Source organism: Ensifer sp. EB106-03-01-XG145 (assembly GCF_058792075.1).
The window spans coordinates 1-53,263 of record NZ_JBYTEC010000009.1 but is presented as its reverse complement, the minus strand read 5'-3'; the positions used below and the strand labels follow the sequence as shown (position 1 = coordinate 53,263).

46 protein-coding genes and 1 pseudogene are annotated in these 53,263 nt (G+C 60.9%); 30 read left to right on the top strand and 17 right to left on the bottom strand.

Going from position 1 to position 53,263, the window contains the following annotated elements:
* From AC3WWH_RS20900 to AC3WWH_RS20890, 3 genes are all read left to right on the top strand, one after another.
* Positions 1-1,488, top strand: a 1,488-nt coding sequence (locus AC3WWH_RS20900) for a cadherin-like domain-containing protein (RefSeq protein WP_492377229.1), incomplete at its 5' end; no start/stop codon positions are given.
* An 8-nt stretch (positions 1,489-1,496) separates the two neighbouring features.
* A complete protein-coding gene (locus AC3WWH_RS20895; RefSeq protein ID WP_058324360.1) occupies positions 1,497-3,230 on the top strand; it encodes a type I secretion system permease/ATPase in 1,734 nt (577 codons plus the stop codon).
* Complete coding sequence (locus tag AC3WWH_RS20890; RefSeq protein WP_082641168.1) at positions 3,227-4,582, top strand: HlyD family type I secretion periplasmic adaptor subunit; 1,356 nt, start codon at positions 3,227-3,229, stop codon at positions 4,580-4,582. The genes AC3WWH_RS20895 and AC3WWH_RS20890 overlap by 4 nt, the downstream gene beginning before the upstream one ends.
* A 400-nt stretch (positions 4,583-4,982) precedes the next feature.
* Here the strand turns inward: AC3WWH_RS20890 and AC3WWH_RS20885 are convergent, their stop codons facing one another.
* The 3 genes from AC3WWH_RS20885 to AC3WWH_RS20875 form a co-directional block, all read right to left on the bottom strand.
* Positions 4,983-5,468, bottom strand: a complete 486-nt coding sequence (locus AC3WWH_RS20885) for an adenosine-specific kinase (protein WP_058324361.1) — start codon at positions 5,466-5,468, stop codon at positions 4,983-4,985.
* Positions 5,469-5,999: 531 nt separating this feature from the next.
* Positions 6,000-6,476, bottom strand: a complete 477-nt coding sequence (locus tag AC3WWH_RS20880; RefSeq protein WP_058324362.1) for a hypothetical protein — start codon at positions 6,474-6,476, stop codon at positions 6,000-6,002.
* Between the two features lie 606 nt (positions 6,477-7,082).
* Positions 7,083-7,703: a hypothetical protein gene (locus AC3WWH_RS20875; RefSeq protein ID WP_492377228.1), complete on the bottom strand. Its 621-nt coding sequence runs from the start codon at positions 7,701-7,703 to the stop codon at positions 7,083-7,085.
* Positions 7,704-8,094: 391 nt separating this feature from the next.
* Here AC3WWH_RS20875 and AC3WWH_RS20870 point away from each other — a divergent pair, with 391 nt between their 5' ends.
* From AC3WWH_RS20870 to AC3WWH_RS20860, 3 genes are all read left to right on the top strand, one after another.
* Positions 8,095-8,385 carry a type II toxin-antitoxin system Phd/YefM family antitoxin gene (locus AC3WWH_RS20870; protein ID WP_058324365.1) on the top strand — a complete coding sequence of 97 codons (291 nt, stop codon included), beginning with the start codon at positions 8,095-8,097 and terminating at the stop codon, positions 8,383-8,385.
* A 222-nt stretch (positions 8,386-8,607) separates the two neighbouring features.
* A complete protein-coding gene (locus AC3WWH_RS20865) occupies positions 8,608-9,252 on the top strand; it encodes a hypothetical protein (RefSeq protein ID WP_058324366.1) in 645 nt (214 codons plus the stop codon).
* Between the two features lie 358 nt (positions 9,253-9,610).
* The gene (locus tag AC3WWH_RS20860) at positions 9,611-10,705 is read left to right on the top strand and encodes a septal ring lytic transglycosylase RlpA family protein (protein ID WP_058324367.1); all 1,095 of its coding nucleotides are present in this window, start codon (positions 9,611-9,613) and stop codon (positions 10,703-10,705) included.
* Positions 10,706-10,788: 83 nt separating this feature from the next.
* Here AC3WWH_RS20860 and AC3WWH_RS20855 read toward each other — a convergent pair whose 3' ends face one another.
* The gene (locus AC3WWH_RS20855) at positions 10,789-11,544 is read right to left on the bottom strand and encodes an SHOCT domain-containing protein (protein WP_245299262.1); all 756 of its coding nucleotides are present in this window, start codon (positions 11,542-11,544) and stop codon (positions 10,789-10,791) included.
* A 315-nt stretch (positions 11,545-11,859) separates the two neighbouring features.
* Positions 11,860-13,392, bottom strand: coding sequence for an FAD-dependent oxidoreductase (locus AC3WWH_RS20850; RefSeq protein WP_058324369.1), 1,533 nt, complete (start codon positions 13,390-13,392; stop codon positions 11,860-11,862).
* Between the two features lie 1,058 nt (positions 13,393-14,450).
* Here AC3WWH_RS20850 and aspA point away from each other — a divergent pair.
* From aspA to AC3WWH_RS20830, 4 genes are all read left to right on the top strand, one after another.
* Entirely contained in the window at positions 14,451-15,869 is a 1,419-nt protein-coding gene (gene aspA, locus AC3WWH_RS20845) for an aspartate ammonia-lyase (RefSeq protein ID WP_058324370.1), read from the top strand.
* A 63-nt stretch (positions 15,870-15,932) separates the two neighbouring features.
* Positions 15,933-17,213, top strand: a complete 1,281-nt coding sequence (locus AC3WWH_RS20840) for a dicarboxylate/amino acid:cation symporter (RefSeq protein ID WP_058324371.1) — start codon at positions 15,933-15,935, stop codon at positions 17,211-17,213.
* A gap of 144 nt (positions 17,214-17,357) precedes the next feature.
* Positions 17,358-19,178, top strand: coding sequence for a sensor histidine kinase (locus tag AC3WWH_RS20835; protein ID WP_058324372.1), 1,821 nt, complete (start codon positions 17,358-17,360; stop codon positions 19,176-19,178).
* Entirely contained in the window at positions 19,154-20,482 is a 1,329-nt protein-coding gene (locus AC3WWH_RS20830) for a sigma-54-dependent transcriptional regulator (RefSeq protein ID WP_058324373.1), read from the top strand. Before AC3WWH_RS20835 ends, AC3WWH_RS20830 begins: the two co-directional genes overlap by 25 nt.
* A gap of 57 nt (positions 20,483-20,539) precedes the next feature.
* On the opposite strand, the gene AC3WWH_RS20825 is transcribed toward AC3WWH_RS20830, so the two are convergent.
* Entirely contained in the window at positions 20,540-21,556 is a 1,017-nt protein-coding gene (locus tag AC3WWH_RS20825; RefSeq protein WP_058324374.1) for a LacI family DNA-binding transcriptional regulator, read from the bottom strand.
* Positions 21,557-21,693: 137 nt separating this feature from the next.
* Between AC3WWH_RS20825 and AC3WWH_RS20820 the strand changes: the two genes are divergently transcribed.
* The 6 genes from AC3WWH_RS20820 to AC3WWH_RS20795 all read left to right on the top strand — a co-directional run bounded on the left by AC3WWH_RS20820 (position 21,694) and on the right by AC3WWH_RS20795 (position 27,931).
* Entirely contained in the window at positions 21,694-22,728 is a 1,035-nt protein-coding gene (locus AC3WWH_RS20820; RefSeq protein ID WP_082641170.1) for a Gfo/Idh/MocA family protein, read from the top strand.
* Positions 22,729-22,738: 10 nt separating this feature from the next.
* Complete coding sequence (locus AC3WWH_RS20815) at positions 22,739-23,641, top strand: sugar phosphate isomerase/epimerase family protein (protein WP_058324376.1); 903 nt, start codon at positions 22,739-22,741, stop codon at positions 23,639-23,641.
* 59 nt (positions 23,642-23,700) lie between these two features.
* Positions 23,701-24,933, top strand: coding sequence for an ABC transporter substrate-binding protein (locus AC3WWH_RS20810; RefSeq protein ID WP_058324377.1), 1,233 nt, complete (start codon positions 23,701-23,703; stop codon positions 24,931-24,933).
* Between the two features lie 201 nt (positions 24,934-25,134).
* Entirely contained in the window at positions 25,135-26,037 is a 903-nt protein-coding gene (locus AC3WWH_RS20805) for a carbohydrate ABC transporter permease (protein ID WP_058324378.1), read from the top strand.
* Positions 26,034-26,861: a carbohydrate ABC transporter permease gene (locus AC3WWH_RS20800; RefSeq protein WP_058324379.1), complete on the top strand. Its 828-nt coding sequence runs from the start codon at positions 26,034-26,036 to the stop codon at positions 26,859-26,861. The genes AC3WWH_RS20805 and AC3WWH_RS20800 overlap by 4 nt, the downstream gene beginning before the upstream one ends.
* The gene (locus tag AC3WWH_RS20795; RefSeq protein ID WP_058324380.1) at positions 26,858-27,931 is read left to right on the top strand and encodes an ABC transporter ATP-binding protein; all 1,074 of its coding nucleotides are present in this window, start codon (positions 26,858-26,860) and stop codon (positions 27,929-27,931) included. Before AC3WWH_RS20800 ends, AC3WWH_RS20795 begins: the two co-directional genes overlap by 4 nt.
* A 74-nt stretch (positions 27,932-28,005) precedes the next feature.
* On the opposite strand, the gene AC3WWH_RS20790 is transcribed toward AC3WWH_RS20795, so the two are convergent.
* Positions 28,006-28,671, bottom strand: coding sequence for a TetR/AcrR family transcriptional regulator (locus AC3WWH_RS20790; RefSeq protein WP_058324381.1), 666 nt, complete (start codon positions 28,669-28,671; stop codon positions 28,006-28,008).
* Positions 28,672-28,953: 282 nt separating this feature from the next.
* Between AC3WWH_RS20790 and AC3WWH_RS20785 the strand changes: the two genes are divergently transcribed.
* From AC3WWH_RS20785 to AC3WWH_RS20765, 5 genes are all read left to right on the top strand, one after another.
* Complete coding sequence (locus tag AC3WWH_RS20785) at positions 28,954-29,517, top strand: TRAP transporter small permease (RefSeq protein WP_058324386.1); 564 nt, start codon at positions 28,954-28,956, stop codon at positions 29,515-29,517.
* 10 nt (positions 29,518-29,527) lie between these two features.
* On the top strand, positions 29,528-30,808 hold the full coding sequence (locus AC3WWH_RS20780; protein ID WP_058324382.1) for a TRAP transporter large permease: 1,281 nt from the start codon (positions 29,528-29,530) through the stop codon (positions 30,806-30,808).
* 59 nt (positions 30,809-30,867) lie between these two features.
* Positions 30,868-31,881, top strand: a complete 1,014-nt coding sequence (locus AC3WWH_RS20775) for a TRAP transporter substrate-binding protein (RefSeq protein ID WP_058324383.1) — start codon at positions 30,868-30,870, stop codon at positions 31,879-31,881.
* A gap of 93 nt (positions 31,882-31,974) precedes the next feature.
* Entirely contained in the window at positions 31,975-32,835 is an 861-nt protein-coding gene (locus tag AC3WWH_RS20770; RefSeq protein WP_058324387.1) for a shikimate dehydrogenase, read from the top strand.
* Positions 32,836-32,869: 34 nt separating this feature from the next.
* Positions 32,870-34,759, top strand: a complete 1,890-nt coding sequence (locus tag AC3WWH_RS20765; RefSeq protein ID WP_113398899.1) for a sugar phosphate isomerase/epimerase and 4-hydroxyphenylpyruvate domain-containing protein — start codon at positions 32,870-32,872, stop codon at positions 34,757-34,759.
* Between the two features lie 201 nt (positions 34,760-34,960).
* Here the strand turns inward: AC3WWH_RS20765 and AC3WWH_RS20760 are convergent, their stop codons facing one another.
* Positions 34,961-35,083 (bottom strand): hypothetical protein, encoded by a 123-nt coding sequence (locus tag AC3WWH_RS20760; RefSeq protein ID WP_280938352.1) that lies wholly within the window; start codon positions 35,081-35,083, stop codon positions 34,961-34,963.
* Between the two features lie 901 nt (positions 35,084-35,984).
* Here AC3WWH_RS20760 and AC3WWH_RS20755 point away from each other — a divergent pair.
* Positions 35,985-36,410 carry a DUF4168 domain-containing protein gene (locus AC3WWH_RS20755; RefSeq protein ID WP_492377277.1) on the top strand — a complete coding sequence of 142 codons (426 nt, stop codon included), beginning with the start codon at positions 35,985-35,987 and terminating at the stop codon, positions 36,408-36,410.
* 79 nt (positions 36,411-36,489) lie between these two features.
* Here the strand turns inward: AC3WWH_RS20755 and AC3WWH_RS20750 are convergent.
* Positions 36,490-36,684 (bottom strand): annotated as a pseudogene (locus tag AC3WWH_RS20750) (hypothetical protein); the annotation flags it as partial.
* Between the two features lie 264 nt (positions 36,685-36,948).
* Between AC3WWH_RS20750 and dtd the strand changes: the two are divergent.
* A complete protein-coding gene (dtd, locus tag AC3WWH_RS20745) occupies positions 36,949-37,392 on the top strand; it encodes a D-aminoacyl-tRNA deacylase (RefSeq protein WP_057255177.1) in 444 nt (147 codons plus the stop codon).
* A 284-nt stretch (positions 37,393-37,676) separates the two neighbouring features.
* Here dtd and AC3WWH_RS20740 read toward each other — a convergent pair whose 3' ends face one another.
* Positions 37,677-38,273 carry a TetR/AcrR family transcriptional regulator gene (locus tag AC3WWH_RS20740; RefSeq protein WP_058325122.1) on the bottom strand — a complete coding sequence of 199 codons (597 nt, stop codon included), beginning with the start codon at positions 38,271-38,273 and terminating at the stop codon, positions 37,677-37,679.
* 100 nt (positions 38,274-38,373) lie between these two features.
* Here AC3WWH_RS20740 and AC3WWH_RS20735 point away from each other — a divergent pair, with 100 nt between their 5' ends.
* From AC3WWH_RS20735 to AC3WWH_RS20725, 3 genes are all read left to right on the top strand, one after another.
* Positions 38,374-39,060, top strand: a complete 687-nt coding sequence (locus AC3WWH_RS20735) for a PspA/IM30 family protein (protein WP_058325118.1) — start codon at positions 38,374-38,376, stop codon at positions 39,058-39,060.
* Between the two features lie 28 nt (positions 39,061-39,088).
* On the top strand, positions 39,089-39,367 hold the full coding sequence (locus tag AC3WWH_RS20730) for a YiaA/YiaB family inner membrane protein (protein WP_057255179.1): 279 nt from the start codon (positions 39,089-39,091) through the stop codon (positions 39,365-39,367).
* A 91-nt stretch (positions 39,368-39,458) separates the two neighbouring features.
* Positions 39,459-42,857, top strand: coding sequence for an acyl-[ACP]--phospholipid O-acyltransferase (locus AC3WWH_RS20725; RefSeq protein ID WP_492377227.1), 3,399 nt, complete (start codon positions 39,459-39,461; stop codon positions 42,855-42,857).
* A 20-nt stretch (positions 42,858-42,877) separates the two neighbouring features.
* On the opposite strand, the gene AC3WWH_RS20720 is transcribed toward AC3WWH_RS20725, so the two are convergent.
* The 6 genes from AC3WWH_RS20720 to AC3WWH_RS20695 form a co-directional block, all read right to left on the bottom strand.
* Complete coding sequence (locus tag AC3WWH_RS20720; RefSeq protein ID WP_492377226.1) at positions 42,878-43,894, bottom strand: hypothetical protein; 1,017 nt, start codon at positions 43,892-43,894, stop codon at positions 42,878-42,880.
* Positions 43,891-44,997, bottom strand: coding sequence for a GNAT family N-acetyltransferase (locus tag AC3WWH_RS20715; RefSeq protein ID WP_058325115.1), 1,107 nt, complete (start codon positions 44,995-44,997; stop codon positions 43,891-43,893). The genes AC3WWH_RS20720 and AC3WWH_RS20715 overlap by 4 nt, the downstream gene beginning before the upstream one ends.
* Complete coding sequence (locus AC3WWH_RS20710; RefSeq protein WP_113399640.1) at positions 44,990-46,189, bottom strand: hypothetical protein; 1,200 nt, start codon at positions 46,187-46,189, stop codon at positions 44,990-44,992. The genes AC3WWH_RS20715 and AC3WWH_RS20710 overlap by 8 nt, the downstream gene beginning before the upstream one ends.
* Positions 46,186-47,073: a HesA/MoeB/ThiF family protein gene (locus AC3WWH_RS20705; RefSeq protein WP_058325113.1), complete on the bottom strand. Its 888-nt coding sequence runs from the start codon at positions 47,071-47,073 to the stop codon at positions 46,186-46,188. Before AC3WWH_RS20705 ends, AC3WWH_RS20710 begins: the two co-directional genes overlap by 4 nt.
* Positions 47,070-48,017 carry a hypothetical protein gene (locus tag AC3WWH_RS20700; RefSeq protein WP_113399641.1) on the bottom strand — a complete coding sequence of 316 codons (948 nt, stop codon included), beginning with the start codon at positions 48,015-48,017 and terminating at the stop codon, positions 47,070-47,072. The genes AC3WWH_RS20705 and AC3WWH_RS20700 overlap by 4 nt, the downstream gene beginning before the upstream one ends.
* Before the next feature lie 293 nt (positions 48,018-48,310).
* A complete protein-coding gene (locus tag AC3WWH_RS20695; protein ID WP_492377225.1) occupies positions 48,311-49,210 on the bottom strand; it encodes a LysR family transcriptional regulator in 900 nt (299 codons plus the stop codon).
* Between the two features lie 117 nt (positions 49,211-49,327).
* On the opposite strand from AC3WWH_RS20695, the gene AC3WWH_RS20690 reads away from it, so the two are divergent.
* The 4 genes from AC3WWH_RS20690 (at position 49,328) to AC3WWH_RS20675 (ending at position 52,633) form a co-directional block, all read left to right on the top strand.
* A complete protein-coding gene (locus tag AC3WWH_RS20690) occupies positions 49,328-50,257 on the top strand; it encodes a VOC family protein (protein WP_492377224.1) in 930 nt (309 codons plus the stop codon).
* 147 nt (positions 50,258-50,404) lie between these two features.
* Positions 50,405-50,692: a XapX domain-containing protein gene (locus tag AC3WWH_RS20685; protein WP_058325110.1), complete on the top strand. Its 288-nt coding sequence runs from the start codon at positions 50,405-50,407 to the stop codon at positions 50,690-50,692.
* A gap of 168 nt (positions 50,693-50,860) precedes the next feature.
* Positions 50,861-51,964, top strand: a complete 1,104-nt coding sequence (locus AC3WWH_RS20680; protein WP_492377223.1) for an NADH:flavin oxidoreductase/NADH oxidase — start codon at positions 50,861-50,863, stop codon at positions 51,962-51,964.
* Positions 51,965-52,342: 378 nt separating this feature from the next.
* Positions 52,343-52,633: a GNAT family N-acetyltransferase gene (locus AC3WWH_RS20675; RefSeq protein WP_058330206.1), complete on the top strand. Its 291-nt coding sequence runs from the start codon at positions 52,343-52,345 to the stop codon at positions 52,631-52,633.
* 16 nt (positions 52,634-52,649) lie between these two features.
* Here AC3WWH_RS20675 and AC3WWH_RS20670 read toward each other — a convergent pair whose 3' ends face one another.
* Entirely contained in the window at positions 52,650-53,048 is a 399-nt protein-coding gene (locus tag AC3WWH_RS20670; protein WP_058325108.1) for a DoxX family protein, read from the bottom strand.
* Between the last annotated feature and the right edge of the window lie 215 nt (positions 53,049-53,263).

Below are 53,263 nucleotides of genomic sequence, written 5' to 3'. Positions count from 1 at the left end.
CTGACGGCGACGGGTCTGACGATCGACGGCGGCGGCAATGGCACGCTCGTCGGCAATGGTGACGGCACCTGGACCTACACGCCGGCCACCAATGACGACACCGGGGTTTCGTTCAGCTACACGATCGAGGACGGCAGTGGCGGCAGCGTCGCCGGCACGGCAAGCCTCGACATCACCCCGGTCAACGACGCGCCTGTGAATGGGGTGCCGAGCGCACAGACCGTCAATTCGAACACTGCCACCGCCATCGGTGGTGTTTCCGTGGCCGACGTGGACAGCACCAACGTGACCACGACACTCTCCGTTTCCAACGGCAAGCTGACGGTTGGAACGGGCGGCGGTGCGACGGTTAGCAACAACGACACCAATGCGGTGACGATCAGCGGCACGCTCGTGCAGGTCAATGCGGCGCTGGCCGCGCTGAGCTATCTCGGCAATATCAATTACAGCGGCACCGATACGTTGACAGTGGCGACGTCGGACGGATTCCTGAGCGATACCGATACTGTGGCGATCACGATCAGTCCGCCTGCCAATGCGGCGCCGGTGGCAAGCAATGATGTTATCGTCATATCCACCGGAACGTCCGTATTCCTCTCGGCGGCATGGCTGCTCAACAATGACACGGATGCTGACGGAGACGCCCTTTCGATTTCTGGGGCGGGCATCGGCTCGCTGCCGAGCGGTTGGACGATCACGTCGGTGACTGCGGGCGGGGTGATCACCGGGTTCAACGTGAGCACGGGCAATGTCAACCAAGCGGCCACCCTGGCGTACACGGTCAGCGATGGACAGGGGCACACGTCGACCGCCCAGTTCACCATTCAGACGCCCTCCGTGGCGTCGACCGGCAATGATAATAATATCAACCTGGGCTCCTTGAGCTACAACTACTCGTACATTGATGGAAAGAACCACGAGGATACCCTCACCGCGAACCTGACGCTTAGCGGAACGCAAGGAAACGACGTATTCGTCGGCGGTAACGGGGATGACACCCTTAATGCCGGGGCCGGCAACAACATTCTCACCGGCGGTATTGGTGACGACACCTTTGTCTTCGGAAACTTCGGCACGGCCACAAACCACGTTACCGATTTCGAGTCAGCTACGAATTCAACGACGATCGATAGGCTGCGTTTTGATGTGGGAACCGGAGCGGGCGAGTTCTCCCTTGGAGACAACGATGTAACCGTTGAGAATTTCAAGTCGGGCAACAACGCTGCGATCAATGCCGCTGGCACTGAGATCGCTGTGAAAACAGATGCGAGCGTTTCCAATGCCGCAGTCCAGAGCACGATCAACAGCTACGGCAACATCACCATCGGCGCGTTCTTCGTCTTCCACAACTCGGATCTGGGGCACGCCGCGGTCTACTACGACCCCAATCCCAGCGCGGCAGGTGGCGCGATCCTTGTTACGGAACTCGACAATGTCACGCTGCTCGGCCTCGCCAACGTGAATGCCGGTGATTTCCAGTTCTCCTAGGAGCGAAGATGAGCCGAGCACCCAACCAGTCCTCGCTTCAATCGGTAATGGCCGAACTTCGGCGTGCCGCCTGGCCGCTTATAGCCTTCAGTGCGGCGATCAACATCCTGATGCTGACAGCGGCGCTCTACATGCTGCAGGTCTATAATCGGGTGCTTTCGAGCCACAGCCTCGAAACGCTGACGGCGCTCACCGTGATGGCCGTCGTGGCGCTCCTGGCCTTGGCGATATTGGAAACCGTGCGATCGCAATTGCTTATCGCAACCGGGATCTGGCTGAACGGTCGCCTGTCGCCGGTGCTCCTTGCCGCGTCGATCGAACAGGCGTCCGCGAAGCGGGGCAATGGCGGCGCTCGCACGCTGCGTGACCTCGAGCAATTCGGGAACTTCGTGACCGGCTCGGCAATTTTCCCGATACTCGACGCGCCCTGGGCGCCTATCTTCTTTGCGGCAATCTTCCTTTTGCACCCTTGGCTCGGCTGGCTGGCTTTGGGTGGCGGTATAGCGCTTTTCCTTCTGGCCGTGCTTACGGAGCTTGTCACGCGACAGCCGGTTGCCCACGCGAACAGTGCTCAGAGCAAGGCCTATGCGCAAGCGGAAGCAGCGATCCGAAATGCTGAGGCCATACAGGCCATGGGAATGCTGCAGGCGCTGATGTCCAGCTGGAAGCCGCTGCAGAAGGCTGCGGCCGAGGGGCAGGCGACTGCAAGCCTTCGTTCGGCTGTCCTTGCCGCGGCGGCACGCTTCCTGCGTCTCGGCCTGCAGATCGGTGTTCTCGGGCTCGGAGCCTATCTTGTCGTGCACGCCGAAGCGTCTCCCGGCGCGATGGTGGCGGCTTCCATCTTGATGGGGCGGGCACTCGCACCCGTCGAGCAGGCGATCGGCACGTGGAAGGCGATCGTGAGCGCGCGATCTGCATATCAGCGACTATCGGGAGTGGCCGGCGCTCGGCGTGAGGAAGCGCCCATTCTGCCATTGCCGCGGCCTGAGGGACGGCTTGTCGTCGAGAACGTCATTGTTGCGCGCGAGGGCGGCGGCGAACCAATCCTGAAGGGCGTGAGCTTCCAGCTCGAACCCGGCGAGGTACTCGCGGTCATTGGTCCGTCTGCGGCGGGCAAGACGAGCCTGGCAAGACTCATCGTGGGGGCTGCTACGGCCGGCCACGGCCGGGTGCTACTCGGTGGCATGGATGTCGCGCAATGGGCGACCGCCGATCGTGGCCAGCATGTCGGCTACCTGCCACAGGACATCGAGCTTTTCTCCGGAACCGTCGCCGAGAACATCGCTCGATTTCAGGAACTCAACGAGCAATCGTTCCGGGATGTCGTGCGCGCTGCCTGCGAGGCCGGGGTCCACGAGCTCATCAAAGGGCTCCCGAAAGGCTACCACACAGAAATCGGGGAGGCGGGGGCGGTGCTCTCGGGCGGCCAACGCCAACGCATCGCACTTGCGCGCGCGCTCTATCGCGATCCTGCATTCCTGCTCCTGGACGAGCCCAATTCCAACCTCGACCGGGATGGTGAGCAGGCGCTCTACAATGCGGTCCAAAGGCTGAAGGCTGCGGGACGAACGGTCGTTCTGATCACCCATCGCTCAAACATGATGGAAAGCGTCGACAAGGTTCTCGTGCTTCAGCGCGGTCAGATCGATCTCTTCGGTCCGCGTAGCGATGTGTTCCGTGCAATGGAAGAGCGAGCGCGAGCCGCGACAGCTGCCCCGCGATTGGGGATCGTGAGCGCATGATTGCAAAGCTGATAGCCCTTGGTCGCGGCGATCCCACGGCATACACGGCTTCTGACGACCCGCGGCTTCAGCCGCGACTAAAGCCCGCCATTGCGATCGGGAGTGTGGTGGTCCTCGCATTCTTTGGCATCTTCGGCGGCTGGGCAGCTCTGGCGCCGCTCGACAGTGCGACAGTCACGCAAGGCGTCGTCAAGGTCGAGGGCGAGCGCAAGGTGATCCAGCATCTCGAAGGCGGTATCGTTTCGGAGCTGAAGGTCGTTGACGGCGAACACGTCAAAAGTGGCCAGGTCCTGATCAAGCTGGATGACACACAGGCGGCCGCTCATTTGGAACTCCTTAGAAACCGTGTCATGTCTCGCAAGGCGTCGGCCGCCCGCTTGCGGGCCGAACGGGACGGAAAGGACGAGATTGCGTTCGAACAGGAGCTTCTGACGCCCTCGTCAAACTCGGCTGCCCGAGAAGCGGTTGCGGTGCAGAGCGAAGTTTTTCGGGCGCGGCGTCTGGCTCTTGGCAACGAAACCGGCATTCTGCATCAGCGCACCCTGCAAAGCGAGAATGAGATCAAAGGGCTCGAAGACATGGTCGAGGCCCAGGACCAAGTGATGGCGTCCATTGAAACAGAGGCGGCTGATCTTGAAAAGCTGTCGAAGAAGGGCCTCGCCACGCGCGAGCGGCACCTTCAGTTGCGCCGGCGCCAGGGAGAGCTCAAGGGGGAGCGCGCCACGAACATCGCCGCAATCGCACGAATTCGGGAGTCGATGGCGGAGATTGAACAGCAGATCATGAAATTGTCCACGACGCGCCTGAACGAGGCGGTTGCCGAGCTCAGCAAAGTGGAGGCCGAACTTTTCGATCTTCAGCAGCAGTTGCGCGCGGCAGAGGACGTGCTTGCCCGCGCTGACATCCGAGCGCCCGTCGACGGCGTTGTCATGGGATTGCAGGTGCACACGGCCGGTGGTGTCGTTCGCCCCGGCGAGCCGTTGATGTCGATTGTGCCCCTCGGCCAGAAACTGGTGGTCGAGGCGATGGTCCGCCCGGAGGACATCGACACCGTCGCCATCGGGCAGACGGCACATGTCAGGATATCGGCCTTTGCACGTTACGATATGGCGCCGCTTGAGGGGCGCGTTGAGCTCGTATCGGCCGATCGCATGACGGACGACAGGACCGGCGCCGGCTACTTCACGACGATCATCGTGGTCGATGAGCAAGAGCTCGACAAGCTTGCCGGCCGCAAGCTGCTCCCTGGCATGACCAGCGAAGTGATGATCCGCACCGGCAGCCGAACGATGCTTGCGTATATCGGGGAACCGCTTGCGCGAACGTTTCGCAGGGCTATGCGGGAAAACTAGAATTGCCCGGTCTCGAAGTTTTTTACGCGACCCCCAATCAAGCTTCTATATAGGGCCTCCGCGGAAGCGAACGCCGCTCGCCCATGCGATATATTTTAGGGGAAATCTGGTTCCAGCATTCACGCAAGGGGTAGGGGTGGCGGATGCTCGAAAGTCGGGCCACCAATCCACGACAACCGACGAACCTTCGGGTCGCAAGAAACGTCTCTCCGGGTATGGACTCGTGCTGTGCTGCAAATCCATCCTCGAACAACGAGAGTGCCGCCAGGCCGCCAGGGAGATGGCGTGCGGCCGACCGCATGCACCATAACGTTGGCGTCGCACGAACGAGTCCCTGCCTGGATCATGGGCTTGACGGTATTGTCCGTACGGGAGACCCTGACGTCTCCTAATCCAGACACTAAAGCTTGTAGCCGATCTTTCGCAGCAGGTCTTTCCGCCACGTAATGTCCGCGTCGGTTTCGACACCCAGCGGTGAGGCGCCATCCACCACGCCGAGCACGCCGCGGCCCAGCTCCGTTTGCGCGACGATCACCTGCGTCGGGTTGGCCGTCGCGCAATAGATGCGGCAGACCTCTGGCACCGCGCGCACCGCAGCCAGCACGTTGACGGGAAAGAATCCTTCGCCCAGGAAGATCAGGAAAGTGTGGCCGGCGCCAATGGCCAATGCGTTGTCACGTGCGAGGGTGAGCATGGCTTCTTCATTACCCGACCAGCGCACCAGTCGCTTACCGGAGGCCTCGCAGAAGGCCAGCCCGAAGCGGATGCCAGGAACCGCGCCCACCAGCGCCTCGTGGAGGTCTTCCACAGTCTTGATGAAATGCGACTGGCCAAAGATGAAGTTGGCGGCGTCCGGCTTGACGATGGGCACCACGGTGAGTTCCATGGCTGCGCTCCTTCAAGGTAGGCAACGCAATGGTAGGTAGGACCACGGAAGGCGATTTCAAGCCGCCATATGAGACCGCTTTGGCCCCCCAGCGCTGTCACCTTCACTTTTTCGCGGATCGACCAACACAAGGGAGGCGAAGACCAAGCGTGAGGTCAGTTTTTCAAATGCTGGGGATCGTCGTTTATGGGTGAATTCGGTATCCGATATCGGGGAAATCCGACGGCTCCCTCCCCGCCAGACGGGGTCTGTTGAATTCGAACGCACGAACGGAAGGCTCCTGATCATCCTCGTGGTGTTCTGGGTCCTTTTTCAATCTCAGATCGCATTGCTCACAACGTGAGCTGCGACAACGCCAGTAAGGCAGCACCAATACGATGGCCGTTCTGTATCGCGCTAGAGAAGCGCCAACCCTTCCGGATTTCGCCGGCGCGCTCGTCGTAGCATGACTGAGCCTCTGCTCGTGGACGGCATTCGCGGCACTGCATCCCTTCCGCAAACCAAAGGTCCAGTAACCCGATGGTTGGGACCTCAAACGTTAAGCCACCCAAGCAGCAAGAGAAGGACCAGCCCGGCGCCCACGACTCGGACCCAATGATTGTGAGTGATTTGGCTCAGTAGGCTAGGGGAACCAGGCCTACCGTTGACATAGCTGGTGGTGACGTCTTTGCCGGCATAGGCAATGTCGTCATCGTCCCATCCATAACCGGCTGACGTCATGGATGCCCACTTTCGCTGCCGCCTAAACTCCTCTATCCGCCACAAACTGCGTTCTTGCACCGCCTTGAGAGCTTCGTCCTTTACATTCGGCGTTTCGATGATCCTGACCGCCGTGAGCTCCGTAGCTTTCAGAACTTTCTGCTGCGCAAAGATGTTCCCGCCGGTGTGATATGGATTGAGAAATTGCCTTTTGAGCTGCTTCTCACTCAGGTCCCCGAACAGAAAAATCGGTTCGTCACCACTCTGAGCGGTCCAAACGACGACGTGGAAATAGTGCCGTTGCTCCATCGTCTGCCTCTAGCGTTCGAGGGTGAAGCAAACAGTGCGAAGGGAAGCAGTGTCCGATCGCCGAGAAAGTCACAGGCTAAGAGGCGGGCACCCAATTGACAAAGCGGGGACTGACATTGGTGAGCAAGCTCACCACTTTGTCTTCGATCGCCTGACAGTTGCTTTCGTATTTGGGCGATCAGAGATTCGCCTGAGATCGCGCGTCCTCGGAGTTCATCCCGGGTGATCACCGCGATGCCACAAGCCTCTAACAGGGTACTCAGCGAAAGGAGCCTTAGCTTCGCAAGCTGTTGCCGATGCCTCGGCAGCCGCACCATCAGGCGTGTCCGTCCGCTCTTCTCGAAATCCATCGTTTCCGCCTTCAGGCAACGCCTGAAAGCCAGTGTCCTCCACAATCCAATAGGTAGCAACATGAATATGACGTGCAGGCTCTGCAGCGACGATCGAACGCGCTCGGCTCTGCAGCACAAGTTCAGGCGTTCTGCAGGGAGGGTATTGGACATGATTTTGCCCGCAGGCTCAACAGTCGCCTCGAGCAACCGGCGCTGTATCTGGCGATTGACCACGTCTGTTTGGATATCGAGGAAACCCCTGGCTCTCGCGGTTTCAGGCGGTGATGCTGGCACACCTGTCGCGCCGGTCGCGCATGACGAGAGTGGCGATAATAAAACCCTGGACTAACAGCAGCGCGTAGCCTCCGAGTATGATCTCGCACGGCACCACAAAATTCAGTTGCGGCGCGGCGCCGAGGATGACCGGCACGCTCCAGGAAACAATCGAAATCACGCCGCATCCTATCAGAGCGGTCTTCGTGGCGGGTCTGATTTCCGAGAGGAGCGCGGAGTCGATCTGGCGGCGGATGAAGGGTATCACGAAGCGATGGATAGCGAAGCCGTTGACAGTGAGGATGCTGACGATCGTCACCTTGGCCCAGATCTTCGGGTTGAGCAGCTTATCGGGTTCGGTCACTTGATAGAGAAGGAGAAATCCCAAGCCCGAGGCCCAGAGCAGCAAGAGTCCGGCCGCGATAAACCGGCTGATCCATTCGACGTGTTCGACGAGTTCCGAGCTGACGATCATCCGACGGTAGCGTGACAACATCAGATCAAGAAACACCGCGCCGCCGAGCCCGAGAACCAATCCCGAGAAATGGACTAGCCGTAGCGTTGTACGGATGTATGAGGCCAGCTGCGGTGCTGACGACAGAGAAAGATCCAGAACACCCATTTCCCAACTCCCCCAAGAAAACGCGCGAATGCATTCGCACCCCGAAACAGGGCACGTCCGATGCTTCGGACTGTCGTGATTTGCTGCTCCGAAACGCGATTGGGAACCGGTCTGGGAGCGAGCTCGTTCTATGAAATGATGAGTTCCAGTGTCAAGTATAATGCCGCGCTAATTCAGCAATTTGTAGATTGAAGGTGCGGCCTCTGGAGTGAGCCCCCTACCGGTACGGATTGCAGCCGAGCTCGGATGACGCGACCGCGACTGCAGGGGAAACCGTCGTCACATAAGGGCGCCGGTATCGCCCTCGAAGATCAGTCGTGCGCGCGGACGGACAATCTAGATTGCCGATCGTGCGGCGTCGCGCGCAGGACGTCGATCGGCCGCATGGTACATTGGCACTTTCAATGGCAAGCAACTGCAGGACGCCAAGAACCAATTGTCGAAGTTGGTGCAGAAGGCGCGCCATGAAGGCCCCCAGATTGTCGCGCTGCGCGGTGAGCGCACGGCCGTCGTGCTGTCCGCTCATGACTACGACGCTCTGCGCGCCGGCCGGCCAACGCTGGTCGATGGTCTGCTTGGCGGTCCCGCTTGGGACGTCGGCGTGAGCCGCTCGGCGTCGAACACCCGCTGTATGCCGGCATTCAATGTGTCCAATCGACGGAAGTACGGGTTCCTGTTTTAGACCTCTGAAGTTGGATAATGTACCGACCGGAACGCCTATCCCGGGCAGGGCATGACTCGATCAATATTTGCTAGGAGGCTAACCGTCTGTCGGAGGGCTGAACCGAAAAGTAGTTCTATTGCCATAGATTCTACCGATGGTTTTACAGCGTGATTGCGACGTATGCTCCCGCCGCGAGTGTCTACTCACTCTCATTTTGCAACGGTTCAAGGGGTTAGCGTTATGAGCACTGGCGACATTGTATGGCTGGATTCTGATGATGGTGCCGGCAAACAAGCAGTGAAAGACCTTAATCTGTTTCAAGCCAACAATAATGAGACGTTTCGAAACCCCCGCGCATTCATCGGGGCGGCAATTGGAGCGATTTCTGGGGCCGCAGCGTCCTGGTCGCAAGCTGGTATTGGTTTAGCGGGGCTGTTAACGGGCGGTGGGGGCGACGGCGATTCTCTGGAGATAGAGGTCACGAACAATTCGTCGCAACCAATAGTTCTCTATAACTACAATCCAGCTTCCTGCAATGTTTCGAAAGTTCTGGAGCCAATTCCGCAGGGCGAAAGTGATACGTTCCTTGTAGATAACAGTTCTGGATTCGAGGCAGACAAAACCGAAATTAAGCTTCAGTTTTATATTGGTTCAACGAGACTGAGTATCACCTATAAATATACAGAGGAGGGCGATCCGGGTCGGTGGAAAATCAAGGCCCAACTCGATGAGCAGACCGAGCACGACTTTCCAGAATACCTACAACTGTTTGGCGCGACATTCTCAGTTACCTCCGGCGAGGGAAAAAGCTTCAGTTTCTATACAGCGCCAATAGAGACTTCGACCGGGCAGATTTACTTACAGTTTTACGATTTGGCAAACTAGCTCAGCGGCTGCACAGAGCGCCCCTCGCTTGGCCGGCGCTCTGTGCATCGACTGGCGGAAGCCGCCGAGGCGACAGCCATTTAAGTTTGACAGCCGCGGGAATGTCGACCCCCGTGGGGTGACACGTCGCGTGTGTCCCCGTGGAACTTTTTGGCATCAGATCTGATTTTACAGTTACTTCACGGATGGAGCGAATTAATGGCGAGACCGCAAGTGCAGTGATGCATCGACGAGTGCCACAGCTGCTATTCCGTCTGTCTCTGGACCCAGTGTACAGACTGCAGGCGCGTGGCCGAGATGAGCGCTTATGTCGAGGCGTGCCGCAGTTGCATGGAAGTCCGTCGCTAGCGTTGGACAGATGGTCATTGAGGTAAATACGCCTGCGAAAGGTGTGCGATGGTTCGCGATTACGGTGATCTGCGCCTGCTGTGCTGCCTGTACGACCACGCAAGCGCCCAACACGAACCGCAGCAAAGCATATATCTCCGAAAAGGTATTCGGAGCGAAGGCTAACCCGTGGGTCGCCCACCGCAAGAATGTCGCCAAGGGCGGTGGCCGCTATGTGGTTGGCAAGCCCTATGTAGTGAAAGGCAAGAGCTATTTTCCGAAGGAGGACCCGAACTACGACAGGAAGGGGGTAGCTTCCTGGTATGGCTCAGCTTTTCGGGGGAGGCGGACCGCAAACGGCGAAGATTATGACCCGAAACACCTGTCCGCCGCACATCCGACCCTTCCCTTGCCCAGCTATGTGCGGGTGACCAATCTTGAAAACGGTTCTTCGCTCATCCTGCGCGTCAACGATCGCGGTCCTTATCGAAAGGGTCGCATCATCGACGTTTCCAGCAAAGCAGCAGACATGCTGGACCTGAAGCACCGTGGCACGGCATCCGTTCGGGTGCAGTATGTGGGGCGCGCCCGCTTGGGTGGGGACGACATGCCCTACCTCCTAGCCTCCTACATCAAGAAGAGTGACCGTTTCCCAGCCGTCAATCCGGAGCCTCAAATCGCAACCGGCGTGATGGTGGCCTCGGATCAGTCGATTGGCGACCAGTTGCGAAGCGACAGTCAGTCTTTCTCTCCGACGCGGACGAACCTTCCCGGAAAAACACCGAGCGCCTCCTACCAGACTGGGACCACCTCCGCGGTCGCGTCACACACATCCAACCAACTCGGGATGTTGCCTGATTGGCTGTCCGAATACACACCATCGATGTCACGAAGCGCCAAGATCGCACCACAGACTCACGAAATGCCCTCCCTGGCGACGCTTGGTGTCAAATATTGCTTGGACGAGGACGGCGATGACGGTCTGCGCGACATGTGTGGGGTTCAAGTTCTGCCTCTGGCGGCCGGCAGCGGCACCAAGCGTCTTACCGGGGTAATCTTCATAATGCGACGCCGCTCTTGCCAAAACGGCTGCCGCTGGCGGGGCACAACATTAGGTCTTACCTAGCGTCGTTGATGGTCGTCATCCCCCGGCGCGGCTCGATTGAAAGCCTTCCATTGACCTCCGTGGCAAGCCCGGTTCATCGGATACTATAGTCGGCTGAGCAACTCCGACTTCGTGGCCTCGAATTCCTGATCCGTGAGAATGCCTTTCGCATGAAGTGCCGCGAGGCGTTCGATCTTGTCGAAAATGTCCTCATCCGACCGAACCGCCTCCGGCGCTGGATGTGCCCCCTGTTGTGGCTCGGCGGATTCCGACGCGGACGATGCGAATATCGACGGCGCAGCCGTGGCGGCGGATGCTTCGGTAGCCGGCGTGTCTGCCGGTTCCTTGCCGCCCTGCCGTATCACATCCAGTTCCGAAATTTTCACCAGCCCATACTGAGAGGTAAAGCTCAGCGACTGGTCGCCGCTTTGCTGTTGCGAGAACCCGCCAATGCGATGGTCCTTCGTGTCATAGACCATAACCCGGCCGCCGATATCGATCGCTAGCCGTCGGGTTGTCGGGAAAAAGGCATAACGCAGGTCATTCTGCGCCCCGGTCGAGGCAGGATGCCCGAGCTCCTCGGGCCACCAGTTCCCAGCCGAACGCGCGCCCGGCACGAACAGGCTGACGCCGCCGCCCTGGTCTTGATGTTGGGACTGGTGCGACGTCTGCGGGCGCAGCAAATCCATGCCGCGCACCAAGGCCGCAAGCTCGGAACAAACTCCGGCCACGTTCGCCTTCAGCGCATTGTTGAACATGTCGCCGACCATGATCATGCCGCCCTGCGACCATTGCCCCATCCCACCTAGATCGGGATGGTTGAACTGGGCCTGTGTCGCCTGCCCGGCGATAATCGCCATCAGAAGGTGCTCCACCGCGCCGAGGCTGACCCCGTACCGCTCTGCAATCCCTCCTAGGGTTCGTCGGCCCTCTTCACTGAGTTGTCTCATCGCGATCGCTTCCTTACGCCTCTCCGCTGAGGTCGCCTGTCTGTTCCGTTTGAACGTCTGCAAATCCGATTTTAGCGGTCGTGGTGAAATCCAGTACGCCGATAATACCCGCGCGTTGTCCTGCCTTTCAATGCAGTCTAGGCGTTTCTCGATTTGAAGTGGGCGAAGAGCTTGTCATAGCGTGTTGCGAATGTGCTTCGTCAAACTCGCTATAATTCGTCACTACTAGGCCTCGCCCCGCTCCATCGCCAGTTCTGCCTCGAGGCTCTCGGTGTCGCGGAAGATCGTGGCGACCGCCAGCACACGTCCGGCGCGCTTGAAGCGCAGGAGGCAGTCCTTGGCGGGAATGTCGCCCTCGACCTCGATCTCGTCCCATCCCTCGGCATGGCCGACATAGTTGATCGGAACGTTGTAATGCTGGCTCCAAAAGAACGGCACATCCGTGAACTTCTTCCGGCGTCCGAGCATGTTGAGTGCGGCCGCAGCGCCTTGCCGCTGCGCCACCACCCAGTGCTCCACTCTGATGTTCTCGCCGCTATGGGGATCGGGCCACCGGGCAATATCGCCGGCCGCATATATGCCCGGCACGCTGGTCTCAAGATAGGCATCGACCAGGACGCCCCGATCGGTGGCGAGCCCGGCCGCTTCGGCGAGATCGACCCGCGGCCGGACGCCGATGCCGATAACGACCATGTCTGCGGCCAAGATGCCGCCGCTGCTCAGTTGGATCTCCGTTGCGCCGATGCTCGCCGCAGTATCCCCAAGGTGGAAGATGACGCCATTTTCCTCATGCAGGGCGCGGATGAAATCGCTGATCTGCGGCCCTAGTATCCGTTCCATCGGCCGTTCCTCGGGTGCCACCACATGCACTTTGACACCGCGGCCTCGAAGGGCGGCGGCAACTTCGAGGCCGATGAAGCTGGCGCCCAGGACGACGGCGCTGCGTGCGGTGCCGGCTTGCGCGATGATCTTCCGACTGTCTGCAAGAGAGCGCAGCGTGTGGACATGAGGCTGGTCGGCGCCGGGTATGGTCAGGCGAACCGGTTCGGCGCCCATCGCCAGCAGCAGTCTGTCGAAGGCGACCCGCGCCCCATCGGCGAGCAAGATTTCGCTGGCGCGGACATCGATGCCGGCAACCCTGGTTCCGAGGCGCACGTCGATGCCGTTCTTGGCATAGAAGCCCTCCTTGCGCAGCGGGATCCAGTCCTCCGGCGCCTTGCCGGCGAGATAGTCCTTCGAAAGGTTAGGGCGGTCGACGGGCAGCGCCTCGTCATCGCTGATCATGACGATGGCGCCCTGAAATTGTTCGCGCCGCAGTCTTTCGGCGGCGGCAAAGCCGGCGGCGCCGCCACCGACGATGACGATCTTTTCGGGAGCCGCTCCGGCATCGCCTTCGCGTGAAACCGGCGACTGCTTCTTGCGCTTCTCGCCGACGATTATTTTGTTGCCGTGCTGTTCAACCGACCAGCAGGCGAGCGGCGATAACGCCGGAGCACGCAGGGCCTCTCCGGTGCGCAGATCAAAGCAGGCGTGATGCCAGGGGCAGCGAACGGTGTCGTCGGCGACGAGGCCATCGACCAGCGGCCCACCGTAATGCGAGCAGCTGGCGGCTATCGCGAAGATCTCGGATCCGCGGCGCACCAGAAGCACCGGCTCGCCATCGCGATGACCGACAAACTTTCCGCCATCGGGGAGATCGGCGTGCGCAATGCCGAAGGCGAGGTCGGGTCCGCTCGGGTCCGAATGGTTACCGGCCATCTTCTCCTCCGTCGAAGGGCAGCTGCCGGTGTCGCCCACTGCGACGCTGGGCTTCCCTACCCAACAGGCAACTCCTCTGGGATTGTCCGCCATTCCGGCTCCCAGGCAAGTGAATTTGACCTGCAGTTGCGCACAATTTTTGCAATATGCCCCATAGGAGCAACCCGGGCACCGGCGCTGTGCCAATTGCGATTTTCCGAACCATTTTCGACTTCAAGCCGGCGGAGTTGGCCCCGCTCGCAGCTGAACGACGTGGCGTGTCTTGCGCAGCTGGGAACGATCAGTGAGGCAAGTAGGGCGGTGAGCGAACTGCCCGACGACTTCGATGCCGCCTTATGCTCGCATTACCGCCGAGATCTGCAGCTTGAAAGAGCACGCGGCTCTTTGGCTTGATGGTTTTCGGAATGCTGGAGTTGCGGTCTGAGGCTGTGGCAAACTATGCGACCGATGGTTCGACTCCGGTCGAGAGCGTCGAGTTTTGAATTCGCTTGGCTTCAACTCATGCATCCGCTGATCGTACTTCAGTCTTTCGATTTCTCCCGCGCTGATGCCTAAGCGGCCGCTCGTGTGGTGGAGCAAGGTAGATTTCCAACAAACGCAATCCGAGGATCGCCTGTCAGCCGATCGGGCGATAAAACCAAGCCAACAACTGGCTATTGCGGCCGGTAGATTTACTCGGCCCGTTGCTCGCGTTGGCAGAGATAATTTGCAGGGTTACCGGCCACTTGCCTTGCCAATCACGATGACCGCCCGGTGGCGAGGAAAGTAGTTGCAAGCCGGGTCGCCTCAGATGCATCCGCGGGAGCGACGTCCAGGCCATGCGCCGCTCGGTTCATGGCGGTGTCGTCACTAAATGGGGTTAGATCATTCGGAACACCGAACGCGCAAGCCATTCTCCATTCGGAAATCCGAACACTGCCCAACGGCTCGGCAAACCGGAACGTTTGACTTCAATGACTTAGCGGCACGGCTCGGGCCCGCTCGAATTGGCACGCGTGTTGCTCTCTTCAGGTGACACTCGCTCGGCAGCGGGTGGATGGAGAGGAGTAAAACGCCCGATGACTGTTACCTTGAGCCGTACAGAGCATGATCTGCTCGGGGACCGTGAGGTCCCCACGGACGCCTATTACGGCGTTCACACGCTGCGCGCCGTCGAAAACTTTGCGGTGACCGGCATTCCGATTTCACACTATCCGGATCTGATCCGCGCGCTCGCGCAGATCAAGATGGCGGCGGCGCGGGCGAACATGGAGCTGGGACAGCTCGATGCCGAGAGGGCCGAGGCGATTGTTGCCGCCTGCCACGAAATCGAGGCCGGCGCGCTCAACGATCAGTTCGTGGTGGACGTGATCCAGGGAGGAGCCGGCACGTCCACCAACATGAATGCCAACGAGGTCATCGCCAACCGGGCGCTTGAGATCCTGGGCCACGCCCGCGGTGACTACCGGCGCCTGCACCCGAACGAACATGTCAATCTCGGCCAGTCCACCAACGACGTCTATCCGACGGCGCTGAAGCTTGCGACCTACAGCGGGATCTTCCGCCTGATCGATGCAATGGCCTATCTCCGCGCAGCCTTCGAACGCAAGGCAGACGAATTCCACGACATCCTCAAGATGGGGCGGACCCAGCTGCAGGATGCAGTGCCGATGACGCTGGGGCAGGAGTTCTCTACCTACGCGGTGATGCTTGGCGAGGACGAGCAGCGGCTGCGCGAGGCCGCACTGCTGATCCGCGAGATCAATCTCGGCGCGACTGCCATCGGCACGGGCATCACCGCCCATCCCGATTATGCGGCTCTGGTTTGCCAGTTGCTCGCGGAGGATAGCGGCGTGCCCGTGATCACTGCGCCCAATCTCATCGAAGCCACACAGGATTGCGGTAGCTTCGTCCAGCTGTCGGGCGTCTTAAAGCGCGTCGCGGTTAAGCTTTCCAAAGTCTGCAACGATCTTCGCCTGCTCTCCAGCGGACCGCGGGCGGGCTTCGGGGAGATCAACCTGCCGCCGCGCCAGGCTGGCTCCTCAATCATGCCCGGCAAGGTCAATCCGGTGATCCCTGAACTCGTCAACCAGATCGCCTACGAGGTGATCGGCAACGACCTGACGGTGACCTTTGCGGCCGAGGCAGGCCAGCTCCAGCTTAACGCCTTCGAGCCGATCATCGCCCACAGCCTGTTCAAGAGCATCGGCCACCTCAGTCGGGGATGCCTGATCCTCGCCGACAAGTGCGTCGACGGCATCACCGCGAACCGCGAGCGCCTGGAGGCGAGCGTGCTGGGTTCGATCGGCATCGTCACCGCGCTCAACCCCATCATCGGCTACGCCAATGCGACCGAAGTCGCGGCGGAGGCGCACCGAACCGGAAAGGGCGTCGCCGAACTCGTGGAGGCGCGCGGGCTGATGACCGCCGAAGCGCTCGCCGAAGTCCTGCGCCCCGAGGCGCTAACCCAACCGCGCCCGATCACGGCGCGCAGCTGAACCACCCATCTGTTGACTGAAAAACCGTCCGGATGAACCGGGCGGGGGAGGAAGGAGATTATCATGAAGATTAACAAGCAGACGACCTGGATCGTCATCGCAATGATCCTGGGGGTTGTCGTCGGCTACGGCTGCAACGTGCTCTCGGGCAGCCCGGCCGTGGCGAAGGATATCGCCGGCTATTTCGCGATGGTGACGGACATTTTCCTGCGGCTGATCAAGATGATCATAGCGCCGCTGATTTTCACGACCCTCGTCGCCGGCATGGCTGGCATGGGCGATGCCCGGACCGTCGGCCGCATCGGCGGCAAGGCGCTCGGCTGGTTCCTGATGGCGTCGCTCGCGTCGCTGGCAATCGGCCTCGTCTTCGCCAATCTTTTCCAGCCCGGCGCCAATGTTGGCGTGCCGTTGCCCGATGTCTCGGCCTCGGCCGACCTGAAGACCTCCTCGCTCAATCTCAAGGACTTCATCACCCACGTCTTCCCCCGCAACATCTTCGAGGCGATGGCGAATAACGAGATCCTCCAGATTCTCGTCTTCTCGGTATTCTTCGGTCTCGCTCTCGGCAGCTTGAAGGACACGAAGGCTCGAGCCCTGATCGAGGTCATCGAGGGCGCCGTCCCGGTCATGCTGAAGGTGACGGATTATGTGATGCGTTTCGCACCGGTCGGCGTTTTTGCTGCCGTCGCCAACGTCGTCACCGTCCAGGGTCTCGGCATCCTGATGGTCTACGGTAAGTTCGTCGGCAGCTTCTACGCAACGCTCGTCGTGCTTTGGGCCGTGCTAGTCGGCGCAGGATTCCTGGTGCTCGGCGCGAACGTATTCCGCTTGGTCAGGGAAGTGCGCCAGCCGATGCTTGTCGGTTTTTCCACCGCTTCCAGCGAAGCAGCCTACCCGCGCGTCATGGAGAAGCTGGAAGATTTCGGCGTGAAGGAGCGTGTCATCGGCTTCGTTCTGCCGCTTGGCTATTCGTTCAACCTTGACGGCTCGATGATCTATACAGCCTTTGCCGCTCTGTTCATCTCGCAGGCCTACGGCCTGCCGCTCACCATGGAACAGCAGATCATCATGCTGCTGGTCCTCATGGTTTCGAGCAAGGGCATCGCCGGTGTGCCACGCTCCGCGCTGGTCGTTGTCGCCGCCGTTCTGCCGATGTTCAACCTGCCGGAGGCGGGCGTGCTGTTGATTATGGGTATCGACCATTTCCTCGACATGGGGCGCACCGCCACCAACGTACTCGGAAATGCGATCGCCACCACGGTTGTCGCCAAGTGGGAAAACGCGCTCGACATTCCTGACGAAACGGAAGAGCGCACACGCGGAAGACTGGCCGCAGCCGAATAGCAGGACGCCCAAGGACAGTCTGCCCGCTTTCCCTTAAGAAGGCGGGCAGATGACCGCATACTCGCTCTGCTACATCGGATGTGGTAGGGAGCCGGATCAACAACAACACTGTTGCGGCGTGCGCATCCGCTTCCATTCGTTCCCATGTCGATCGCCTCTTTCATTCGCAAATACGGCTTGCTGCTGCCTGGCCTCGTCGCCGTGGCGCTCGCCGCCGGCATTGCCGGATTTCGCGTCAGCGAGAACCTGGGGCTCGCTGAGTTGCAAAGAACGGGAACCCAACGCCTCGAAGTCTACGCCACCAGCCTGAACAGGCAGATCGACAAATACGCCTACTTCCCGGCGACGCTTGGCCTGGAGCGGGACGTAATCGACCTGGTCGCGCGCGGAAAACCGCTCACCGACACCGTCAACCGCTACCTCGAACAGCTCAACCACCGGGCGGGCACGCTGTCTATCTATCTGCTCGACCGGCAAGGACATGTGGTTGCTGCCAGCAACTGGAACCGACCTGACAGCTTTATCGGAGAGGACCTGTCCTACCGCTCCTACTTCACAGATGGCATGCGGGGCCGGCCCGGCCGGCTCTTCGGCATCGGTATCACCCGCGGCGAGCCGGGCTACTATCTCTCTTCGCCGTTGCTCGCGAATGGCGAGGTTGTAGGCGTTGCCGTGGTCAAGGTCAGTCTTGAACAATTGGAGCAGTCCTGGGCGACCGTCGAAGTGCCCGTCATCGTCACTGATCAGAACGGTGTCGTCATCCTCGCGTCCGTGTCATCCTGGAAATTCACGACGCTGCGCCCGTTGCCGGATCAAGAAAGGCGGCGGCTGGAGCGCAGCCTGCAATATAACGCCCGCCCGCTACCCTCGCTCGGCCTGACGCGCGAGGAGGCTTTCGATGAAAATGCTGTCCTCGTGCGGCTTGCTCCGGCGGCGGACGTCGACGGCGGCTCCAAGTTGTCCGGCAATTTTCTGGCGCAGACTGCTCCCATGGGCGACACTGGCTGGTCGCTGACCGTGCTCTCGCCCGCCGGCGAGGTCAGGGCTATCGCCTGGACACGCGCCGCGCTGGCGGCGATCGCCAGTGCCTTCGTTGGCATCGTGCTGGTGCTGCTCGACCAGCGGCGGCGGCATCTGCGCGACCGACTGCGGGCGCGAGAGGCGTTGCAGCGCGCCCATGACGAACTGGAGCGCAAGGTGGAGGAGCGGACACGGACGCTACGCGCGGCGCAGGACGAGCTCGTCCACGCCGCCAAGCTAGCAACGATCGGCCAGATTTCCGCTGGTCTTGCCCATGAAATGAATCAGCCTCTGGCAGCGCTGCGCACGCTTTCCGGCAATGCGGTCAAATTCCTCCGTCGCGGCGACATCGTGACCGCCGAGCACAATCTGGACCGCATCGGCAGCATCGTCGATGGGATGGGCACGCTCACCAACCAGCTCAAGTCCTTCGCCCGCAAATCCTCCGGCATGCCGGGCCCGGTCGATGTCCGACGCGCCGTCGACAACGCGCTGTTCCTGCTCGACCAGCGCCTGCGCCGCGCAAACGTGATCGTATCCACCGAGATCGGGGCGGACGAAATGACGGCGCTCTGCGACGCCAACCGCCTGGAGCAGGTCATGGTCAACCTGATTGCCAATGCGCTGGATGCGATCGAGGGCGCAGCGGCACCCATGCTGCGCCTTCGCGGCCGACGCGAGGCAGCGCGCGTGATCGTAGAGGTCCATGACAATGGGCCGGGCCTGCCGGAAGACGTGCGCGAGCACCTCTTCGAGCCATTCTTCACGACCAAGGAAAGCAACAGGGGATTGGGACTCGGCTTGGCCATTTCATTGGAAATCGTGCACCATTTCAGTGGAACGCTGTCGGGGGCGAACCATCCCGAGGGCGGCGCGGTTTTCACTGTCGCTCTTCCCGCAGCCGATATCGGAGAAACGCCATGGGCGACAACCTCAAGGTCCTGATTGTCGAGGACGAACCGAACGTCCGGCTCGGGTGCCAGCAGACGCTTGAGCTCGAAGGCATGGCGGTCGAGGCGGTCGAAAGTGCCGAAAAGGCACGGCGGCTCGTTCCTGCGGATTTTCCGGGTGTCGTCGTCACCGACATCCGCCTGCCGGGCGGTGACGGCATGGCCCTGATGCATGACCTCCTACGGCAGGATCGCGACCTGCCGGTGGTCCTGATGACTGGCCATGGCGATGTTTCTCTGGCGGTCCAGGCGATGAAGGACGGAGCGCACGACTTCATCGAGAAGCCGTTCTCGCCCGATTACTTCGTCGAGATCGTGCGGCGGGCGCTGGAAAAACGCACGCTGACGCTGGAGGTGCGCGAACTGCGCGCGCGACTTGAGAACAGGCAATCGACCGCCAGCCGCATCATCGGAGATTCTGCTGCCATCGAGCATGTACGCCATCTCATCGGAGAGCTTGGAAATAGCGCAGCAGACGTGCTGATTCAGGGCGAGACCGGGACCGGAAAGGAGCTCGTCGCGCGCTGCCTACATGATGCGAGCCCAAGGCGTAGCGGCAATTTCGTCGCCATCAATTGCGGCGGCTTGCCTGAGAACCTGTTCGACAGCGAAATCTTCGGCCATGAGCCTGGAGCCTTCACCGGCGCTGCCAAGCGCCGGATCGGCAAGATCGAGCACGCCAATGGCGGCACGCTGTTTCTCGACGAGATAGAAAGCATGCCGATGGCCATGCAGGTCAAGCTGCTCAGGGTGCTGCAGGAACGCACGCTCGAGCGCCTCGGGTCAAACACCCCGATCCTCGTCGACTGCCGTGTCATCGCGGCGACCAAAGTCGATCTGGCAGTACTTGCCGAAAAAGGCGAATTCCGCGCTGATCTCTATTATCGCCTGGACGTCGCGACACTGCCCTTGCCGCCCTTGCGCGAAAGGCGCGAGGACGTCAGTCTCCTGTTCGAGCATTTCGCTTTGCAGGCTGCATCACGCCACGAGCGCCCCGTGCTCGCGCCTGAGGCAGAACGCACGCGATGTCTGCTCGCTTACGACTGGCCCGGCAACGTGCGCGAGTTGCGCAATGTCGCCGAGCGCTGCGTGCTGGGGATCGCAGCCGGCTTCCCGCCCTTTGGTGGGGCGACAGGTACCGCCCCTCGGCCGCTGGCGCGAACCGTCGAAGCCTTCGAGCGTGCCCTCATCGCCGAAGCCCTCGGCCGCAACGGCAACAGCCTGGCCCGCGTCAGCGAGGAATTGCTGGTGCCGAAGGCGACCCTGCATGACAAGATCCGTAAATATGGCTTGTCGTGATGCTGGTCCATCGGCGTTGGGTTACAGTGTGGCTATATCCTTAAGATCGAATGTTGCTCAATCGCTTTCGCCCGGAACGAGAGCCATGGGCCAGAGGATTCGCGCTGCTCTCGTCGGGTAGATGTCTGCAAAGGCTGGCATCGTTGCAAGCAGGGACTCGGCAAGCGCAATCCCGAGGTCGCGCAGCGACAGACTGAAGGATGTCAGACGGGGTGATAGGAATTGCGAATGCGGGCTTTGGCGCCCGATGATCGCCATGTCTCGCCCGGGCTTTATCCCGGCTTCGACAAGCCCCCGATAAAGGCCGACAGTGATTGCTTCGTTGATGAGTACGATTGCCGTTGGCCGGTTCTCAAGCGCGCTCAGTTCGCGGGCGATCTGGTATCCTCCCGCCTCGTTCGGGGTTGAACGAAAAACGTGACGCTCGTCGAGGTGAAGCCCGTGTCGGGCAAGGGTCGCCCGGCACTGATCCTCGAAAACGTAGCCGAGATTCATGTCGTCGTGCGGTCGTGTGACCGCAATGTGCTTGTGACCGCGAGCAACGAGCCGATCGATGGAAGCCTCGGCCATGCCCTCGAAATCCAGATCGAGCCAAGGCTGACCGACATCGGTCAGGCTTCGCCCCAGTGTGATGAACGGGATCTTGCGCTTGGCCAACAGTTCGAAACGAGCGTCGTGGCGCCGGGTCGCCGAAAGAATAATGCCGTCGGCAAACCCACGCGCAACGACGCGTTTCAAATAGTCGTTCGGATCCTCCTCGGAGGAGCAGAGCAGGGCGACAAGATCGAGCTTGTGACGGGCAAAGACGGTCTGAACACCGTCGAAAACGCTCATGAAGAAGGTGTCGCCCTGACCGGTAATTTCCGAGCCGGTCTGCATCATGAAGCCGATGACGCCGGTCGCGCCCTTCCTGAGCGCACGGCCTGATTGATTGGCGACATAACCAAGGGATTCTGCTGCTTCAAGAACCCTTTTTCTGGTTTCCTCGTTGACGTCGGGTTTGCCGTTCAGTGCGCGCGATACCGTGCCGATAGAAATATCGAGGTGTTCGGCAAGTTCGCGAATCCCCTTCATTTTTCCGCGTTCCTCCCCAGACCCGCGACTGGTCATTTTCTCACCTCTTGACATAAAAACCCGTTGCCGCATAGTATCGTAAACGTTTACGGAAGCCAATTGAGGAGTTGCCGCTTCCGTTTCTTGGAGGAAATCACGTGAGACACAGGGCCGTTTTGTGCGGGTGCGGAGCTATGGCCAAAGGCTGGCTGAGGGCGCTGACCGAGGTCAGCGTTCTGCGCGAGAAACTGGAGATAGTCGGCCTTGTCGATCTTGACCAGGCGACCGCGGAAGCGCTCGCCGCCGAGTTCAACCTTGGCAACATACTGATCGGTACGGACCTGCCGGAGGTTCTTCGCGAAAGCCGGGCGGACCTGCTCTTCGACATCGTCGTTCCTGCTGCGCGCCGCGCGGTGGTGGCCGCCGGTCTTGCACACGGCTGCCACGTTTTGAGCGAGAAGCCGATGGCCGCCACGCTCGATGAGGCGCGCGAATTGCGCCGGCTTGCGACCGCGGCCTCGCGCGTTCATGCCATCGTGCAGAACCGCCGCTTCATAGGTGGTGTCCGTCGCATCCGTCGCCTCATCCAGTCCGGCGCCTTGGGCGAGCTGACGGCGTTGCATTGCGACTTCTTCCTCGGTCCGCATTTCGGGGGATTTCGCGAGCAGATGGACAATGTCCTGCTTCTGGACATGGCCATTCACACCTTCGACGCAGCGCGCTTCATGTCCGGCAAGGAACCGCTTGCGGTCTATTGCCACGAATACAATCCTGAGGGTTCCTGGTATCGCCATGGCGCCGCCGCCAATGCGATCTTCGAGTTTTCCGACAACGTTGCCTTCACCTATCGCGGTTCCTGGTGTGCTGAAGGCGCCAACACCAGCTGGGAAAGCGCGTGGCGCATAACAGGTTCGAAGGGCACGTTGCTTTGGGATGGCGGCGAGCGGTTTGAGGCCAATGTCGTCACCGGCCGCGAGGGGTTCCTGCGGGCCGTCGGGCCGATTGCCGTGCCCGAGGTCGAAGACGGTGCGGACACGCACGGCCACGCAAGCGTGATCGAACATTTCATCCGCGCGATCGACGCGGGAACAGTGCCGGAAACGGACGGCAGCGACAACATCAAGAGCCTTGCCATGGTCTTCGGCGCGATCGACAGCGCGCGCGAGGGCAAGCGCGTCACCATTGCAGCCTAGGGAGCCAATCTTGAAGAACCCCAGCAAATCCATCCGCATCGGCACGATGATCTCGGCCACAAAGGGCGGCGCCGACAGGCGCATCAGCCAGATTGCCGACATGGGCTTTGAGAGTTTCGAGCCCTTCTTCTGGCAGACGACGAACGGCCAGGATCTTGCCGAACTTGGCAAACGTTGCGTGGCGGCGATCGGCGACCGCGACATCACCATGTCTACCCTTGGCATGTTCGGCAATCCGCTGGAGACGACGGAGATTGACGAACATACCCTGCAGGGCTGGCGGGACTGCATCGACAACGCCCACCACTTCGGCGCCACCTGCGTCGCCGGTTTCACCGGCCGCCTTCGCGGCAAGCCTCTGACCGACAGCCTGCCGCGCTATCGGAAAATCTGGTCAGAGCTATCAAAGCGTGCAGCCGACAGGGGCGTGAAGATCGCGTTTGAGAACTGCGCCATGGACGGCAACTGGCAGAGCGGTGACTGGAATATCGCGCACAATCCGGACGCCTGGGAGTTGATCTTCAACGAGACGCCGGACGATCATATCGGGCTCGAATGGGAACCATGCCATCAGATGGTCTACCTGATCGATCCGCTGCCGCAGATCCGCAAATGGGCGAAGAAGATCTTCCACGTGCACGGCAAGGACGCCACCATCCGTTGGGACGTCATCCGCGAGCACGGGATCTTCGGCAAGGAGAAATTCGTCTTCATGCGCACGCCCGGCTTCGGCGACACCAATTGGACCGACGTGATTTCCGAACTTCGGCTGGCCGGCTGGTCCGGCTCGATCGATATCGAAGGCTGGCATGACCCGGTCTATCGCGACGAACTGGAGATGACCGGCCAGGTCCATGGCCTGAATTACCTTAAGACCTGCCGGGGCGGCGACTTCGTCATCGACCCGGCCTGAGACGTGCATGTCGGCCGGCATGGAGGATGCCGGCATCGGGATAACCAAAGGAGGAGAAAATGGCTATCCGCGGATCCGCAATCCTGGGCGCTCTCGCCCTTGCAGGTGTCTCTCTGTTTGGACTTTCAGCCAAGGCGGAAGATGTCACGATCAACGTCTGGTCGCTCGATCGCGACATCCAGCCCGCGCCGAACCTGATAGCGGACTTCAACAAGCTGAACACGGGCATCAAGGTCGAATATCGCCAGATCCAGTTCGACGATGTTGTCAGTGAGGCGATGCGTGCCTATTCGACCGGGCAGGCGCCCGATATCATCGCCATCGACAACCCGGAACATGCGCTCTTTTCGTCACGCGGCGCCTTCCTCGATCTCACCGACATGATCGCCAAGTCGACCGTGGTGAAGACCTCGAACTATTTTCCGGGACCTCTTGCCTCCACCATGTGGGACGGCAAGAACTATGGCCTTCCCAAGGCCACGAACACGATTGCGCTCTACTACAACAAGGACATGTTCAAGGCGAAGGGGCTCGATCCGAACAAACCGCCGCAGACCTGGGATGAATTGGTTGATGCGGCCCGCAAGCTGACGGATCCCTCCGCCAACGTCTACGGGCTCGCCTTCTCGGCCAAGGCCAACGAGGAGGGAACATTCCAGTTCCTGCCTTGGGTCCAGATGGCCGGTGGCAGTTACGAGCAGATCAACTCGGAAGGTGCCGTCAAGGCGCTCGACATCTGGAAAACCATCATAACCGAGAAACTGGCCTCGCCGGATACGCTGACCCGCGGCCAGTGGGATTCGACCGGCACCTTCAATTCCGGCAACGCCGCCATGGCGATCTCCGGTCCGTGGGAGCTCGACCGAATGGTGAACGAAGCGAAGTTCGACTGGGGTGTCGCACTGCTGCCGGTGCCCGAGTCCGGTGCGGAGCGTTCGTCGGCCATGGGCGATTTCAACTGGGCGATCTTCTCCAACACGCAACATCCTGCCGAAGCGTTCAAGGTGCTGGAGTACTTCGCCTCCCAGGACGACCGCATGTTCAAGGATTTCGGGCAACTGCCGGCACGGTCCGATATTGCCATCCCTGAGACGGGTGTGCCGCTGAAGGACGTGGCCCTCAAGGTCTTCATCGAGCAGCTCAAATTCGCAAAGCCCCGTGGACCCCATCCGGAATGGCCGAAGATCTCCAAGGCCATCCAGGACGCAATCCAGGCGGCCTTGACCGGGCAGATGACGTCGAAAGATGCCCTCGACCAGGCGGCTGAAAAGATAAAGGCAGTCCTTGGCTAAAGCCTCTGGCAAGGCGGCCTGCAGGCTTCCGGACGGACCGGAACAGCCGGCCGCCTTTCACAAGCGCTTAATCCGCTTGAGGCGCTCGGGCGGAAAAACCGCAAAACCATGCCGGCGAGGCCGGCGTGCTTCTGGTCGTTATAGTTTGCAGGCCGGGTTGTGCGAGCGGTGTATGCTGGCGCCTTGGCGGCGGAGGAGCTCATGAAACGCTTTCTATCCAGCATGATCGACGGTCGCGGCTTCGATATCGGCCTTGTCGGCCTGCCGCTCGCGTTCCTGCTCACGCTCTCCGGTCTCCCGCTGCTCTACAATATCGCCATGAGCCTCCAGGAGGTCGACATGTTCAGCCTCGGGAGCTTCTGGCGCCCTTTCGTCGGCCTCAAGAACTACCGTGATCTGTTCGCGCAGCCGGAAACGTGGCCGATCCTGGCCAACACCGCGACCTTTGTCGTCGCCTCGATCTCCGGGCAGTTTCTCGTCGGTTTCGGCCTGGCATTGTTTTTCTGGACGAACTTTCCAGGCGCCTCGTGGCTGCGGGGCCTTTTCCTGGTGTCCTGGGTGATGCCCGGCCTCGTGGTCGGAGCGATCTGGAACTGGATCCTCTCGGGCGACTTTGGCGTGCTCAACTTTATTCTGCGCGAAACCGGCCTCATCGACGGCAATATCTTCTGGCGCTCGGACCCCGGCTTCTCGCTCTGGGCAGTGATCATCGCAAATATCTGGCTCGGCACATCCTTCAACATGATCCTTCTGTCGGTCGGCCTGTCGTCCATCCCACGGGATCTCTACGAGGCATCCGAACTGGACGGCGCCAATCTCTGGCAGCGCTTCTGGACGATCACCTTGCCGATGATGCGCTCATCCATCGGGGCCATCATCGCACTCGGTCTGATCTTTACGCTGCAGCAGTTCGATCTTTTCGCAGCCATCACCTCGGGAGGACCGAACAACGCTTCGAACGTCACGCAATACTGGGCCTGGGATTTGTCGTTCCGACAGTACGATTTCGCCAAGGGCGCGACGATTTCCGTGATCATGATCGTCTTCGTGATGATCGCCTCGGTCGTCTATGTGCGCTCCACACGGCATGAGGTGCGCGGATGAGCCATCAAACCCGCGACCGTCTGCTGCTCGCAATCGCGATCATTCTCGCCGGCATTTATCTGTTTCCGCTCTACTGGATGTACATCACCACGATCAAATCGGGTTCGGAGATGTTTGCCACTCCGCCGACCTTCTGGCCGAGCGATCCCCAATGGCAGATCTTCGGCAACGTCTGGCAAAGCCGCAACATGGGCCGGTACATCTGGAATTCTCTGGTCATCGCTTGCGGGGCGGTCAGTGTCATCACCGTACTCGGTGTCGGCTGCGCCTATGTGCTGGCGCGTTATCGCAACATCTGGGTCGATATCGGGCTCTTCCTCATTCTCATGCTCCAGGTGCTTCCGGCCTCACTGATGGTCACGCCGATCTTCGTCGGTTTCTCTCAGATCGGACTGCTCAATTATCCCCGCCTTGCGGTGATCCTTGCGATTGCGGCGAAAAGCATGCCGTTCTTCGTGGTTCTGGTGCGCGCGACCTTCATGAGCGTGCCGCAGGAATTGGAGGAAGCCGCCCTTGTCGACGGCAACTCGAGGGTTGGCGCCTTCTTCAACATCGTCCTGCCGCTGGCACGAAACGGTATCCTCGTCAGCGCCATCCTGATTTTCATGCAGGCCTTCGGGGAGTTCGTCTATTCGAAATCGATGATCCAGGCCGTCGAACTGCAACCGGCAAGCGTCGGATTGAATTCTTTCATGGGGCCGAACACCAACGAGTGGAACAATATCATGGCCTATGCGGCGATCTATGTGACGCCGATCCTCGCCATCTTCGTCCTCCTGCAACGCCGCATCGTCTCAGGCCTTACCTCGGGAGCGCTCAAATGACCGCCCAGATCGAACTGACCAACGTCAACAAGTATTATGGTGCCTATCATGCATTGAAGGACATCGCGCTTTCGATTCGCAAGGGCAGCTTCACGGCGCTTGTCGGTCCCTCCGGTTGTGGGAAGTCGACGCTGCTGCGGTCGCTAGCCGGCCTGGAGAGCATATCGTCCGGCACCCTGAGAATTGCCGGAGAGGTCATGAACGCTGTGCCCCCACGCAAACGTGACGTGGCGATGGTTTTCCAATCATACGCACTCTATCCGCACATGACGGTCGAGGAGAACCTCACCTACAGCCTGCGGATCAAGGGCGTCGCAAAAGCTGAACGCAAGAAGGCGGCCAATGAGGTCGCCGCGGTGACCGGGCTTACGCACCTGCTTGGCCGCTATCCGCGTGAGCTTTCCGGTGGACAGCGCCAGCGCGTGGCGATGAGCCGGGCGATCATCCGCCATCCCAAGGCATTCTTGTTCGACGAGCCGCTTTCCAATCTCGATGCGGCACTTCGCGTTCATATGCGCAAGGAAATCCGCGCGTTGCACGACCGTTTGGGTGCCACTTCGGTCTATGTCACCCACGACCAGGTCGAGGCAATGACGATGGCGGACCATGTCGTCATCATGCGCGATGGCGTCATCGAACAACAGGGCAGCCCGCTTGAGCTCTATGACCGGCCGGGCAACAAGTTTGTGGCCGGGTTCATCGGATCTCCGGCCATGAATTTTCTGCCAGCAGTCGGCGGTCCGGATGGCCGGTCGATCATCCTCGATCTCGGTATCAAGCAAACGGTCGCTCTCGAACGCGCCGTGCAGCCGGGGCGAGCCTTGATCATTGGCTTGCGCCCGGAGAACATCGAACTTGCCCCGGCGGATGAGGGCGTTGTCTCGGCACAGGTGGCGCTGGTCGAATCGACCGGGGCGACATGCTTCTTGACCATGGCAACGACGCCTGAGCTGTCGGTGGTCTTCAACGGGCGATCGCAGGCGCAGGCCGGCGATCGGGTCGGACTGAACTTTGCACCCGCCAGCATTCATCTTTTCGACGCAGATACCGAACGGCGTTTGCCGGACTGAGCGCAGATACTGACCGCCCTATAGCGCGTGCGTTGCTTCGATATGCGACTTTCCGGCCGGCCCTTGCCAGTGGCTCAGGAGCGCACCAGCGCATTCCCGTCCGCTTCTTTGAGATAGCTGACAACGGCGTCGGCGATCATGGTCCGATGCCTGCCGATCGTATGTGGCTCTGAGAGGTCACGGCGAAAGATCGTGCCGAACGTGTAGCGGTTGGATACCCGGAAGAAGCAGAAGGCACTGATCAGCATGTGCACATCGATCGGGTCGGCCTTTCGCTTGAACACGCCTTCAGCGATACCGCGCTCCAGAATGCCTGCGATCGTCTCGATGACCGAGACATTCAGATCGCGGATCGCTTCTGAACGCAGCATATGTGCGGCGTGGTGGATGTTTTCGATGCTGACCAATCGCACGAAATCGGGATTGGCCTCGTCGTGGTCGAACGTACTGGAGATGAGGGTGCGCAGCGCCTCTTCCGGCGCAAGGCTTGCAAGCTTCAAATCCTCCTCAAGTGTGCGGATCTTGCGATAGGCGCGCTCCAGCACCGAGAGGTAAAGTCCCTCCTTGCCTCCGAAATAATAGTAGATCATGCGTTTGGAGGTGCGGGTCCGCTCTGCGATGGCATCGACCCGCGCGCCCGCCAGACCATGCGTCGAGAACTCCTCCGTGGCGACGACAAGGATGTCTTCCTTTGTCCGTTCCGGATCGTTCTTCCGACTTGCCTCAGCCCGCCCCGCCATTCTTTCGTCGCCACTCCTCCGGCGCTACCCGAAATTTTCCCAATAAAACCAATTCGAAACGGGCGGGTCACGAGGACTCGTCATCTCGCCTCCGTTGAAAGTCATATTGAGGTTGCAGGGGTCTTTCAAGAGACTCCTCTTGACATACGTACTAGTTCGTACATTTTGTTATGAGCGATTGCGCCTGGAGGAGGTAGTGGTCGCCCCGTGCCCCCGATGCGCATACCGAAGCCGATACAACGCTCGGCGCGCAAAGACGGCACTCTGCTTTGGGAGGAGCGCATGACCCGCATCATCGATTTCTATTTCTTCGCGTTGAAGGTGGCGATTGCCCTGCTGCTCGCCGGGATGGTTGTCCTCGTCTTCGGCAATGTCGTTCTGCGTTATGCCTTCAATCAGGGGATCACGGTTTCCGAAGAGCTGTCACGCATGTTCTTCGTCTGGCTTACCTTTCTCGGCGCCGTCGTCGCCATGCGTGAACACGGTCATCTCGGCGTCGATACGCTCATCAAGCGTCTGCCGCCGACCGCCGCAAAAGTCGCGGTGCTCCTTGGCCATGCGCTTATGCTTTATGCAACCTGGCTGATGATCAGCGGCAGTTGGGCGCAGACGCTGATCAATCTCCACGTCGGTGCACCGGCGACCGGGCTTTCGATGGGCTTCTTCTACGGTGCCGGTCTCGCCTTCGGTGTTCCTGCTTTCCTGATCCTGCTTGCCGACGCGTTGGCGATTGCCACCGGTCGCATCGACGTGACCACGGCCGAACTCGTGCGCGAGAGCGAGGACGAGTTGGCCCTCGACGATCTTCCCGAGCCGGTGCTCGATCCCGTTTCCGCGAAACGCTGAGGAGCTGGCCATGACCGTTACGATCTTCCTCGGTGCACTCCTTGGACCCATGGCGCTCGGCGTGCCGATCGCCTTTGCGCTCATCCTCAGCGGCGTGGCGCTGATGCTTTACCTCGGTCTCTTCGACGCACAAATCGTGGCGCAGAACGTCTTGAATGGTGCTGATAGTTTTCCGCTGATGGCCGTGCCCTTCTTCCTGCTCGCAGGCGAAGTCATGAACACAGGCGGGCTTTCCAGGCGCATCGTCGCGCTGGCGATGGCGATGGTCGGCCATATTCGCGGCGGCCTCGGTTTCGTCGCGATCTTCGCTGCCTGCATCCTTTCGAGCCTCTCTGGCTCGGCCGTCGCGGACGCTGCTGCCCTCGGAGCGCTGCTCCTGCCGATGATGCTGAAGAGCGGTCATGACGCAGCGCGCGCTGGCGGGCTGCTCGCCTCCGCCTCGGTGATCGGACCGATCATCCCGCCGTCGATCGGCTTCATCCTCTATGGCGTCGTTGGTGGCGTCTCGATCACCAAGCTTTTTCTCGCCGGCATCTTCCCGGGACTGATGATCGCTGCGGCCCTTTGCGTCACCTGGCTGATCGTTGCCCGCAAGGAGCAGTTCGAGCTGCCGCCAAGGCAAAGCGGGGCAGTGCGGCTCAAGGCGCTCGTCGACAGCATCTGGGCACTGATGCTGCCTGTAATCATCATCGTCGGCCTGAAGTTCGGGGTCTTTACGCCAACCGAGGCCGGCGTTGTTGCTGCCGTCTACTCGCTTTTCGTCGCCATGGTCGTCTATCGCGAGTTGCCGCCGGCGCAGCTCTTCCACGTCTTCGTGTCGGCGGCAAAGATCACGTCCGTCGTCATGTTTTTGGTCGCCTGTGCCGCAGTCTCCGCCTGGCTGATCACGGTGGCCGATGTCCCCGGTGCGCTTGCCTCGCTCATCGAACCGCTGATGGACAACCAGACGCTTCTCTTGATTGCGATCATGGTTCTGATCGTGCTCGTCGGCACTGCGATGGACATGACGCCGACCATCCTCGTGATGACGCCGGTGCTGATGCCCATCATCAAGCAGGCGGGGATCGATCCGGTCTACTTCGGTGTCCTGTTCATCATCAACAACTCGATCGGTCTGATCACGCCGCCCGTCGGTACGGTTTTGAACGTCATCTGTGGCGTCTCGAAGCTGTCGATGGAAGACCTGATGAAGGGCGTGCTGCCCTTCCTGGTCGCCGAGTTGATCGTCCTGTTCCTGCTCGTCCTGTTCCCCGCCTTGGTGACCGTTCCGGTTACCTGGTTCGGGCACTGACCGAAACTTCAAGCTTCAACACGGCCGGCGGAACTGCCGGCCAAATCTGGGAGGAGAACATGTTGAAATTGACGAAACTGGCCTTGGGCCTTGCTCTGCCGCTCGCTTTGCTGACGGCAGGACCGACGCTTGCCGAGATCCGCGATCAGACCATCAAGTTCGCATCGGCCAACAACAAGGGTCACCCGCAGGTGATCGGCATGGAGAAGTTTGCCGAACTCGTGAAGGACAAGAGCGGCGGCAAGATTGAGGTGAAGCTCTTCCCGGGCGGCACGCTCGGTGGCGACGTCCAGACCGTCTCGGCCCTGCAGGGCGGCGTCATCGAAATGACGGTGCTGAACGCCGGCATCCTCGCCAACAACGTCAAGCAGTTCGGCGCCGTCGACCTTCCCTTCCTCTTCGACAGTGGTGCGGAGGCGGACAAGGTCATGGACGGTGCCTTCGGCGACAGTCTCCTCAAGCTCCTGCCCGATACCGGCCTTGTCGGGCTCGCGTATTGGGAACTCGGCTTCCGCAATCTCACCAACAATCGTCATCCGGTGACGAAGCTCGAGGACATCAAGGGACTGAAGATCCGCACGATCCAGTCTCCCATCCCGATCGAACTCTTCAACACGCTCGGTGCCAATGCCGTGCCGCTGCCCTACACCGAACTCTATACCGCGCTCGAGACCGGGACGGTCGACGGGCAGGAGAACCCGGCCGCAAACATCCTCAACGCCAAGTTCTACGAAGTGCAGAAGTACATGACGCTGACCCGTCACCAGTACAATCCGCAGATCGTGCTCGTCAGCAAGAAGTTCTGGGATGGGCTGAATGACGAGGAAAAGGCCATCCTTGAGTCGGCCGCGACCGAAGCACGCGACTATCAGCGCAAGGTGTCGCGCGAAGCGGACGCCGCAGCTCTCGAGGAAATTCGCAAGACCGGCATGGAGGTCAGCGAATTCAGCCCCGAGGAAACGCAGAAGCTGCGTGATGCCGTCAAGCCGGTGATCGAGAAGTTCAGCGCCGAGATTGGCGCTGAGACGGTTCAGACCCTCTTCAAGGAGATCAGCGTCGCCCGAGGCCAGTAGCCACTGTGGACCTCCGGCCCGCCTTCAAGACAAAGGCGGGCCGGGCTGGGGCGGCAGCTCGGTGCTGCGGACAGAAAAATGGAAACGGAAACCATGACCAAAACGCTTGTAAGACCCTTGAAGGCCGGTCTCATCGGCGCGGGCATTCAGGCCTCGCTGACCCCGGCGATGCACATGGCGGAAGGTGCGGCACAGGGGCTCCGCTATCAGTATGAGGTGATCGATCTTCTCGAACTCGAAGCGACACCGGACGACCTGCCGCGCCTGCTTGCCGATGCCGAGCAGGAAGGGTTCGCGGGCCTCAACATCACCCACCCCTGCAAGCAGGCGGTGATCGCCCATCTCGATGATCTTGCTCCCGACGCGCAAAGGCTCGGCGCCGTCAACACGGTCGTACTCAAGGACGGGCGACGCTACGGTCACAACACCGACTGGTGGGGTTTCGCAGAAGGTTTTCGGCGCGGCCTGCCGGATGCCGACCTTTCCTTCGCTGTTCAGCTTGGTGCTGGCGGCGCGGGTGTGGCGACGGCCTATGCCGCGCTCTCACTCGGACTGAAGTGCCTCATGGTCTTCGATCGCGAACCGGAACGGGCACAGTCGCTCGCCTCGATGCTCTCCGGCTTCTTCCCCGAGGCCGAAATCGCGGCCGGCACGGATCTTCCGGCGGCGATGCGGGTCGCGTCGGGGCTCATTCATGCAACGCCGACGGGCATGGCGAAGTATCCCGGACTGCCGCTCGACAGGGACCTTATCGACCCGCGTCATTGGGTTGCGGAGATCGTCTACTTCCCGCTCGAAACGGCGCTGCTCGAGGAAGCGAGACGGCGCGGCTGCCGCACGCTTGACGGCGGCGGGATGGCCGTCTTCCAGGCGGTCGGCGCTTTTCGACTGTTTACCGGGCTCGAGCCGGACGCAGCGCGGATGCTCAACCATTTCAAGGCCATGACCGGCTGACACTGACGCCGGAAGTTCCAGCAAGGACAGAAACATGAAGACCTCGATAGCAACGGTTTCGCTGAGCGGCGATCTCAAGGACAAGCTGCGCGCCATCGCCAAGGCGGGCTTTGCCGGTGTCGAAATATTCGAGAACGACTTCCTTGCCTTCGACGAAAGCCCGCGCGAGGTCGGCCGAATGGTGCGCGACTTTGGCCTGGAGATCAGTCTGTTCCAGCCGTTCCGTGATTTCGAGGGTATGCCGGAGCCACTCAGAGCCCGGACTTTCGACAGGGCCGAGCGCAAGTTCGACCTGATGCAGGAGTTGGGCACCGACTTGGTGCTCGTCTGCTCGAACGTGTCGCCGGCGGCAGTGGCTGGCATCGACAGGGCAGCCGCCGACTTTTGCGAACTCGGCGAGCGGGCGGCGAAGCGGAACTTGCGCGTCGGTTACGAGGCGCTCGCCTGGGGGCGCCATATCAGCGACCATCGCGATGCCTGGGAGATCGTCCGGCGCGCCGATCACCCGAGCATAGGCCTCATTCTCGACAGCTTTCATACCCTGTCGCGCAAGATCGAGATCAATTCGATCCGCTCGATCCCGAAGGAGAAAATCTTCATCGTCCAGCTTGCGGATGCTCCGCTGATCGACATGGATCTGCTCTATTGGAGCCGGCACTTTCGCAATATGCCGGGCGAGGGCGACCTGCCGGTGACCGACTTTACCCGCGCGGTGGCGGCGACCGGCTATGATGGATATCTGTCGCTTGAAATCTTCAACGACCAGTTTCGCGGCGGTAACGCCAATGCCATCGCGGTCGACGGCTACCGCTCGCTGATCTATCTCGGGGACCAGGTGAAGCGCGCCGAGCCGGACGTCCGCCTGTCGGTTCCTGAGATGCCCCCGCGCGTCGACGTCAAGGGAGTGGCCTTCGTGGAGTTCAGCGCCTCGGAGGACGAGGCGGGCGAGCTCGAAGCGCTGCTCGTCACCATCGGCTTCAGGAAAGCGGCGCAGCACCGGACCAAGCAGGTGGTGGTCTACCGCCAAGGCTCCATCAATCTGGTGATCAACACCGAGCGGGAAGGCTTCGCCAACGCTTCCTATCTGGTGCACGGGACGTCCGCCTATGCGTTCGGCCTTATAGTGGACGACGCCACGGCGACTGCTGAGCGGGCGAGGGCGCTTGGCGCCGAACCCTTCGAGCAGCCTGTTGGACCGGAAGAACTGCTGGTACCGGCAATCCGCGGCGTTGGCGGTGGGCTCGTCTATTTCCTCGACGAGAAATCCGAGCTCGCCAGGATCTGGGAGATCGAATTCGATCTGGTGCCCGACGAAGGCTTGGTGATGCCGGCCGGATTGACCACCATCGATCACATTGCCCAGACCGTCAAATATGAGGAGATGCTGACCTGGCTGCTGTTCTACACATCGCTGCTCGATGTGCGAAAGACGCCGATGATAGACATCGTCGATCCGGCCGGCATTGTTCGCAGCCAGGTCGTTGAGAATGATGCCGGGACGTTGCGCCTGACGTTGAACGGCGCGGAGAACCGCAACACGCTTGCGGGCCACTTCATCGCCGAGACCTTCGGCTCCGGTGTGCAGCATCTTGCTTTTGCCACCTGCGATATCTTCGCCACGGCTGAGGCGCTGCGTGCAAACGGCTTCAAGGCGCTGCCGATCTCGCCGAACTACTACGATGACGTCGAGGCGCGCTTCGGACTCGACGCGGAACTGGTCGAGCGGCTGAGGGCCGAGAACATCCTTTATGACCGGGACGAGAACGGTGAATATTTCCAGCTCTACAGTCCGACCTACGGCGAAGGGTTCTTCTTTGAAATCATCGAGCGGCGCGGGTATCGCGGATACGGAGCCGCCAATGCAATCTTTCGCATTGCGGCGCTGAAAAAATACCTGAGGCCAGAGGGTGTGCCTAAAAACTGATCTTCCAACGTCAGCTTTGGGTCGGTGACTGGCACGGCTCAGGCAAGTGCTCATTCCGATCGTTGAGGCGTCCTAGACGACCCAGCGTGCACGCACTTGCTATTGATGCTCTTTCCTTCGCGACCGAGGGGTCCGGCGTCGATGGAATGGGCGCCGAACGCTCTCTCGGCGCCCACATAGTTAAGCTGGGGGGCTAGGTTGTCAGAAGTAGCGAACCTCTTCGGCCTTTGTGCTGAGCGGGTCTTTGTCGCGTTTGGACAGCCAGGAGTAGACGGGCGGCACACGGGCGGCGATCGACTCCACGTGGATGTCGAGATCAGGCATGGGCCGTCAGTGTAGGCGAAGACTTCCGCAAGGGCAGCGTCCAATTCCCTTGCGTTTTTTCGCCGTTCCTTCACAGGCAATTTCCGGATGTTTTCCGATAGATACGGAAATTCCATAATTAGTCTTACGCCTCAGCGGCCAGATGTTCTCGTTCGGTGCTTCTAAGATCGCATAATGTATCGCCGGGAATGCCCTACCTGAAGGAGGACATTATTTGATCAGTCGCACGCCAGGCTCGCCACTATCCGCGTAGTCGCCATCGATGAAAACTATGCCGGCGTTTTCCAGAACCGAACGAATGTCAGGGCGGCTGATCGAGGCCAGCGATTGGTAGCACGCCAGTGCGTCAACGCTACCATTCAGGCTGAGATCGATTCGAGCGGAACTTTACTTATGCCGATCGGTTTTTGCAGTAGAAAGCGCGAGCAACGAGCTTATGACTGAGAAAATTGTTCCTCCGCCCAAGAAGGGCGATCCCAAACCACGGCCCGTCCGCCGTCCCGAGCCTCAGGACTCGACGCCGAAGTCCGAAGAACGGATACATCCGCCTCGGGACACTAGAGAGGCGCCGGTGCCAAACCCGAATGGCGAGGATTCCATAACTGTGACGGCACGCTGTCGTGCGCCGAAAGCTAGCTGGCCTGGCGCCTTCAGCCGGCGCAGCCCCGACACGCCAAAAGGGGTTCGAGGGCGGGGAAGAACATGAGGCTCGACAGAACCGGCGTCGAGGGTGAGCCATAAAGCTGCCGTTCAATGGTCAGCAAATTGCCCCGGTACCGCCGCACCAAGCCCTTCCCAGCGTTTCATCGTCACTGACGCGTTCGGTATCCAGCCGACGTGAGTGACGATCGAAAGGCCGTATCGCTGCCGATTACGTCATGCACATCATAGAGGAATGAATATGATCACTCGTTACACGCCCATTGCATCGCTGACGGCTGCAATCTTCAGTTTCATGATCTTCAGTCCGGCATCTGCCTTTGAAATTGCTCAGGCGCAAGAGACGCAGCCGACGCAGGGACAGGCCGACAACAAGGGCACGGAGGCCGCCATCAGCGAACAAAAGATCGAAGCCTTTGCGGTTGCCTATCTTCAGGTCGACAAGGTCAGGCAGGAATATTCCGCAAAGATAGAAGCAACATCGGACGAGGCGGCGAAGAAGAAGCTGGAGACCGAAGGCAGCAAGAAAATGGTCGAAGCCGTCAAAGCCTCGCCGGCCATTTCGGTCGAAGAATATTCGGCAATTATTACAGCGGCACAGAGCGATCCGGCAGTCGCCAAGAAGGTTCAGGCAGAACTTCAAAAGACCGCTCCGGCACAGCAGTAGGTGGCCTCGGCAGCAATCGGATTGCCGGACACTTGCGTGCGGCCCGCGAACTCATTTTGCGGGCTTCCGCTCCCGAGTGCTAAATATGCAAGGAGGCTTGCTGGCACGCCCCGTGGAACTGTCGGCTACTAGCGGCCACTTGCCAAATCTTGGCGGCCACTTCCAGCGACCTTTCGAATGCCTGCACCGGCAGAAACTCGAAACGCGAATGGGAGTTGTAGGCGTCGGTGAAGAATTTGGGCGTCGGAATGCCGCGGGCCGAGAGCACCGCGCCTAGGCGGTCCAGTTCACGAGGAAACCCAGTTCCCCTTGCTTCCGCGGCATCGCCCGCGCGACAGGAAGGGTGCTTCAACGATCGCATAATGTATCGTCCGGAACGGTCGCTCGGGCAGGCGGATCGCGCATGGCCAGCCCTCCATGCTTTCCACTAGGATTTCAGCGACGATCTCCTGACCGTCGGCGCGCGGTCCTGAGTAGAGCTTGATCGCTACCGCCTCGGAGCCGATAAGAGCGGGAAGCCATAGGGAGAATCGTTGCCATGAGAGCACTTATCCAGCGCGTTTCATCAGCGCGCGTCACCGTCGACGAAACGGTGACGGGGGAAATCGGCAATGGTCTGTTGGTCTTCGTTTGTGCGATGAAGGGTGACTCTGAAAAGGAAAGCGAATGGCTGGCGCGCAAGATTGTCAACCTGCGCATCTTCAGGGACGATGCGGATCGCATGAACCGTTCGCTTGTCGATGTCGGCGGCTCAGCTCTCATCGTCAGCCAGTTCACATTGGCCGCCGAGACGAAAGGAAACCGGCCGGGCTTTTCTACGGCAGCGCCGCCGGAGGAGGGCAAACGCCTATATGAGACGTTCTCTGCCAATTTCTCGGCCCTTGGCGTTGCCGTTGCGAATGGCGTCTTCGGCGCGGACATGCGGGTGGAATTGGCCAACGACGGTCCAGTAACGATCTGGCTGGACACGACGTCCGGCTAACCGCTTCAGGGTCGCATATTAAGCGGAACGAGCTTGAGGCGATGATCACCTATACTCGCGATCGGATCGCCTGGATGAATGACTGTCGGGCCGGGGCAGAGCCCAGGTTGAGTAGCATCGACATGCGATCGGAGGTGCCTGGCTTTGAGTTGAATTACTACGAGCGTCGGCGCCCTTTGTTTGCGTCGACCCGCACGGCCGACGGCGCGATCCGTTCCACAAGGTCTGTGCAGAAAAGGTCGCATCATCTATCGAACGGAACTGCCAAGCTGGCGCTGAACAAGTCAGCTCCGGCTCCTGGCAAGAATTCCCGCGAGCACTGTAATCTCACGTTCGAGCACTTCGGGCGTTATGCCGACGAACCGTCCTTCAAGGCTGAGAGAGATCACGCCATGAACGGCCGCGAAGAACGTCCGGGCACGAATTGCCACGTCTTGGCGAGAAGCATCAGGCATATGTCGCGCGAGTGGTGCTGCTATGAGCCCGATCAGGAAAGCGTGTTCGGCCAGGTGCCACTCCGGAACGGAAACGCCCTCCGGCATCCTATGTTCGAAGAGCGCCGACCACAGGTTGCGCTCTGCAAGCGCGAAACGCATGTATGCCAGAGACAGGCTGAGGAAGGTCTCCTCAATGGCCGCTGACGGCGAAATCGCGGCGTTGAGGGTGTTCTCCAACTGTTTCAACGTCCCCGAATTGACGTGGAGAATCAGCCCGTCGAGATCATCGAAGACCGTGTAAAGACCGCCGAGCGCCGCCCCGGCGCGTTCGGCAATATCCCGAGCGCGCAGGTTCTTCAGCCCTTGTTCGCGAATGAGCTCCGTGCAGGCAACAATCAGCCTTGCCTTCAGGTCTTCCTTCTTCGTCTGACGCTTTCCGACCACCGTTAACCTCATGTTTGAACGTTGTTCATTTTTAGCTTGAACATCGTTCATCTTTGTGAGAAAAGATTATTGAACATTGTTCATACATGGAGGTGAGGAAATGTTCAAACAAATCGTAACGTTGATACGAGGTCGCGCCCACGAGGCGGAGGAGGCCTTCGGCGATCGGCATGCGCTACCGATACTTGCGCAGCAGATCCGTGATGCCGCGCGCGGCGTCGAAAGCGCACGTCGGGCGGTCGCTCTGGCGATCGCGCAAAATCGCCTGGAAAAAGAAAATGCCGAGAGGCTCTCTGCCCGCATCGATGATCTCGAAACGCGCGCTATCGCAGCCCTTGAAAAGGGGCGGGAGGATCTGGCTACCGAGGCTGCAGCCTCGATCGCTCGGCTGGAAACCGAACTGCTGAACGCACGTCAGGTTCAGGCGGAGTTTACAGATGGAATAGATCGGTTGAGGCAAGCGGTGCGGCAGAGCGAAACGCGCCTGGCCGCGCTGCGCCGCGGCGAGCGCCTGGCCGAGGCACGTGACCGGACGCGGCGCCTTTCCCGAGACGTGCCTGGCAACGATCTGGCTACGCTCAGCGATGCCGAGGCAACACTTGCGCGGCTCGAAACGCGCCAGCGCGAGGCTGAGTTGACGGCCGAGGCGCTGGTTGAGCTGGAAGACCGGCCTGATCCGACCGCGCTTGCAGAGAAACTGGCCGCCGCCGGTTGCGGGCGCCCGCTCGTGACGAGCGCTGAAGACGTGCTCGAGCGTCTGCGTGCCAAGGCAAACCCTACTCTTTGAACCCACTATCTCTCAAAGGAAAACGACGATGAACGACAGCCTGATGAAACACTCCCCGGCCTGGACCTCCTTCTCCTATGTGAGCTTCGGTGTGGCCGCCTTCATGGTGGTGATCGGCCTTTACATGATGCCGATCGATCTCTGGGGAAAAGGGTATCTCGCCATGGGGATCCTGATGCTCCTGCAGACGGCGGTAAACGTCACCAAGACGCTGCGCGACAATCTGGAAGCTGAAAAGCTCATCCGCCGGATCGATGATGCAAAGACCGAGAAGCTGCTGCTCGGCATCAAGGCCGACGACGTTTAATCCATCGTTAGCCCTGTCGCCACAAAGCACAACCTGTGAACGAGAGTGAAACGACTTTCATCTAGAACGCTCAAAAAAGGGGAGACGTTCCGTGAAAAACAATCTCATGACTTCTCGGCGGTTTGCGCCACTCTTCTGGACGCAGTTCCTCTCGGCGTTCAACGATAATTTCCTCAAGAACACGCTCGTCTTCCTCATCCTCGCCACCGTGGCGGCAAATGATGCCGGATCACTCGTTACGCTGGCCGGCGCCGTCTTCATGGCGCCGTTCCTGCTCTTTTCCGCACTTGGTGGCCAAATTGCCGACAAGTTCGACAAGGCGGTCGTCGCTGAGAGACTGAAGCGCTGGGAACTCGCTGCCGCGGCCGTTGCAGTCGTCGGTATTGCGTACTCCTCCATTGCCGTGCTGCTGGTTGCGCTCTTCCTGTTCGGCGCCATCTCCGCGCTCTTTGGGCCCGTCAAATACGGCATCCTGCCCGACCACCTGGAGCGCAAGGAACTGCCGCGTGCGAACGCCTGGATCGAGGGGGCGACGTTCATCGCCATCCTCAGCGGCACTGTCGTCGCGGGGCTTGCCGCGGCCGATGGCGTCAACCCCTGGCTGTTTGGTCCCATGATGCTCGGCCTTGCACTCGCCTGCTGGCTCTCGAGCCGCTACATTCCCCGCCTTGGCGCCAAGGCGCCGGACATCGTGGTCGATCGCAACGTCCTGCGTTCCACCGGCCGGCTCGTTGCTTCGCTGCGCGGCGATCGGCGGCTCTGGCGCACGGCGCTGATGGCCGCCTGGTTCTGGCTGGCGGGCGCCATCGTGCTGTCGCTGCTGCCACCCATGGTGAAGATCTATCTCGGCGGCGACGAGACTGCGATCACCGCCTATCTCGCCGTCTTCGCCGTAGCGGTCGGCGTTGGCTCGGCGATCGCCGCCTGGATGTCCGCAGGACGTATCGTGCTCCTGCCGGCGCCCGTCGGTACCCTGATCATGGCGCTCTTCGGCGTCGATCTCGCCTGGTGCGTCGGACATGCCGGCGCGGTTGCTCCGACCGAGACGCTCTCTGCTTTCTTCGCCGGTCCCTATACGGTGCGGATCGCCATCGATCTGGCGGGCATGGCCATCGCCGGCGCCTTCCTGGCCGTACCCACGCTCGCGGCCCTTCAGGCCTGGGCGCAAGAGGACCAGCGTTCGCGCGTCATCGGTGCGTCGAATGTGTTGTCCGCGGCCTTCATCACGATCGGCGGCGGCCTTGTCGCCGTCTTGCAGGCGTCCGGCGTGTCGACACCTGTGCTTTTGGCCGGCCTTGCGCTGGCCAATGCCGTGGCGGCCTGGGTCATGCTGCGCACGCTGCCGACCAATGCTTTCCGTGATTTCGTATCCATCCTCTTCCGCGCCTTCCTGCGGCTGGAAGTGGACGGCCTCGACAACCTGAAAAAGGCGGGTCGCGCGCCGATCATAGCGCTCAACCATGTTTCCTTTCTCGATGGCGCGCTGGCCCTGGCGCTGACGGACGAGGAACCGACCTTCGCTGTCGACTACACCATCGCCAAGGCCTGGTGGGTGAAGCCGTTCCTGAAGATGTGCAATTTCCTGCCGCTGGATCCTTCGAAGCCGATGGCAACGCGCACGCTCATCAAGACGGTCAACAATGGCGAACCGCTCGTGATCTTCCCCGAGGGCCGCATCACAGTCACCGGCGCGCTGATGAAGGTCTATGACGGCGCCGCGATGGTGGCCGACAAGACCGGCTCCATGGTCGTGCCGGTCCGTATCGATGGGCTGGAGAAGAGCTACTTCTCGCGCCTCAGTTCCTTGCACGTTCGCCGCCGCCTGTTTCCGAAGGTGAAGGTCACCATTCTGGAGCCCGTTCGCCTCTCTGTTCCGGAAGAGCTGAAAGGTCGCAAGCGCCGCATGGCCGCGGGCGCCGCTCTCTACCAAGTCATGTCGATGTTGATGTTCCGCACCACGGATACCAACACCACCGTGCTCGAAAAGGTGATCAAGACGGCCAAGGAGCGTGGGTTCAACCGGCTCGCCGTGCAGGACCCGGTCACCGGTTCCCTGTCCTATGGCAAGCTGCTGACGGGTGCGGCCGTGCTTGGCGCGAAGTTCAAGTCGCTCTTCCCGGCCGAGAAGGCGCTCGGCGTTCTCTTGCCCAACGCCAACGGTGCGGTTGCAACCATCCTCGGCGTAATGTCTGCCGGCAAGGTGCCTGCAATGCTGAACTTCACGGCAGGCGCGGCCAACATCGTTTCGGCGTGCAAGGCCGCGGAGGTCTGCTACGTGCTGACGTCGCGTGCCTTCGTTACCCAGGCGAAACTTGGCCCCGTCGTCGAGGAGTTGTCGAAGACGGTGGAAATCGTCTGGCTCGATGATCTGCGCCAGACGATCGGCCTTGCCGACAAGCTGCGCGGTCTCCTGCAGAAGGCGCGTCCGCTTGTTCGACGCACAGCCGACGATCCGGCCGTCATACTCTATACCTCCGGTTCGGAAGGGACGCCGAAGGGCGTGGTGCTGACACACCGCAACATCCTCTCCAATGCGGCTCAAGCCGCGTCCCGCATCGATTTCCACTCGGGCGACAAGGTGTTCAACATCCTGCCGGTGTTCCATTCCTTCGGGCTCACCGCTGGTACTGTCCTGCCGCTCATCTCCGGCGTGCCCGTCTATTTCTATCCGTCGCCGCTGCACTACCGGATCATCCCGGAACTGATCTACGCTTCCAACGCGACGATCATCTTCGGCACCGACACCTTCCTGAACGGTTATGCACGGACGGCCCATCCCTATGACTTCCGGTCGATCCGCTATTGTTTCGCCGGCGCCGAGCCAGTCAGGGCGGCTACCCGTGCACTCTACATGGAGAAGTTCGGTGTCCGCATCCTCGAAGGCTACGGCGTGACCGAGGCGGCGCCGGTGATTGCGCTGAACACGCCGATGTTCAACAAGGCCGGTAGCGTCGGCAAGATCATGCCGGGCATGGAGTATAGGCTCGATGCCGTGCCGGGTGTCATGGAGGGCGGGCGGCTCTTCATCCGCGGCGCCAACGTCATGGCCGGATATCTCCGCGTGGAGGCGCCCGGCGTGATCGAGCCGACGCCGGACGGCTGGCATGACACCGGCGACATCGTCACTGTCGATGAAGATGGTTTCATCGTCATCCGGGGTCGGGCCAAACGATTTGCCAAGATCGGCGGCGAGATGGTTTCGCTTGGCGCTGTGGAGTCGCTGGCGGGAGAGCTGTGGCCGGGTCAGTTGACGGTTGTCGTGTCGCTGCCTGATGCCAAAAAAGGCGAGCGCCTGGTCATGCTCACGGACGCTCCGGGTGCAACACGTGCCGCATTCCTTCGCTTCGCCAAGGAAAAGGGGGCGATGGACATGATGGTTCCCGCGGATGTGAGGGTGGGTGCCGTGCCTGTGCTTGGAACCGGAAAGGTGGACTTCGTCAGTGCTCAGAAGCTTCTCGCCGAGACTGCAAGGACCGAGGACGCCGCCTGATGTAGAAAAGGGAGCCGGCTTCAGTCCGGCTTTCCGTTCAACACGAGGTCACGGGCCGGAAGGCGATATTTCGGAACGGTCGACGGCGCCGGCCCCACGCGCAGGACATTGATCAGCCGGTGGCCGGGTGGCAACGGGAAGCGCTGCCGCATCGCCTCCGAAGCCGCGGGCAGATCGGCCAGCACCGCCATCGGCCAACCGGCGAAACCGAGACGCGTGAAGCCCAGCCAGAAACGATAGAAGGCTTGCCCAGAAACGATCGCGCTCTCGCTCTCCGGCCGATGGAACAGGAGGCAAGCCGCGGCGGTTATTGTCTTTCCCGCTTCGGCGACGAGACTTTTGCCGAGGCCCAGCCGATCGGCAATATCGAAAAGCGGCGAAGCGAGCACATGCTCCGCCAGCGCGCCTTCCAGCCGTCCCATCTGCAGGGCGGCAAGATTGAGCCCATCGAAGGCATAGGCCGGATGGGTTGGAGAAAGCCGCATCCACGCCACGAGTTCATCGCGGAACGATTTTTCGCGCATGATCGACAGACTTGCGCGGTCGTTAAGTGCGGCAATGAAGGCGAGATCCTCGTGGCCGCTGGCGCGCTTTACATCAGCCGTCTCAGCCACCCAGTGCTCAAGGCGTGTGATCTGTTCGGGCGCCGCGGGCAAGAAGCGGGCACGCCATGTGAAGCGTTTGGTGGTCCAGCCGGCAAGCTCCGTCGGCATCGCCGCGCCCGCAAGTGTCAGCCGCGCGGCCAATCGGTAGCCGGGCCTCCAGTCGAGAATGTTGTCGGCCCAGAGATCTTCGATGGCCACACCGATCCCGCACGCGGCGAGCGCCATCACCATGCCCTCGAGCGCCGCTCCACAGGAAAGCCCCATGTCGCGACCGGTCGGATCGCCGACGCTGAGGTGTCGGGAGAGGTCGGCAGCAAGCAGAATGCATCCGTCTTCGTCCAGCATCCAGCGGGCCGGGGTGTTGTGGACGGAGGGGGCGAGGTTAGCTTCAGCCGCCAGGTCGGCGAGCGTCGCGGCGTCAATGCGGTTCATAATGTCTTTCCGAAGAGATGCAGACGATGGAGAGGCCTTGCGCCGGCTTTTTCCGCCTGCCTCAGGCTCGCCGCATTGACGTCCGCGATCCAAGTGCCGCCGGCAGTCTCATAGCCGGCGCGGCGCATTTCTTTGAGCACATGGGCGAGCAGGAGTGGATTGAGACCACGTCCCTGATGCTCCGGTTTCACACCCTGGAATATGATCACGGCACGCCGACGCTGGAGGCGGTGCCTGAGCAGATGCCAGGGCGCGCTCAACCCGAGCCGCGAGCCCATCGCCTTCAGCATCGGATTGACGTCAGGTATGGCAATCACCGCGCCGGCTGGCGCGCCGTCTTTCTCCGCCACCGCCGAGATGCGTGGATCCATGATCCACTTCATCTCCTTGGCCTGAAAGTCGTATTCCGCTCGGCTGACGGGGACGAACATCGGATTGTGGGCGAAACTCTCGTTGAGGATCAGCCGGGAATCCTCCAATCTCCGTTCGAGCGTTGCTCGCCGGATCGGTGAAAAACGGAAGCCGTCGTCGAAAAGCGTGCGCATCTGCGCGCTGGCGAGCAGGCCATCGACTGCCACAGTGCGGACGTCGATTTCGAAGGTGGTCATCGGGAAGCATGGGGCGTACCCCCGGCGTTCCAGCAGGCGGGGCAGATGCGGTGGCCCCCAGATCTGATCCGTATAGGGCGCGTTCTCGAAACCGCCGATCATGATGCCGACTTGCTGCATGGCAGTCAGGTTGAAGTTTCCGAGGATTTCCCCAAAGCCCTTCGCGCGCGCCCAATCCTCTGCCCGCTCCAACAGGGCGGCCGCGACGCGCTCGTCGTCGGCACAGTCGAAGTAACCGAAATAACCGCGCTCAAGGCCAAAATTCGCGTTCGCTGCGCGGTGCACGTGGGCTGTTATGCGCCCGCGCACGGCGCCGCCGTCATGGGCCGTGAAGATGGCGAAGTCTGCTGCCGTATCGAAGAGAGGGTTCTTTTCAGCTGAAAGGAAGCGCTTGAGGTCGCTGAACATCGGCGAGACGTAGGGCGTGCGTGCACCGTAGATCTGAAAGGGCGCGGTGAAGAAGGCGTCGATATCCCCCTCGCGGATCTCAATCATGGAGCGAGTTCCTCTCGGAGATCAGCATGGCCATGCGCTGGACGACCTTCAACTCGGTCTCCGCACCCGGCGTGGCCGTGACGGAGGGCATGTTGAGCGCAATCAGCCGGAACGGCCGGTTCGACACCAGCATGACGTGGGTCGCCTCGTATTTTTCGAGCAGCCAGGCAAGCTGCTCGGCGTCCGATTGGGAAAGGCTGCCCGTTTCGGCAGTGCGCATCAACGGCCGGGCAGCAAAGAGCGCCTTGATCACCGGCAAGTCGAGGTCGGAAAGTTCATCCTCGCCAAGCAGAAGTGCGCCATCCACCAACGGATGGTTCTGCAATTCCTTGAGGAATCCGAGCGTGTCGTCGATGCGGTCCTCGGCCAGATGCCGGATCAGGCTCTGCCGTCTTTGCTCTGTGCGCAGGCTTAGGCTGTCCTTCCAGATTACGCCAAGCAAGGCGGCGCTGAGGATGACGCTGGCCGCCCGCACCAGCGCCGCCGGTTCGAGCTCGTTTTCGAAGCCGATGACAAGGGCTGCGAGCAGAGCGACCGAAAGCAGGATGGCGAAGGAGACGACGGTGTCGCGATGCCCGACGGCGCTCTGGCCAAGGCTGATCAGCAGCCAGCACAGGAACAGGATCGCGACCCCGCCGAGCCGCACCGGCTGGTCGATGTAGGCCGAGCGGAAATCGGTGACGAGGAGCGGCAGGATCAGAAGCAGCGAGAGGGCCACGCGGTCAACCGCCTGGTTCTCCGCCTTCGACAGGCTCGCCCGGTCGCGCGTTACCGTCATGTGCCCGGCGAGAGCGAAGGTGACGAGTTGATAGACGAACAGCAGCGCGACACGCCAGGGCTCGGCGATCGATGCCGGCAGGAAGGCGAGCGCAATGAAGGCGGCCGCACCCCCGGCTGCGATCCATTTCGTCGTCCTCGGCGCATGGCGGCGCAACAGGCCCTCGGCGAGGAGAACTGTGGAGAGCGGAACGAGGCCTGCAGTTATGATCGTTGCGGCCTTAAAGATGAAGAGATCTGTCCACCAGCCGAGCACCCGGCTCGCCATCAGTGCCGCCAGCACCTGCAATCCAAAGAGGAAGCGGCGGTTCAGCGGGCTTTCCGCATCGAAGCTACGGATGGTGCCGATCAGCACAAGGAGGCCGCCAAGTGCTGCTAGCGAAACGAAACTATCGGCAACGAGCGGCGTGTTCATGGCGCTGCCGGAGCCGCAAGGCGCATCAGGTAGCGACGTACCAGCGGACGCAGCAGCGCCGCGACGACCGCATTGCGGGGCCGTTCGATGCGCCCGGCATGGAGATTGAAGAACCAGCCGCGGCAATCGGCGGACTGTGGACGACCGAGGACCACGTGGATCGCCTCGTAGGCCATCAATGTGCCGGTGGAGATCACCATTGGCGCGAAGGACATGCGACTGCGGGTGCCGGCAATCACTTCGCCGGCGAGCGAAAGATCGACATGGTGGCGTGACGACGAATGGACCATCACGTATTCTGCCTCGCGCAGGAAAGCTTCCGCCCGCTGGTCAGCCGTAAGTGCGTTCCAGGCGGTTCCGGCGGTCGGATAACCGAGCCGCTCTTCCGGCATCGGATCTTGCGGTCGCGTCACGTAAACGGAGGGCAGGGGAGACGCATAGGCGTCGATCACCGTCCGGCCGAGGTTTCGCGAGACGCGATAGAGCAGGAGGCTGGCGCCGAGATCGTCCGTCCCGTTGATGACGACGTCCGCGTCGGCAATGAGCGTCTCGGCATGATCGGTCCAATCCGGGCCGAAGACGGTCACGTCCAAGTCGGGATTGATCTTTAGGCAGAGGTCTCGGGTCGCTTCTGCCTTGGGCGTGCCAATAGTGTCGGCAAAACAGAAGACCTGGCGGTTGAGGTTCGACAGTTCGAAGCGGTCGATGTCGGCGAGAATGAGACGGCCGATGCCGGCCCGCGCCAGCGCCTGGATGCAGGCGCCGCCCATGCCGCCGGTTCCGCAGACGAAGACGGTCGCCAGTCTCAAGCGTCGTTGCTCCGCCTCTGTGACGAAGCCGATGTTGCGCGTGGTGAAGGCCTCGTAGGAGAAGACGCTGCTCATTGGTTTGAAGGCCTCAATATGCCCCACTGTCGACGGCTGTCCGCCCAATGCAAAACTGGCAGAGCCAGCCTTTGGACGAGGATGACGAAACTTGCGACGGCAAGACGACCGAGCGCGTTGCGCGGCACGCTTTCCATGAGGTAGCGCTGCGCCGCGTTGAGGTCGAGCTGTCCGATCTGAAGCAGGTCGTCGCCGCGATCGTAGTCGAGTTCGGCTGCGCAGAAGTCGTTGTACTCAGCCTTCCGGTGCTTCGGCGCCGCCTCGAAGGTCTTTTTCAGGTTGTCGGAACCGCCCGTATATGCGTTGGTGATCACGAAGCGATCACCGTCGAAACCGGAATCAGGACCGACGCCGAAGACATGACGATGGGAGCCCATGATCGCCGTGGCGATCAGTTGCTGATGCAACGATCGACGCGCGCCGCGCGTGGGCGCTGGGAAGACGCCACTGAAGGTCTCGGCCACCATGCCGGCAACGGCCGGCACCTGGGTGACATTTGATATCCAGAGCGGACGAAGCTGGTTGCGCAGGAAAAGAAGAAAGCAGGTGAGGCCGTAGAGCACCCAGGAAAGCCCCTGGCTGCGAACTGCGGGATCGATCATCACCAGCCCCAGGTGGAGAACGTCGACGGGTTTGCCCGAGAGAGAGACCTGGATGACCGGCAAGGCGTTGAAGGCGACCGGCTCACCGTCTGAAACCCGATAGACGACCGTCACGATCGTCCGGGCGAGGGCGTCTTCACGCTCGGAGAAGACGCCGTAGTCCAGCTCTCCGTCGGGAACCGATCGCTGCGCGACCTTTCGCAGATCGTGCCGCAGTCTGGCGACTTCCCGCTCGCTCATCCACAGCCCGGGAGCTTCCACGATCCTCGCGCGGAAATCTGGTGAAGTCTCGAATGAGAGGTCGAGGCGCTTCTTCAGCACGACCGATATCAGATTGTACAATGGCCCGGCCCGGCAGCTTCAATTCTAGAGTGGAGGTTTGTGCAAGCTTGGGTCGCATCTTCGCGGGAGAGAGCAAACATTTGGTTTAATTTTGGCCGAGAGCAAGCGCCGACGGTTTGGTATCAGGCGGTGATGCCGTGATTGTCCTCGCCGACTCCTCTTTTTCTCACAAGAAGCGCAGATCGTCATAAGACAAGCGCCGTGCGTTCAGATGAACGCACAAAAGTACGCTCCAGCACTTTGATTCTAGAGCATCTTTTCGCTTCTAGTGCTTCCACTTGAAAGCGGGAGCTCTAGTCGAGCATGACCATGTGAGCGGTCAGTTGTTCCTCGAAGAATTTCGAAAAGGTCGCGATGCGCGGCGGTAGGGCCTGGTAGGGCGGATAATAGAGCGTCAGCCAAAGGTCCGGTGGCGACCAGCCACGCAGGACGTGGACGAGCCGGCCACTGCGAATATGCTCGGCGATATGGAAGCCCGGCAGCATCGCCACGCCCGCGCCGTCTGCGGCCATGTCGGCCAGGACCTCGCCATTGTTGGCGCTGAATGCCCTTCCGGCGACGATGGTGATGCTTGAGCCTCCGTCCGAAAGCAGCCAGTTCTCACGTCGGCTTTCGCCGCTATAGGCGAGACAATCGTCCGGTGTCAGTTCGCTCGGGTGTTCCATCTCAGCGAACCGACTGCCTGGCGCGGCCACCAGAATCCGCGGGACCACCTTGATCTTGCGCCATATCGTAAACTTGTCCGAAGGGGCCGACGAAATGCGGATCGCGAGATCGTAATCGTCATCAACGATGTCGACCAGGCCGTCCGACAGCGAGATCTCGAAGCACATCTTCGGGTAGAGCTCCCGGAAGCCGGAGAGGATCGGCGGCAGCACTGTCTTGCCGAGCCAAGTCGGCGCGCTGATCCTCAGTCGCCCCTGGTCAGCCTTGTGGGCGTTCTTGACATCACGCCGCGCGTTTTCGAGCGTATCGACCGCTGGCTGAATCTGGGCGGCAAAAACGGCGCCGTCCGTCGTCAGCGATACCTGGCGGGTCGTGCGAACAAACAACTGGACCCCGAGATCATCTTCAAGCGCGGCAATGGCCCGCGTGACGGCAGCGGGCGTCATATCGAGCTCGCGGGCAACCTGAGCGAAGTTGCGCTTCTCGGCGGCCATCAGGAAGATTTTCAGGGCTTTGTGATCGTTCATCTCTATTGTTTCAAAAATCGCAACTCACTCGAAAGAAATATTGCAATTCTGCGACGTAATCAACCCGAGTACATCTCTTCGCATCGACGGACAAGTCAACGAAGAAAGGCACGGGCCATGATCAAGGATATCAAGGGACTGCATCACGTCACCTCCATGGCGTCGGATGCGCAGCAGAACAACAGGTTTTTCACCGACACGCTCGGCCTTCGCCGCGTGAAGAAGACGGTCAATTTCGATGATCCGAGTGTGTATCACCTTTATTATGGCGATGAGAACGGTACGCCTGGTACCGTCATGACGTACTTTCCGTTCCCGCACATGATGATCGGGCGGCCGGGCGTCGGCGAAGTCGGCGAGACCCAGTTCTCCATTCCAAAGGGGGCGCTGGCCTTCTGGAAGGACCGCCTCATTGCTCAAGGTGTGGGTGGTATTCAGACCGACACGGTCTTTGGTGCCAATCGCCTGCGTTTCACGGGCCCCGATGGTGATGGCCTCGCCCTGGTCGAAGCGGCCGACGACGTCCGCGCCCCCTGGCTTGCCGAGGGCATTTCCGAGGCCAACGCCATCCGCGGCTTCAGCGGCGCCCGCTTCAACCTTCACGACACGGCGGCGACCGAAGAACTCCTCCGTTTCATGGGCTATGAGCGTTCTGAAATCGAAGGGGACGTCACGCGGTTCATCATTCCCGGCGGCAACGGTGCAGACACGATCGACCTGGCGGCGCTCCCGAAGACACCATTTGCCCGCCAGGGGGCTGGTTCGGTCCATCACATCGCCTTTGCGGTCGAGAACCGTGAAAAGCAGCTCGAAGTGCGCAAAGCACTGATGGACACCGGCTACCAGGTAACTCCCGTCATCGATCGCGACTATTTCTGGGCGATCTACTTCCGGACACCGGGCGGGATCCTGTTCGAGATCGCAACGAACGAACCCGGCTTCGACCGCGACGAGGACACCGCCCATCTCGGCGAGGCGCTGAAGCTGCCGAACCGATACGCACCTTTCCGCGACAAGATCGAGGCAAATCTGGTTCCGCTTGCATAGGACCGGCGCCTGATCGGTGCCATTCGCAAGCAGCGCGTCCACCCTGGAAAACGCATCGGCCCGAACCCGGCTAAGCGATGCGATAGGCAAAGCCACTCTGAGTCAAACCGCTCAGAGTGGCAGCTAAACCAATCAAGGATCACCGTCATGAAACTCTATCTGATGTCGCTCGGCGCCGGACTTCTCGTCGGCATTGTCTACAGCCTCCTCAATGTCCGCTCGCCGGCACCGCCGGTTATCGCCCTGGTCGGCCTTCTTGGAATTCTCGTCGGCGAACAGATCGTTCCTTTTGCCAAAACTCTGTGGGGCAAGGAGCCGGCGGTGATTTCCTGGATCAACCAGATCAAACCCCACATGTTCGGTCACATGCCGAAGGGAGAAAACCGGAGCGATTTCGCCGCAGCCCAGCAGGTTCGGATCAAGTCTGATAGCTGAGCCCGCGCCGAAAGCCTTTCCGCGTCCAGCACGAGCCCAATCGAAATGGCGGATCGAACGGCAAGTTCTGAAGCCCCTTCGACACCGAGAGATTGCAACCTCGCTGCTAAACGGCGAAACATTGGCAGGACCGACCCGACAGGCCCTGTCGACCTCTGGAGAACGATCATGAGCGGAACCAGGCTTTTTTCGCCCTTGGAAATGGGATCGCTTAATCTGCGAAACCGCATCGTCATCGCGCCAATGTGCCAATATTCGGCCACGGACGGGCAGATGACCGACTGGCATCTTATCCATCTCGGTAATCTGGCCCTGTCGGGTGCGGCTGTTCTCACCATCGAGGCGACCGCAGTCCTGCCTGAGGGCCGTATTTCCTATGGCGATGTCGGGCTTTATTCGGATGCCTGCGAGCGCGCGATGGGCCGGGTTCTGGACGGGGTGCGACGGTGGTCCGACATGCCCATCGCCATCCAGCTTGGTCATGCCGGACGGAAAGCTTCCAGCGAAGTCCCATGGAAAGGCGGTCGCCAGATCAACCCGAAGGACGAAGGCGGCTGGAAAACCGTCGCACCGAGGCCTGTCCCTTTCCACGATGACTATGACCATCCGGTGGCGCTCGATCGCGCCGGCCTTGCGCAGGTCCGCTCGGCCTTCGCCGATGCCGCCAGGCGCGCCGCCGCTCTCGGGCTGGACGCTGTCCAAATTCACGGAGCCCACGGCTATCTCCTGCATCAGTTCCTGTCGCCCCTCTCCAACCGTCGCACAGACGACTATGGTGGAACGCTGGAAAACCGCATGCGCTTCCCGCTTGAAGTCTTCGAGGCCGTTCGCGCGGCATTTCCGGCGGACCGGCCGGTGACGATGCGGGTCTCGGCGACCGACTGGGCGCAGAACGGCTGGGATATCGAGCAAACCATCACCTTTTGCCAGGCGCTTGAAGCACGTGGCTGCTCGGCCATTCATGTCTCGTCGGGCGGCCTTGCGTCCCACCAGCAAATTGCGATCGGCCCAAGCTATCAGGTACCCTTTGCGCGCGCCGTCAAAGAGAATGTGGCGATACCGGTCATCGCCGTCGGCCTCATTACAGAGTTCGAACAGGCCGAAGCAATCCTGACGACGGGCGATGCCGACCTCATCGCGATTGCCCGCGCCATTCTCTACGATCCCCGCTGGCCCTGGCATGCCGCCGCGCATTTCGGCGAGCGGGTGTGGGCGCCCGATCAGTATCTGCGATCGCAACCCCGACAACTCCGTCATCTCTTCGACCGCTAGGCAGACGTAAGAACCGGCGCGCACGCCATACCGATGTCGGATCGCGCCCTTTTTCTTTTCGACGCTGACCGCAACGTAGAAAGAAGACCCTCTCCTGCGGCAGGAGACGGTCTCAGCGGGCCGGGGCGGCCCGAGGCTTCGGGGAGGGGATATCGAAGCCGGGACTGGAAGATGCTGTCTGCCCCCTGGAAGCGAGGCGATGGTTGAAAGGTAGACCTGCGCGGTGTGCTACGTAACTACACTTAGGTATCGGTGCGCCTGGACAAGAAGCTTGTTTTGTCCGGCGAAAACCGCGGAGCGCAAACGGATCGTCGCCTCCTATCCATCAGTTTCTGCAACAGGCCGTTTGAAGCCCGGCCGGGGAAGGGAAAGCGTCCCATGAACCAATCCGAAAACAATGTGGTTATCGAGCGCCCGGAGCTGCGCCGCTTCGAACTGGCGGTCGACGGGGGCATCGCCGCCGTCTACTACCGTCAGGAGGATGGGCGCCTAGTGTTGATCCATACGGAGGTTCCTGAGGAATTGTCCGGCCGCGGGATCGGGTCGCGGCTGGTGACCGGCGTTTTCGACCTCGTGAGAGCGAGCCACCGAAAAGTCGTCATCCGTTGCCCGTTCGTGGCCGCCTGGTACGCTCGCCATCTTGACTATGGCGACGTCGTCGACGGTTGACCGGCGCGACCGACCGTCAAAGCTTGGCGTCACCGCGCGCCGCATCAAGGCCGACGGGTCCGCCGCCTGCGGCAGCGAGATAGAGGAACACGAAGCAGAAGATGATGGCGGCCGTACCGCCGTTCTGAGCCGGATAAAAGCCCTGCGGCGCATGGCGCAGGAAATAGGCCGACGCCATGACGCCCGACAGAATGAAGGCCGAAAGCCGGCTTCTGAAGCCGACCAGCAGCGTGAAGCCGAGGACGAGTTCGAACAATCCGGCAATCCAGGGCAGGGAGCCGACGGGCGGTCCGCCGCCGTCACTTGCGGGAAAGCCGATGACCTTCTGCGTTCCGTAGCTGAAGAGGACGAGGGCCGAGACGATGCGCAAAAGGCTGAGCAGATAAGGGGCCAGCTGGTTGGATAAAGCGTGCATGCGTGTTTCCTTTGCAAGCGACCCGGGCAGGTCAATGTGGGCGTGATCTGAATCATTCACAATAATGACCGGCTTCTTGCGAAGCCGGTCATTATTGTGGGTCTGGGGTGTTGCGCGGTGGGCAGATCGCCCCGTTATTTTGCCGGGTTGGGGCCGATCGTCTTGCCGTGGCGGACGCGTTCGTCACCCTTGTGAACCATGGTGACGGCGTAATC

Excerpts from the sequence above, each read along its gene's own strand:
- AC3WWH_RS20850 (WP_058324369.1), bottom strand. The coding sequence starts at position 13,392 with ATGGCCGGTAACCATTCGGACCCGAGCGGACCCGACCTCGCCTTCGGC.
- AC3WWH_RS20770 (WP_058324387.1), top strand. The coding sequence starts at position 31,975 with ATGACCAAAACGCTTGTAAGACCCTTGAAGGCCGGTCTCATCGGCGCG.
- AC3WWH_RS20730 (WP_057255179.1), top strand. The coding sequence starts at position 39,089 with ATGAACGACAGCCTGATGAAACACTCCCCGGCCTGGACCTCCTTCTCC.
- AC3WWH_RS20855 (WP_245299262.1), bottom strand. The coding sequence starts at position 11,544 with ATGGCGATTATCGCCGGGCAGGCGACACAGGCCCAGTTCAACCATCCC.
- AC3WWH_RS20890 (WP_082641168.1), top strand. The coding sequence starts at position 3,227 with ATGATTGCAAAGCTGATAGCCCTTGGTCGCGGCGATCCCACGGCATAC.
- AC3WWH_RS20720 (WP_492377226.1), bottom strand. The coding sequence starts at position 43,894 with ATGAACCGCATTGACGCCGCGACGCTCGCCGACCTGGCGGCTGAAGCT.
- AC3WWH_RS20805 (WP_058324378.1), top strand. The coding sequence starts at position 25,135 with ATGAAACGCTTTCTATCCAGCATGATCGACGGTCGCGGCTTCGATATC.
- AC3WWH_RS20685 (WP_058325110.1), top strand. The coding sequence starts at position 50,405 with ATGAAACTCTATCTGATGTCGCTCGGCGCCGGACTTCTCGTCGGCATT.
- AC3WWH_RS20765 (WP_113398899.1), top strand. The coding sequence starts at position 32,870 with ATGAAGACCTCGATAGCAACGGTTTCGCTGAGCGGCGATCTCAAGGAC.
- AC3WWH_RS20810 (WP_058324377.1), top strand. The coding sequence starts at position 23,701 with ATGGCTATCCGCGGATCCGCAATCCTGGGCGCTCTCGCCCTTGCAGGT.
- AC3WWH_RS20840 (WP_058324371.1), top strand. The coding sequence starts at position 15,933 with ATGAAGATTAACAAGCAGACGACCTGGATCGTCATCGCAATGATCCTG.
- AC3WWH_RS20785 (WP_058324386.1), top strand. The coding sequence starts at position 28,954 with ATGACCCGCATCATCGATTTCTATTTCTTCGCGTTGAAGGTGGCGATT.
- AC3WWH_RS20780 (WP_058324382.1), top strand. The coding sequence starts at position 29,528 with ATGACCGTTACGATCTTCCTCGGTGCACTCCTTGGACCCATGGCGCTC.
- AC3WWH_RS20755 (WP_492377277.1), top strand. The coding sequence starts at position 35,985 with ATGATCACTCGTTACACGCCCATTGCATCGCTGACGGCTGCAATCTTC.
- AC3WWH_RS20865 (WP_058324366.1), top strand. The coding sequence starts at position 8,608 with ATGAGCACTGGCGACATTGTATGGCTGGATTCTGATGATGGTGCCGGC.
- AC3WWH_RS20705 (WP_058325113.1), bottom strand. The coding sequence starts at position 47,073 with ATGAGCAGCGTCTTCTCCTACGAGGCCTTCACCACGCGCAACATCGGC.
- AC3WWH_RS20830 (WP_058324373.1), top strand. The coding sequence starts at position 19,154 with ATGGGCGACAACCTCAAGGTCCTGATTGTCGAGGACGAACCGAACGTC.
- AC3WWH_RS20680 (WP_492377223.1), top strand. The coding sequence starts at position 50,861 with ATGAGCGGAACCAGGCTTTTTTCGCCCTTGGAAATGGGATCGCTTAAT.
- AC3WWH_RS20735 (WP_058325118.1), top strand. The coding sequence starts at position 38,374 with ATGTTCAAACAAATCGTAACGTTGATACGAGGTCGCGCCCACGAGGCG.
- AC3WWH_RS20690 (WP_492377224.1), top strand. The coding sequence starts at position 49,328 with ATGATCAAGGATATCAAGGGACTGCATCACGTCACCTCCATGGCGTCG.
- AC3WWH_RS20710 (WP_113399640.1), bottom strand. The coding sequence starts at position 46,189 with ATGAACACGCCGCTCGTTGCCGATAGTTTCGTTTCGCTAGCAGCACTT.
- AC3WWH_RS20695 (WP_492377225.1), bottom strand. The coding sequence starts at position 49,210 with ATGAACGATCACAAAGCCCTGAAAATCTTCCTGATGGCCGCCGAGAAG.
- AC3WWH_RS20835 (WP_058324372.1), top strand. The coding sequence starts at position 17,358 with ATGTCGATCGCCTCTTTCATTCGCAAATACGGCTTGCTGCTGCCTGGC.
- AC3WWH_RS20860 (WP_058324367.1), top strand. The coding sequence starts at position 9,611 with ATGGTCATTGAGGTAAATACGCCTGCGAAAGGTGTGCGATGGTTCGCG.
- AC3WWH_RS20760 (WP_280938352.1), bottom strand. The coding sequence starts at position 35,083 with ATGCCTGATCTCGACATCCACGTGGAGTCGATCGCCGCCCGTGTGCCG.
- AC3WWH_RS20880 (WP_058324362.1), bottom strand. The coding sequence starts at position 6,476 with ATGGAGCAACGGCACTATTTCCACGTCGTCGTTTGGACCGCTCAGAGT.
- dtd (WP_057255177.1), top strand. The coding sequence starts at position 36,949 with ATGAGAGCACTTATCCAGCGCGTTTCATCAGCGCGCGTCACCGTCGAC.
- AC3WWH_RS20795 (WP_058324380.1), top strand. The coding sequence starts at position 26,858 with ATGACCGCCCAGATCGAACTGACCAACGTCAACAAGTATTATGGTGCC.
- AC3WWH_RS20895 (WP_058324360.1), top strand. The coding sequence starts at position 1,497 with ATGAGCCGAGCACCCAACCAGTCCTCGCTTCAATCGGTAATGGCCGAA.
- aspA (WP_058324370.1), top strand. The coding sequence starts at position 14,451 with ATGACTGTTACCTTGAGCCGTACAGAGCATGATCTGCTCGGGGACCGT.
- AC3WWH_RS20775 (WP_058324383.1), top strand. The coding sequence starts at position 30,868 with ATGTTGAAATTGACGAAACTGGCCTTGGGCCTTGCTCTGCCGCTCGCT.
- AC3WWH_RS20790 (WP_058324381.1), bottom strand. The coding sequence starts at position 28,671 with ATGGCGGGGCGGGCTGAGGCAAGTCGGAAGAACGATCCGGAACGGACA.
- AC3WWH_RS20825 (WP_058324374.1), bottom strand. The coding sequence starts at position 21,556 with ATGAAGGGGATTCGCGAACTTGCCGAACACCTCGATATTTCTATCGGC.
- AC3WWH_RS20875 (WP_492377228.1), bottom strand. The coding sequence starts at position 7,703 with ATGGGTGTTCTGGATCTTTCTCTGTCGTCAGCACCGCAGCTGGCCTCA.
- AC3WWH_RS20715 (WP_058325115.1), bottom strand. The coding sequence starts at position 44,997 with ATGATTGAGATCCGCGAGGGGGATATCGACGCCTTCTTCACCGCGCCC.
- AC3WWH_RS20800 (WP_058324379.1), top strand. The coding sequence starts at position 26,034 with ATGAGCCATCAAACCCGCGACCGTCTGCTGCTCGCAATCGCGATCATT.
- AC3WWH_RS20670 (WP_058325108.1), bottom strand. The coding sequence starts at position 53,048 with ATGCACGCTTTATCCAACCAGCTGGCCCCTTATCTGCTCAGCCTTTTG.
- AC3WWH_RS20675 (WP_058330206.1), top strand. The coding sequence starts at position 52,343 with ATGAACCAATCCGAAAACAATGTGGTTATCGAGCGCCCGGAGCTGCGC.
- AC3WWH_RS20885 (WP_058324361.1), bottom strand. The coding sequence starts at position 5,468 with ATGGAACTCACCGTGGTGCCCATCGTCAAGCCGGACGCCGCCAACTTC.